The sequence below is a fragment of the Variovorax sp. CF313 genome (genome assembly GCF_000282635.1).
Classification (GTDB): domain Bacteria; phylum Pseudomonadota; class Gammaproteobacteria; order Burkholderiales; family Burkholderiaceae_C; genus Variovorax.
Genome location: NZ_AKIW01000012.1, coordinates 1 through 44,839, shown reverse-complemented (window position 1 = coordinate 44,839; position 44,839 = coordinate 1). Strand labels below are relative to the sequence as shown.

The 44,839-nt window shown below is 65.3% G+C and carries 46 protein-coding genes, 1 tRNA gene and 1 pseudogene; 37 read left to right on the top strand and 11 right to left on the bottom strand.

Features of this window, described 5'->3' with window-relative positions:
- Nucleotides 1-53: 53 nt before the first annotated feature.
- The 10 genes from ssuC (at nt 54) to PMI12_RS03640 (ending at nt 9,607) form a co-directional block, all read left to right on the top strand.
- Entirely contained in the window at nt 54-899 is an 846-nt protein-coding gene (gene ssuC / locus PMI12_RS03685) for an aliphatic sulfonate ABC transporter permease SsuC (RefSeq protein WP_007829255.1), read from the top strand.
- A gap of 10 nt (nt 900-909) precedes the next feature.
- Nucleotides 910-1,881, top strand: coding sequence for an aliphatic sulfonate ABC transporter substrate-binding protein (locus PMI12_RS03680; protein ID WP_007829254.1), 972 nt, complete (start codon nt 910-912; stop codon nt 1,879-1,881).
- Between the two features lie 3 nt (nt 1,882-1,884).
- Entirely contained in the window at nt 1,885-2,715 is an 831-nt protein-coding gene (locus PMI12_RS03675) for an ATP-binding cassette domain-containing protein (protein WP_007829253.1), read from the top strand.
- A 151-nt stretch (nt 2,716-2,866) separates the two neighbouring features.
- A complete protein-coding gene (locus PMI12_RS03670; protein ID WP_007829252.1) occupies nt 2,867-4,153 on the top strand; it encodes an O-acetylhomoserine aminocarboxypropyltransferase/cysteine synthase family protein in 1,287 nt (428 codons plus the stop codon).
- A 62-nt stretch (nt 4,154-4,215) separates the two neighbouring features.
- On the top strand, nt 4,216-4,431 hold the full coding sequence (locus PMI12_RS03665) for a TOBE domain-containing protein (RefSeq protein ID WP_007829250.1): 216 nt from the start codon (nt 4,216-4,218) through the stop codon (nt 4,429-4,431).
- 554 nt (nt 4,432-4,985) lie between these two features.
- Nucleotides 4,986-5,465, top strand: a complete 480-nt coding sequence (locus PMI12_RS03660; RefSeq protein WP_007829249.1) for a rhodanese-like domain-containing protein — start codon at nt 4,986-4,988, stop codon at nt 5,463-5,465.
- Between the two features lie 34 nt (nt 5,466-5,499).
- Nucleotides 5,500-6,411 carry a serine O-acetyltransferase EpsC gene (epsC, locus tag PMI12_RS03655; protein ID WP_007829248.1) on the top strand — a complete coding sequence of 304 codons (912 nt, stop codon included), beginning with the start codon at nt 5,500-5,502 and terminating at the stop codon, nt 6,409-6,411.
- On the top strand, nt 6,408-6,677 hold the full coding sequence (locus PMI12_RS03650) for a helix-turn-helix domain-containing protein (RefSeq protein ID WP_007829247.1): 270 nt from the start codon (nt 6,408-6,410) through the stop codon (nt 6,675-6,677). The genes epsC and PMI12_RS03650 overlap by 4 nt, the downstream gene beginning before the upstream one ends.
- Nucleotides 6,678-6,739: 62 nt before the next feature.
- Nucleotides 6,740-7,672, top strand: a complete 933-nt coding sequence (locus tag PMI12_RS03645) for a family 2A encapsulin nanocompartment shell protein (protein WP_007829246.1) — start codon at nt 6,740-6,742, stop codon at nt 7,670-7,672.
- A gap of 75 nt (nt 7,673-7,747) precedes the next feature.
- The gene (locus PMI12_RS03640; protein WP_042672785.1) at nt 7,748-9,607 is read left to right on the top strand and encodes a family 2A encapsulin nanocompartment cargo protein cysteine desulfurase; all 1,860 of its coding nucleotides are present in this window, start codon (nt 7,748-7,750) and stop codon (nt 9,605-9,607) included.
- A gap of 10 nt (nt 9,608-9,617) precedes the next feature.
- Here PMI12_RS03640 and PMI12_RS03635 read toward each other — a convergent pair whose 3' ends face one another.
- The gene (locus tag PMI12_RS03635) at nt 9,618-10,586 is read right to left on the bottom strand and encodes an alpha/beta hydrolase family protein (RefSeq protein WP_007829244.1); all 969 of its coding nucleotides are present in this window, start codon (nt 10,584-10,586) and stop codon (nt 9,618-9,620) included.
- A 137-nt stretch (nt 10,587-10,723) separates the two neighbouring features.
- Here PMI12_RS03635 and PMI12_RS03630 point away from each other — a divergent pair, with 137 nt between their 5' ends.
- Nucleotides 10,724-12,082 carry an NAD(P)/FAD-dependent oxidoreductase gene (locus PMI12_RS03630; protein ID WP_007829243.1) on the top strand — a complete coding sequence of 453 codons (1,359 nt, stop codon included), beginning with the start codon at nt 10,724-10,726 and terminating at the stop codon, nt 12,080-12,082.
- Here the strand turns inward: PMI12_RS03630 and PMI12_RS03625 are convergent.
- Nucleotides 12,069-12,731: an aspartate/glutamate racemase family protein gene (locus PMI12_RS03625; RefSeq protein WP_007829242.1), complete on the bottom strand. Its 663-nt coding sequence runs from the start codon at nt 12,729-12,731 to the stop codon at nt 12,069-12,071. The two genes, PMI12_RS03630 and PMI12_RS03625, sit on opposite strands and share 14 nt — an antisense overlap.
- Nucleotides 12,732-12,735: 4 nt before the next feature.
- On the bottom strand, nt 12,736-13,671 hold the full coding sequence (panE, locus tag PMI12_RS03620; protein ID WP_007829233.1) for a 2-dehydropantoate 2-reductase: 936 nt from the start codon (nt 13,669-13,671) through the stop codon (nt 12,736-12,738).
- A gap of 310 nt (nt 13,672-13,981) precedes the next feature.
- Here panE and PMI12_RS03615 point away from each other — a divergent pair, with 310 nt between their 5' ends.
- Nucleotides 13,982-14,536 (top strand): NADPH-dependent FMN reductase, encoded by a 555-nt coding sequence (locus PMI12_RS03615; protein WP_007829230.1) that lies wholly within the window; start codon nt 13,982-13,984, stop codon nt 14,534-14,536.
- A gap of 71 nt (nt 14,537-14,607) precedes the next feature.
- Here the strand turns inward: PMI12_RS03615 and PMI12_RS03610 are convergent, their stop codons facing one another.
- Nucleotides 14,608-15,255: an FMN-dependent NADH-azoreductase gene (locus PMI12_RS03610; protein ID WP_007829228.1), complete on the bottom strand. Its 648-nt coding sequence runs from the start codon at nt 15,253-15,255 to the stop codon at nt 14,608-14,610.
- 136 nt (nt 15,256-15,391) lie between these two features.
- Here PMI12_RS03610 and PMI12_RS03605 point away from each other — a divergent pair, with 136 nt between their 5' ends.
- From PMI12_RS03605 to PMI12_RS03570, 8 genes are all read left to right on the top strand, one after another.
- Nucleotides 15,392-16,306, top strand: a complete 915-nt coding sequence (locus PMI12_RS03605) for a LysR family transcriptional regulator (protein ID WP_007829226.1) — start codon at nt 15,392-15,394, stop codon at nt 16,304-16,306.
- A 154-nt stretch (nt 16,307-16,460) separates the two neighbouring features.
- Nucleotides 16,461-17,102: a peroxiredoxin gene (locus tag PMI12_RS03600; protein WP_007829225.1), complete on the top strand. Its 642-nt coding sequence runs from the start codon at nt 16,461-16,463 to the stop codon at nt 17,100-17,102.
- Nucleotides 17,103-17,241: 139 nt separating this feature from the next.
- Entirely contained in the window at nt 17,242-17,817 is a 576-nt protein-coding gene (locus PMI12_RS03595) for an RBBP9/YdeN family alpha/beta hydrolase (protein WP_007829224.1), read from the top strand.
- Nucleotides 17,814-18,830 (top strand): sulfate ABC transporter substrate-binding protein, encoded by a 1,017-nt coding sequence (locus PMI12_RS03590; protein WP_007829223.1) that lies wholly within the window; start codon nt 17,814-17,816, stop codon nt 18,828-18,830. The genes PMI12_RS03595 and PMI12_RS03590 overlap by 4 nt, the downstream gene beginning before the upstream one ends.
- Nucleotides 18,830-19,717: a sulfate ABC transporter permease subunit CysT gene (gene cysT / locus PMI12_RS03585; RefSeq protein WP_007829222.1), complete on the top strand. Its 888-nt coding sequence runs from the start codon at nt 18,830-18,832 to the stop codon at nt 19,715-19,717. Before PMI12_RS03590 ends, cysT begins: the two co-directional genes overlap by 1 nt.
- A 1-nt stretch (nt 19,718) precedes the next feature.
- Nucleotides 19,719-20,621: a sulfate ABC transporter permease subunit CysW gene (gene cysW / locus PMI12_RS03580; RefSeq protein WP_007829221.1), complete on the top strand. Its 903-nt coding sequence runs from the start codon at nt 19,719-19,721 to the stop codon at nt 20,619-20,621.
- A gap of 21 nt (nt 20,622-20,642) precedes the next feature.
- A complete protein-coding gene (locus PMI12_RS03575; RefSeq protein WP_007829220.1) occupies nt 20,643-21,740 on the top strand; it encodes a sulfate/molybdate ABC transporter ATP-binding protein in 1,098 nt (365 codons plus the stop codon).
- Nucleotides 21,737-22,240 (top strand): disulfide bond formation protein B, encoded by a 504-nt coding sequence (locus PMI12_RS03570; RefSeq protein ID WP_007829219.1) that lies wholly within the window; start codon nt 21,737-21,739, stop codon nt 22,238-22,240. The genes PMI12_RS03575 and PMI12_RS03570 overlap by 4 nt, the downstream gene beginning before the upstream one ends.
- A gap of 44 nt (nt 22,241-22,284) precedes the next feature.
- On the opposite strand, the gene PMI12_RS03565 is transcribed toward PMI12_RS03570, so the two are convergent.
- From PMI12_RS03565 to PMI12_RS03550, 4 genes are read right to left on the bottom strand one after another with little or no spacing between them, the layout of a single operon-like run.
- A complete protein-coding gene (locus PMI12_RS03565; RefSeq protein WP_007829218.1) occupies nt 22,285-23,061 on the bottom strand; it encodes a glycosyltransferase family 2 protein in 777 nt (258 codons plus the stop codon).
- Nucleotides 23,028-23,825 (bottom strand): lysophospholipid acyltransferase family protein, encoded by a 798-nt coding sequence (locus PMI12_RS03560; RefSeq protein ID WP_007829217.1) that lies wholly within the window; start codon nt 23,823-23,825, stop codon nt 23,028-23,030. The genes PMI12_RS03565 and PMI12_RS03560 overlap by 34 nt, the downstream gene beginning before the upstream one ends.
- Nucleotides 23,826-23,866: 41 nt before the next feature.
- The gene (locus PMI12_RS03555) at nt 23,867-24,901 is read right to left on the bottom strand and encodes a chorismate transformation enzyme, FkbO/Hyg5 family (RefSeq protein WP_007829216.1); all 1,035 of its coding nucleotides are present in this window, start codon (nt 24,899-24,901) and stop codon (nt 23,867-23,869) included.
- A 2-nt stretch (nt 24,902-24,903) separates the two neighbouring features.
- Nucleotides 24,904-25,692: a class I SAM-dependent methyltransferase gene (locus PMI12_RS03550; RefSeq protein WP_007829215.1), complete on the bottom strand. Its 789-nt coding sequence runs from the start codon at nt 25,690-25,692 to the stop codon at nt 24,904-24,906.
- Nucleotides 25,693-25,809: 117 nt separating this feature from the next.
- On the opposite strand from PMI12_RS03550, the gene PMI12_RS03545 reads away from it, so the two are divergent.
- The 8 genes from PMI12_RS03545 to rng all read left to right on the top strand — a co-directional run bounded on the left by PMI12_RS03545 (nt 25,810) and on the right by rng (nt 32,832).
- On the top strand, nt 25,810-26,535 hold the full coding sequence (locus PMI12_RS03545) for a YebC/PmpR family DNA-binding transcriptional regulator (protein WP_007829214.1): 726 nt from the start codon (nt 25,810-25,812) through the stop codon (nt 26,533-26,535).
- A gap of 46 nt (nt 26,536-26,581) precedes the next feature.
- Entirely contained in the window at nt 26,582-27,880 is a 1,299-nt protein-coding gene (gene purD, locus PMI12_RS03540) for a phosphoribosylamine--glycine ligase (protein WP_007829213.1), read from the top strand.
- Entirely contained in the window at nt 27,880-28,797 is a 918-nt protein-coding gene (gene hemF / locus PMI12_RS03535; RefSeq protein WP_007829212.1) for an oxygen-dependent coproporphyrinogen oxidase, read from the top strand. Before purD ends, hemF begins: the two co-directional genes overlap by 1 nt.
- Complete coding sequence (gene nadD, locus PMI12_RS03530) at nt 28,794-29,423, top strand: nicotinate (nicotinamide) nucleotide adenylyltransferase (RefSeq protein WP_007829210.1); 630 nt, start codon at nt 28,794-28,796, stop codon at nt 29,421-29,423. Before hemF ends, nadD begins: the two co-directional genes overlap by 4 nt.
- Entirely contained in the window at nt 29,423-30,106 is a 684-nt protein-coding gene (rsfS, locus tag PMI12_RS03525; protein ID WP_007829208.1) for a ribosome silencing factor, read from the top strand. The genes nadD and rsfS overlap by 1 nt, the downstream gene beginning before the upstream one ends.
- Nucleotides 30,103-30,582, top strand: a complete 480-nt coding sequence (gene rlmH, locus PMI12_RS03520; protein WP_007829199.1) for a 23S rRNA (pseudouridine(1915)-N(3))-methyltransferase RlmH — start codon at nt 30,103-30,105, stop codon at nt 30,580-30,582. The genes rsfS and rlmH overlap by 4 nt, the downstream gene beginning before the upstream one ends.
- A 113-nt stretch (nt 30,583-30,695) precedes the next feature.
- Nucleotides 30,696-31,298, top strand: coding sequence for a Maf family protein (locus PMI12_RS03515; RefSeq protein WP_007829195.1), 603 nt, complete (start codon nt 30,696-30,698; stop codon nt 31,296-31,298).
- Between the two features lie 7 nt (nt 31,299-31,305).
- The gene (rng, locus tag PMI12_RS03510; RefSeq protein ID WP_007829193.1) at nt 31,306-32,832 is read left to right on the top strand and encodes a ribonuclease G; all 1,527 of its coding nucleotides are present in this window, start codon (nt 31,306-31,308) and stop codon (nt 32,830-32,832) included.
- On the opposite strand, the gene msbA is transcribed toward rng, so the two are convergent.
- Nucleotides 32,829-34,613, bottom strand: coding sequence for a lipid A export permease/ATP-binding protein MsbA (gene msbA, locus PMI12_RS03505; protein WP_007829191.1), 1,785 nt, complete (start codon nt 34,611-34,613; stop codon nt 32,829-32,831). The two genes, rng and msbA, sit on opposite strands and share 4 nt — an antisense overlap.
- 254 nt (nt 34,614-34,867) lie before the next feature.
- Between msbA and tolB the strand changes: the two genes are divergently transcribed.
- The 7 genes from tolB (at nt 34,868) to PMI12_RS03470 (ending at nt 40,151) form a co-directional block, all read left to right on the top strand.
- On the top strand, nt 34,868-36,094 hold the full coding sequence (tolB, locus tag PMI12_RS03500) for a Tol-Pal system beta propeller repeat protein TolB (protein ID WP_007829189.1): 1,227 nt from the start codon (nt 34,868-34,870) through the stop codon (nt 36,092-36,094).
- A 28-nt stretch (nt 36,095-36,122) separates the two neighbouring features.
- Entirely contained in the window at nt 36,123-36,641 is a 519-nt protein-coding gene (pal, locus tag PMI12_RS03495) for a peptidoglycan-associated lipoprotein Pal (protein WP_007829187.1), read from the top strand.
- Nucleotides 36,641-37,390 (top strand): tol-pal system protein YbgF, encoded by a 750-nt coding sequence (gene ybgF / locus PMI12_RS03490; RefSeq protein ID WP_042672779.1) that lies wholly within the window; start codon nt 36,641-36,643, stop codon nt 37,388-37,390. Before pal ends, ybgF begins: the two co-directional genes overlap by 1 nt.
- A gap of 19 nt (nt 37,391-37,409) precedes the next feature.
- Nucleotides 37,410-38,264, top strand: coding sequence for a tRNA threonylcarbamoyladenosine dehydratase (locus PMI12_RS03485; protein WP_007829184.1), 855 nt, complete (start codon nt 37,410-37,412; stop codon nt 38,262-38,264).
- Between the two features lie 48 nt (nt 38,265-38,312).
- Nucleotides 38,313-38,388, top strand: a tRNA-Lys gene (locus PMI12_RS03480).
- A gap of 180 nt (nt 38,389-38,568) precedes the next feature.
- Nucleotides 38,569-39,570 (top strand): site-specific integrase, encoded by a 1,002-nt coding sequence (locus tag PMI12_RS03475; RefSeq protein WP_007829183.1) that lies wholly within the window; start codon nt 38,569-38,571, stop codon nt 39,568-39,570.
- Nucleotides 39,571-39,731: 161 nt separating this feature from the next.
- A complete protein-coding gene (locus PMI12_RS03470) occupies nt 39,732-40,151 on the top strand; it encodes an alanine-zipper protein (RefSeq protein WP_007829182.1) in 420 nt (139 codons plus the stop codon).
- A 110-nt stretch (nt 40,152-40,261) separates the two neighbouring features.
- On the opposite strand, the gene PMI12_RS03465 is transcribed toward PMI12_RS03470, so the two are convergent.
- The gene (locus tag PMI12_RS03465) at nt 40,262-40,912 is read right to left on the bottom strand and encodes a hypothetical protein (RefSeq protein WP_007829181.1); all 651 of its coding nucleotides are present in this window, start codon (nt 40,910-40,912) and stop codon (nt 40,262-40,264) included.
- A 165-nt stretch (nt 40,913-41,077) separates the two neighbouring features.
- A pseudogene (locus tag PMI12_RS27995) lies at nt 41,078-41,612 on the bottom strand (IS66 family transposase); the annotation flags it as partial.
- 367 nt (nt 41,613-41,979) lie between these two features.
- Here PMI12_RS27995 and PMI12_RS28630 point away from each other — a divergent pair.
- Nucleotides 41,980-42,648, top strand: a complete 669-nt coding sequence (locus PMI12_RS28630; RefSeq protein WP_007829177.1) for a hypothetical protein — start codon at nt 41,980-41,982, stop codon at nt 42,646-42,648.
- Between the two features lie 43 nt (nt 42,649-42,691).
- The coding region (locus PMI12_RS28625; protein ID WP_443259914.1) for a beta strand repeat-containing protein at nt 42,692-44,839 on the top strand (2,148 nt) is incomplete at its 3' end.

The following is a 44,839-nucleotide window of genomic DNA, read 5'->3' as shown; positions in this document are numbered from 1 at the left end:
CCAGCGGCCCGGCAAAGCCGGCTCCGCGGTGTTTCTTGAAAAGAGGGAATCACATGACCGAACAAGTTCAGGAGCTGCCGGCCGTGGCGCCGGTGGAAAACACCGGCAGCACGCTCGCAGGGTTCGCCGTCAACGTCGCGAAGCGGTTGGTGCCGTGGCTCGTGCCCGTCGGGCTCATCGTGTTCTGGCAGATCGCGTCGTCGCTGGGCTGGCTCAGCACCCGCGTGCTGCCGGCGCCGGTCGACGTGGTCAAGGCCGCATGGACGCTCACGGCCTCGGGCGAGCTGTGGACACACGTGAAGGTCAGCGCGGGCCGCGCGCTGGCGGGGCTCGCCATCGGCGGCGGGGCAGGGCTCGCGCTGGGCCTGCTGACGGGCTCGGTGAAGTTCGCCGAGACGCTGCTCGACTCCACCATCCAGATGGTGCGCAACATTCCGGCGCTCGCGCTGATCCCGCTGGTGATCCTGTGGTTCGGCATCGACGAATCGGCCAAGCTGTTCCTGATCTCGGTGTCGGTGTTCTTCCCGATCTATCTCAACACCTTCCACGGCATCCGCAACGTCGATCCGCAGCTGATCGAGATGGGCCGCACCTATGGCCTGTCGCGATGGCAGCTGTACCGCGAGGTGATCCTGCCGGGGGCGCTGTCGTCGATCCTGGTGGGCCTGCGCTTCTCGCTCGGCCTGATGTGGGTGATCCTGATCGTGGCCGAGACCATCTCGGCGCAGGCTGGTATCGGCTACCTCACGATGAACGCCCGCGAGTTTCTGCAGACCGACATCGTGCTGGTGGGCATCCTGCTGTACGCGCTGCTCGGCAAGCTGGCCGACCTGTTCGCGCGCGGGCTGGAGCAATGGTGGCTGCGCTGGCACCCCGGCTACCAGAAGAAGGCGAAGTGAGGGCCGAGGCATGACACATTCGTCCATCATCTCCCGACGCGCGGCCATCGCCACGCTGGGCGCAATGGGGGCCAGCACGGTGCTTGCACAAGGCGTGGCCGCGCGGCCGGTCATCGTGCGGCTCGGCTACCAGAAGTCGTCGACGTTGATCGCCGTGCTCAAGGCACAGGGCGCGCTCGAGAAACAGCTCGCGCCGCTCAACGCCGCGCTGAGCTGGCACGAGTTCACCAGCGGCCTGCCGCTGCTCGAAGCGCTGAACCTCGACAACCTCGATATCAGCGCCGACGTGGCCGACACCGTGCCCGTGTTCGCACAGGCGGCAGGCGCCGACCTGACCTTCATCGCGCAGGAAGCGCCGTCGCCCGCCGCGCAGGCCATCGTCGTGCGTGAAGATTCGCCGCTCAAGATCGTGGCCGACCTGAAGGGCAAGAAGGTCGGTTTTGCCAAGGCGGCTGGTGCGCACTACCTGCTGATCGCCGCGCTCGACAATGCCGGTCTGTCGTTCAAGGACATCGAGCCCGCCTACCTCACGCCTGCCGACGGCCGTGCAGCCTTCGAGAAGGGCGCGATCGACGCCTGGGTGGTGTGGGATCCGTTCCTCGCCGCCGCGCAGCGCCAGTCGAAGGTGCGCGTGTTGGCCGACGGCACGGGCATCGCGTCGTACCAGCGCTACTACCTGGCGCGCACCAGATTCGCGAAGGCGCGACCCGACGTGCTGCGCGTGGTCTATGCCGAACTGGAGAAGACCGGCCGGTGGGTCAAGCAGAACCCGAAGGAGGCGGCCGCATTGCTGTCCCCGGTGTGGGGCCTCGACGCCGCGACCATCGAACAGGCCAACGCCCGCCGCAGCTACGCGGTGCGCCCGGTGGCGCCCGAGGGTCTGGTCGAACAGCAGCGTATCGCCGACGCCTTTTTCGCCGAAAAGCTGCTGCCCCGAAAGATCGATGCGCTGAATGTGGCGCTGTTCAAGCCTGGAGCCTGACCCATGAGTGCCGTTCTGAAAGACATCCAATCCCAGGCCATCGCCGGCGGCGTGCGCCTCGAAGCGCGCGGCCTGCACAAGCGCTATGGCGCGCGCGAAGTGCTGCGCAACACCCGGTTGACCATCGAGCCGGGTCAGTTCATCGCCATCGTCGGGCGCAGCGGCTGCGGCAAGAGCACGCTGCTGCGGCTCGTCGCGGGCCTGGAGGAACCGAGCTCTGGCGGGCTCTACACCGACGGCAAGGCCGTGAACGGGCTGCACGACGACACCCGCATCATGTTCCAGGAGGCGCGCCTTCTTCCCTGGCGCCGCGTGCTCGACAACGTGACGCTGGGCCTGTCGAACGATGCGAAGGCGCGCGGCAAGGAAGTGCTCGCGCAAGTCGGGTTGGCCGACCGCGAGAACGAATGGCCTGCACGCCTGTCGGGCGGGCAGCGCCAGCGAGTGGCACTGGCGCGCGCGCTGGTGCACCACCCGCGCCTGCTGCTGCTCGACGAGCCGCTGGGCGCGCTGGATGCGTTGACGCGCATCGAGATGCACCGCCTCATCGAGAACCTGTGGCAGCACCACCGCTTCACCGCGCTGCTGGTGACGCACGACGTGCAGGAAGCCGTTGCGCTGGCCGATCGCGTGATCCTGATCGAAGACGGCCGCATCGCACTCGACGAGAACATCGCGCTGGCCCGTCCGCGCTCGCAGGGCGACCCTGCCTTTGCGGCGATTGAAAAACGAATCCTCGACAGGGTGCTGCAGAAGTCCGAAGAGACCGACGCGCAAAGCACCGATGCCAGTTGGCTCACGCCCCCGGCCCATGCCCTGCGCTGGGCAATTTGATGTTCACCCCCCAGGCTTGCCCACTTCGTGTGGCCGCCAACCCCCTCGCTGGGGGCAATACCAGCGGCCCGGCAGAGCCGGTTCCGCGGTATTCCTGGATGAATTCAATCCGCCAGCTCGCTTTTTCCTTCAACTCTGAAAGGTGATCCGCATGTTGCAGAACTGGAAATTCGAAACCCTGTCGGTGCACGCCGGCTATTCGCCCGAGCCGACCACCCGCGCCGTCGCGCCGCCGATCTACCAGACGGTGGCCTACGCCTTCGACAGCGCGCAGCACGGCGCCGACCTGTTCGACCTGAAGGTGCCGGGCAACATCTACACCCGCATCAACAACCCGACGCAGGACGTGCTGGAGCAGCGCGTGGCCGCGCTGGAAGGCGGCATCGCGGCGCTCGCGCTGGCCTCGGGCCAGGCGGCCGTGACCTATGCGATCCAGACCATCGCGGAGGCGGGCGACAACATCATCAGCAGCACCGCGCTGTATGGCGGCACCTACAACCTGTTCGCCCACACGCTGCCGCAGTTCGGCATTACCACGCGTTTCGCGGACCACCGCGATCCGTCGAGTTTCGATAAGCTGTTCGACGAGAAGACCAAGGCGGTGTTCGTCGAATCGTTGGGCAACCCGGCCGGCAACGTGACCGACATCGCGGCCATCGCCGAGATCGCGCACCGCCACGGCGTGCCGCTGATCGTCGACAACACGGTGCCGTCGCCGTACCTGAGCCGACCCAACGAGCACGGCGCCGACATCGTGGTGCATTCGCTCACCAAGTACCTGGGGGGCCACGGCACCAGCATCGGCGGCGCCATCGTCGATTCGGGCAAGTTCCCGTGGGCGGAGCACAAGCAGCGCTTCAGGCGCTTGAACGAACCCGACGTGAGCTATCACGGCGTGGTCTACACCGAGGCGCTGGGCGCGGCCGCCTACATCGGCCGCGCACGCGTGGTGCTGCTGCGCAACACGGGCGCGGCCATCTCGCCGTTCAACGCCTTCCTGATCCTGCAGGGCATCGAGACGCTGGCGCTGCGCATGGACCGCATCAGCAGCAATGCACTGGCGGTGGCGCAGCACCTCAAGCAGAGCAAGGCCGTCAACTGGGTGAACTACGCGGCGCTCGAAGACCATGCCGACCATGCGCTGGCGAAGAAGTACTTCGGCGGCCGTTCCAGCGGCGTGCTGACCTTCGGCATCGGCGCCGGTCGCGAGGGCGGGGCGAAGTTCCTCGATGCGCTGAAGCTCTTCACGCGCCTCGTGAACATCGGCGACGTGCGCTCGCTGGCCACGCACCCCGCATCGACCACGCACCGGCAGTTGTCGCCCGAAGAGCTTGCCAAGGCCGGCGTCACGGAGGACACAGTTCGCCTGTCGGTCGGCATCGAGCACATCGACGACCTGATCGCCGACCTCGAACAGGCCTTGGCCGCGGCCAGGTGATCGCATCGCTCCTGTTTTACCCATCCCGATCATTCCTTCAACCTGAAAGAGAAAGAAACATCATGTCCATCCAAGCCATCAACGTGCGCAACCAGTTCAAGGGCAAGGTCCGCGAGATCATCCGCGGCGACGTCGTCTCCGAAGTCGACGTCGAGACCGCCTGGGGCATCGTCACCTCGGTCATCACCACGCGCTCGGTCGACGAGCTGCAGCTGAAGGTGGGCTCCGACGTGGTCGCGCTCGTGAAGTCGACCGAGGTTTCGATCGCGAAGCTCTGACGGACCCTCGGGCATCTGCGATGACCCGGCGCCGCTTTGGCGCCGGGTTTTTTCGTTTTCGAGGGTGTGTGCTTGCAGCGATCTGCGGGGCATGGCGGCGTTGGTTGCAGCTGCAACAGGCGCCCTGGTCCACGCGGCTGACAAGCGGTATCCGCTTGATTCAGTAAAGAAGATCGAAGTCGTCGAACCCTCCAGTGGGTCTGTGTGGGAGAACAAGGATCTCCTGGATTGCTCCGATGTCGTGTTCAGGTGACGCTTCCGTGACTTTCAGAAATGGAAAGATCATCGTCATCGGAGTTGAGCCCACAGGGAGGATCAACATCTTCGAGGCGAACGCCCAACTCGAACCTGGCGGTGTTCCTGAAAGCAGAGCGTGGATCAGACCGCGCCGGCCGTGCGCGCCGCCACCGCGGGAGCCGCTGCCTGACATGCGGCTATACAACGTCTGGTTGTTAGGAACCGACTTTTCGGTTGTTTGAGCTTGCGCCCCGGGCTCCTACAGTGGTGGCCATCGCCATCAAGGCGAATCCAACGCACAACAGGAGCCGCACAGCATGTCAGTGGAAGTTGAAGAACTCGTCTTGCCCGAAGCACTGGAACAGGCGCGCGCCAAGGCCACCGAAAGCAATTTGCCTTACGCCGGCGGCGTGACGCCACCGGTGGCCTGGGAGTTGGTGCAGAAGGGCCTGGCCGTGCTGGTCGATGTGCGCTCGGGTGAAGAACGCAAGTTCGTCGGCCATGTGCGCGAGAGCCTGCACGTGGCGTGGGCCACCGGTACGGCGCTCACGCGCAACCCCCGCTTCGTGCGCGAACTCGAAGCCAGGCTTGCGAAGGACGGCGGCAAGGAGGCCGTGGTGCTGCTGTTGTGCCGCAGCGGCAAGCGGTCCGCGCTGGCGGCCGAGGCCGCTGCCAAGGCGGGTTTCACGCAGGTGTTCAACGTGCTCGAAGGCTTCGAGGGCGAGATCGATGCGCAGCAGCATCGCGGCGGCTCCGACGGTTGGCGCTTCCACGGCCTGCCGTGGGTGCAGGACTGAGCGCACCAGGCACATCTTCCAGGGAGAAACACACATGGCCCATTTCGAAGTGAGCGACATCGTGCGTGCGCTGCACAGCGTGCGCGACGAGTGGCGCGACTCGCAGCGCCGCTCGCGCGAGCCCGGCGCACGCGAGTTTCCGTCGCGCGATGCGCTTGCGCAGACCGTCGAGTCGCTGAAAGGTGCGCTCTTTCCGATGCGGCTGGGCCCGCCGGACCTGCGCCACGAGAGTGAAGACTTCTACGTCGGCCACACGCTCGATGCGGCCCTGCAGGCGCTGCTGGCGCAGGCACGGCTCGAACTCAACTACAACGCGCGCCACGAGCCGCGCCCCGCGCACGAGGTCGATGACATCGCCACCGAGGCCGTGCGCCGGTTCGCGAACGCGCTGCCCGGACTGCGCCGCCTGCTCGACAGCGACGTGCTCGCGGCCTACCAGGGCGACCCGGCCGCGCGCAGCGTCGACGAGGTGCTGCTGTGCTACCCCGGCGTGCTCGCGATGATCCACCATCGCCTTGCGCACGAACTCTACAAGCTCGGCCTGCCGCTGCTGGCACGCATCGTGGCCGAGTTGGCGCACGGGCAGACGGGCATCGACATCCACCCGGGCGCGCAGATCGACGCGGGCTTCTTCATCGACCATGGCACTGGCGTCGTGATCGGCGAGACGGCGGTCATCGGCAAGCGCGTGCGGCTGTACCAGGCCGTGACGCTCGGTGCCAAGCGTTTTCCGATCGACACCGAGGGCAACCTGCAGAAGGGGCTGCCGCGGCATCCGGTGGTGGAAGACGACGTGGTCATCTACGCGGGCGCGACCATTCTCGGCCGCGTCACGCTTGGCAAGGGCGCGGTCATCGGCGGCAACGTCTGGATCACCGACGACGTGAAACCGGGTGCGAGCATCACGCAGGCCAGCCTGCAGAACGCACCGAAGGGTGGCGCATGAAAGCATTCGTCGAAGACTTCGGCGTGACCATCCGCCAGCTGCGCGAAGGCGAGGGCTGGTCGCAGGAGGAGCTGGCCGAGCGCTCCGATCTGAACCGCTCCTACGTGGGCGAGATCGAACGCGGCCGCGTCATCCCGTCGATCGTTACCGCGCAGAAGCTGGCCACCGCGCTCGGCATCAACATGGTCGGCCTGCTCATGCGCTGCGAGCAGTTGGAACAATCGCGTCTTGCGCGAAGGATCAACTTGGCGGCTATAGCCTGTTGAGGGAAAACCCGTGGCTACCGGACACTGGCGGCCACTTTCTTCTCAACACGGAGCCTTGATTCATGAGCGCAACAGTCGGTGGTATCACCGCCCTTGGCGACAACGCCGCACGCCAGCTGGCCAATGCCACCAAGACAGTCCCCCAGCTCGAAACCATCAGCCCGCGCTGGCTGACGCACCTGCTGCAATGGGTGCCGGTGGAGGCCGGCATCTACCGCGTGAACAAGGTCAAGAATCCCGAATCGATCAAGGTCACCTGCACCTCGCGCGAAGAAGAAAACCAGCTGCCGCGCACCTTCGTCGACTACGAAGAAAGCCCGCGCGAGCACTACCTCAATGCCGTGAGCACCGTGCTCGACGTGCACACCCGCATCTCCGACCTCTACAGCAGCCCGCACGACCAGAACAAGGAGCAGCTGCGCCTCACGATCGAGACGATCAAGGAGAACCAGGAGAGCGAGCTCATCAACAACCCTGACTACGGCCTGCTGGCGCAAGTGACGGAAGAGCAGCGCATCTTCCCGCTGACCGGTGCGCCCACGCCTGATGACCTCGACGAGCTGTTGACCAAGGTGTGGAAGGAGCCGGCATTCTTCCTCACGCACCCGCTGGCCATCGCCGCTTTCGGGCGCGAAGCCACGCGCCGCGGCACGCCGCCGCCGACTGTGAGCCTGTTCGGTTCGCAGTTCATCACCTGGCGCGGCATTCCGCTGATTCCGTCGAACAAGGTGCCGGTGGCCGACGGCAAGAGCAAGATCCTGCTGCTGCGCGTGGGCGACAAGCGCCAGGGCGTGGTGGGCCTGTTCCAGCCGGGTCTGTCGGGCGAGCAGGGCCCGGGGCTGTCGGTGCGCTTCATGGGCATCAACAATCACGCGATCGCGTCTTACCTGATCTCGCTGTACTGCTCGCTCGCGGTGCTGACCACCGACGCGCTGGCCGTGCTCGACGACGTCGAGATCGGCAAGTACCACGACTATCCCGACACCTACAAGTAAGCCGCGGTGAGCAGCACTCCATCGATTCCGGGCGAGGCGCCCGACGCGCCGTTCGACCCGGCCATCCTCGCGCGCATGGCGAGCGCCATGTTCTCCGAGGTGCCGGGCGCGCAGTTTCCCGCCAACGTCGCGCCACCGGGTTCGCCGCTGGCAAGCCCTGCGGGCTTCGGGCCGAGCGTGCCGGGCACGCCGGTTCCGCAAGGGCAGATTCCGGGCGCCAACTTGCTGCCGGCATCACCCACGCAACTGCCCTCGCTCGCGAACCGCGCGCCGGCCTTGCGGCCGCATGCGGTGGCAGGCAATGGCGTGCCGGACAGCGTGCTGTCGGTGGCGCCGGCGTTCGAGCCGCGCTCGGGCGGTGCGGTGCTGGGCGTGCCGCAGCAGGCGAATGCGCCTGCCGCACCCGTTGCACGGCATGCCGGGGCCTCGCCGTTCTACTTCGTGGGCAACAGCTACGGGCATCCACCGGCCGGCGCGACCGCTGGAGTCTTGCCCCCTCTCCCTCCGGAAGAGGACTGGGGTGAGGGCCAGCGGCCGTATCAGGGGGCGGGGCAACCTTTCAGCCCAACCCTCTTCCCAGAGGGGCGAGGGAGTGAGCCGCAGTTCTATTTTGTCGATGCGGTGCGTTTGCCCAACGGCTTCGTTACGCCGGCAAAGGCTGATCCGCGCAGGCCCGATGCAGTGCCACTGGCCGGCCGCGGCCAGCACCCGCCGTTCGACGTGCACGCCGTGCGACGCGACTTCCCGATCCTGCAGGAGCGCGTGAACGGCAAGCAGATCGTGTGGTTCGACAACGCCGCCACCACGCACAAGCCGCAATCGGTCATCGACCGCATCGCGTACTTCTACGAGCACGAGAACTCGAACATCCACCGCGCAGCCCATGAGCTGGCCGCGCGCGCTACCGACGCCTACGAAGGTGCGCGCGAACGGGTGCGCCGCTTCATCAACGCACCCGAAATCGAAGAGGTGATCTTCGTGCGCGGCACCACCGAGGCCATCAACCTCGTGGCCAAGAGCTGGGGTGGGCAGCACGTGGGCGAGGGCGACGAGATCATCGTGTCGAACCTCGAACACCACGCCAACATCGTCCCTTGGCAGCAGCTCGCCGCCGCCAAGGGCGCGAAGCTGCGCGTGATCCCGGTGGACGACTCGGGCCAGGTGCTGCTCGACGAATACCGCAAGCTGCTGAACGACCGCACGAAGATCGTGGCAGTCACGCAGGTCTCGAATGCGCTGGGCACCGTGGTACCGGTGAAGGAGATCGTCGAGCTGGCGCACCGCGCGGGCGCGAAGGCGCTGGTCGACGGCGCGCAATCGGTGTCGCACATGCGCGTGGACGTGCAGGACATCGGAGCCGACTTCTTCGTGTTCTCGGGCCACAAGGTCTTCGGCCCCACCGGCATCGGCGTGATCTGGGGCAAGCGCGAGGTGCTCGAAGACATGCCGCCCTGGCAGGGCGGCGGCAACATGATTGCCGACGTGACCTTCGAGAAGACCGTGTTCCAGCCGATCCCGAACAAGTTCGAGGCCGGCACCGGCAACATTGCCGATGCCGTGGGGCTGGGCGCCGCCATCGACTATGTCAACAAAGTCGGTATCGAGAACATCGCGCGCTACGAACACGACCTGCTGCTGTACGGCATGGCGCAGCTCGGTGCGATTGCGGGTGTGCGGCTGATCGGCACGGCGGCCGACAAGGCCAGCGTGATGTCCTTCGTGCTCGACGGCTACAGCACCGAGGAGGTGGGCCACGCGCTCAACGACGAGGGCATTGCGGTGCGCACGGGGCACCACTGCGCGCAGCCGATCCTGCGGCGCTTCGGCGTCGAGACCACAGTGCGGCCGTCGCTGGCGTTCTACAACACCTTCGACGAAATCGACCGGCTGGTGGCGGTGGTACGGCGGCTGGCCGGCCAGCGGCGCACGCGGTAGCGCGGCCGGATCAGGGCTTCGATGTGAGGTGCTGCCTGAAAAAGGCGAGCACCCTGGCATTGAAGTCCGCATGGAAGGCGGAGCGGTCGAAGCCGGCGCCGTCGTTGCAGATCTCCGGCAGGGCCTTGGCCATGGCGGGCGCGCAGGGCGCCAAAAACGCGAAGTGCCCGGCGTTCGCGGCCACGTGCCAGTCCGGCGGCACGGGAAGGTTGCGGCGGATGGCTTCCACGTCGTCCGGGGTCACCCCGTCGCCGCCACGGGCAGAGGCCCAAAGCTGGACGGGCACCGCGACCTGATTCAACCCCTCGGCGTCGAAGAAGCTCAGCGGATCGACGATGACGGCGGCCTTGATGCGCGCATCGCGCACCGGAGGCGCAGGCAGCTCCTGGCGCTGGATCTGTCCGCAGAACGGAATCTTCGATGTCGGCGTGCAAAAGCGCAGGCCGAGCCTGAAGTCAGGCACCGCGCCCGTCGCCACGAGGCCGGTGAAGCCACCGCGGGAGAAGCCGAAGAAGCCGACCTGGTCGGCGGCGAGCTTCTCGCGCGCGGGCCACGCGCCGAGCATGTGGTCGGCCAGCCGCCGCATGTCGACAGGCCGCGCGGCCAGGGTCGAGAGATGGCCCCGGCGCTCGAGATCCTGGAAGTTGTCGTTCGGGTGGTTGATGGCGGCGACCACGAAGCCGGCATCGGCCAGCGCGGCCGCCGTGTCGTGGTGACCCAGGAACGAGCCACCCGAGCCGTGCGACATCAGCACCAGCGGGAGCTTCGTGCCGGCGATGGGGCAGTCTCTGGCGGCCGAAATGGCGATCAGTCCGAACGCGATCTCGCCGGGCGCCGTCTCGCAAGGTGTCCACACCGCGCCACGCAAGGCCGGCCCGTCCTTGTCGGCCGGGACTTCGATGAAGCTGAAGCCCGCCGCATGGCTCCATGCGGCAGTCAGGCAGAGCGCGGCAGCCAAGGCAAGGCGATGCAGGAACATGGCGTGCAATGCCTCAAGGGCAAGGGATGGTGGGGCACAAGTGTGCCGTCTCCCGACCCATGCGACCAGCCCGTTTTGCGTCGGGCGATGCGAGCGCGCTATGCTCTGTCGCTGTCAACAACGCAGCTTGTCTTCGCATGTCCCAGCCTCAGGTTTCCTCCCCCGGCGTTTCCAGTTCTCCAGAATCCTGCGACGTGTTCGTGATCGGCGGCGGCCCCGCCGGGTCGACGATTTCGGCGCTGCTGACGCAGCAGGGCCGCAAGGTGGTGCTGGTCGAGAAGGAACACCATCCGCGTTTTCACATCGGCGAGTCGCTGCTGCCCGCGAACGTCGAATTGTTCGACAAGCTCGGCGTGCGCGACCAGGTCGAGAAGATCGGCATGCCCAAGTTCGGCATCGAGTTCGTCTCGCCCGAGCACGAGCACCGCAGCTACGTGGACTTTGCCGAAGGGATGGACAAGTCGCTCGACTCCGCCTGGCAGGTGCGCCGTTCGGAGCTCGACGAACTGCTGTTCCGCAACGCGGCCGCGCGCGGCGCGCAGACGATCGAAGGCTGCAAGGTGCGCGACGTGGCCTTCGATGCCGACGGCGCCACGGTGCGAGCCGAGATGGACGACGGCGCGCGCCGCAGCTGGCGCGCCCGCTTCGTGGTCGATGCCACCGGCCGCGACACGCTGCTGGCCAACAAATTCCGCTGCAAGGAAAAGAACCCGGACCACAACAGCACCGCGCTGTTCGGCCACTTCACGAACGCCGAGCGGCTGGAGGGCAAGAAGGAAGGCAACATCAGCATCTGCTGGTTTCCGCACGGCTGGTTCTGGTTCATTCCGCTGGCCGACGGCACCACCAGCGTGGGCGCGGTGTGCTGGCCGTACTACCTGAAGACGCGCGACAAGCCGCTGAAGGAGTTCTTCTACGACACCATCGCGACCTGTCCGGTGCTGGTGGAACGCCTGAAGAACGCCACGCTGGTCGACGACGCAGTGCACGCCACCGGCAACTTCTCGTACTCGAGCACGCATGCCACGGGCGATCGCTACCTGTTGCTGGGCGACGCCTTCACCTTCATCGACCCGATGTTTTCCTCGGGCGTGTACCTCGCGATGCACAGCGCCTTCGACGGCGCCGAACTGGTGGCAAAGGCGCTCGATCGGCCCACCGAGCTGGCGGCCGCACGCAAGGACTTCGAGGCCATGATGCGCAAGGGCCCGAGCGAGTACTCGTGGTTCATCTACCGCGTGACCAACCCGACCATCCGCGACATGTTCATGCACCCGGGCAACCCCTTCCGCGTGAAGGAGGGGCTGATGTCGCTGCTGGCCGGCGACATCTACCGCGGCACGCCGATGCGGGGGCCGCTCGGCATGTTCAAGGTTCTGTACTATTTCATCTCGGTCACGCACATGCGGCGGACCTGGGAGGGCTGGAAGCGGCATCGCTTCAACATCCGGGACATGGGCATGTTGAAGGGGGAGACGATCCTCAAGTCGGAGTAGCCGCCAGCGCTACTGCGCGTTCAACGCCCAGTGCGGGGCTGCTGAGTACGTCGATGCCGAGGTCCGCGAGCAGGGCGGCCACGGGGGCCATCGAGGCCTGTGCCAGCACGACGACGTCAGCCCTGCCTGACGCAGCGCGGATCGAACGGGCCAGGGCCTCGATGTAGCGCGTGCCGTCGCCGGCTTCGAAATAGGGCCAGGCTTCTTCGACGAGCAATGCGTCTGGCTGCACCGTGACGCTCGCGTTCTCCGCAGCGCAGAGAATCAAGGCCTCTGTAGGCGCAAGCGTGCTTTCGAGCGCCGCCACGATCAGCACGCGCGGCCCGGCGCGCACAGCGCGGTCGGCCATGGCGCGATCGATGCGCATGGCCTTGAACGCGCCGCTCGGAGCTGTTCGTTCCGCGATGGCGCCAATGGTCGAGCAGGTGCAGACGACGACCGCAGCACCGCCGGATGCGGCTTCGCGCATGGCGTCGTGAACGCGTGTCACGAGCCCCGAGTCATCGAGGCCCACCACGCGCGCATCGGCCAGCAGGTCCTCCCGCACCGAATGCCGCACGCGCAGGGCGGGCGCGATCTCGCTCGCCAGCCGCTCGAAGGTCGGCACATGCACGTGTGCCGTGTGCAGGAACGCCAGCGCGTCGCGCATGGCCTCAGGCGCTCGCCGTGCGGGCGCGTTGCGCTTCGTAGGCCTTGAGGTGGACGTATGCGGTGCGCAGCACCGTCGGCACTAGCGAATTACTTGGCGCCGCGCGGCTCAGCAGGTCGCCGACGATGTGATCCGCCTCGACCGCCGCGCCGCGCACCATGTCCTTGTACATCGACGCCGTCATCGGCGAGCCGGCGGCCGTCATGATGGAGCGCCCGCGCTGCACGGCGGCGGGGCGGGGCGCAAAGCCGTTGTGCGCGGCGATGGCGCAGCACTCGTCGAAGATCGACAGCGCCACGTCCTGCCCGCCGGCGCTCACGATGTCGCCAATGGACGCGCGCATCAAGCTCGTGAGGCCTGCTGCCGAAGCGATGAAGACCCACTTTTCCCACATGTCCTGCGAGATGCTCTCGCTGGCCGTGGCATCGAATTTCGCACCCGCGAACTGTGCCGCGATGGCATCTACGCGGGCCGAGCGGCCGCCGGCGCGTTCGCCGTAGCTCAGCCCATGCATGTCGTTGAGGTGCAGCACGTGGCCCTCGTCGTCGAGCGTGGCCGAGATCATGCACAGGCCGCCCAGCACACGCTCGCTGCCGAAGCGTTCGGCCAGGCGGTCGAGGTGGCTCATGCCATTGAGCAGCGGAAGGATCACGGTGTCGGGGCCGACCGCCGGCGCGAAGGAGTCCATCGTCGAATCGAGGTCGTAGGCCTTGCTGCCGACCACGACCACATCGTAGGGGCCGTCGATGCCGTCGGCCAGCACGTGCCTGGGTGCGGGCAGCTGCAGGTTGCCGAAGGGACTCTGCACCACCAGCCCGGTTTTTGCGAGCTGTGCCGCACGGCGCGGGCGCAGCAGGAAGGTGACGTCTCGCCCCGCCTCCAGCAGACGGCCGCCGAAATAACCACCGAGTGCGCCGGCACCCACCACCAGAAATCTCATCGCGTGTCGCTCCTGAGCCAAAAAAAGATCGGAAGCGATGATGCCTTCGTTCGCGCGAGGCTGCTTTGCGCCGTCGCCTTCTCCAGCAGTCGCTGGCGGGCAAAGGGCCGCATCAGGCGTGCGCCTTGGGGGCGCAGTGCGAAGAAGAGGACCGGGTCACGGGAGCGTCCTGCGCCTTGATGGGGTTGGCGGAATGCGGTTCAATTCGACGCCGTACGCCCGGCACCGTATGGGCTTTTCCAGATAAGGTCTTGGGCGCTTCGCATAATCGTGTCCGTCATTCCAACCCCTCACACAAGGAGTTTCGTCCATGGCCCAGACCCGGATCGCCGTCATTGTCGGCAGCCTGCGCAAGGATTCGTACAACCACAAGCTGGCCCTCGCGCTGGCGCACCTCGCACCCGCGGACTTCACTTTCGAGAACCTGCGCATCGACGACCTGCCGCTGTACAACCAGGACGACGACGGCAACCAGGCGCCGGCGGTGAAGCGCATCAAGACCGAGATCGCGGCGGCTCAGGGCCTGCTGTTTGTCACGCCCGAATACAACCGTTCGGTGCCCGGCGTGCTGAAGAACGCCATCGACCATGCGTCGCGCCCCTATGGCCAGAGCGCATGGGCGGGCAAGCCGGCCGGCGTGCTCGGCATTTCGGTGGGTGCCATCGGCACCGCGCTGGCGCAGCAGCATCTGCGCAACATCCTGGCCTACCTCGATGTGCCCACGATGGGCACGCCCGAAGTGTTCCTGCAAGCCAAGGACGACCTGTTCGACGACAAGGGCCACATCGGCAACGAAGGCTCGAAGAAGTTCCTGCAGAGCTGGATGGACAAGTACGTGGCCTGGGTCAAGAACCACGCAGACTGATCTGATCTGCTCCGCGCAAAGCAAAAAAAGCCGCCCTGCCGGGCGGCTTTTTTCATGGTGCGGGAGCGAACTCAGGCTGCGATGGCGGCATCGCGCTGGTTCGCGGCTTCGGCCGTCGCCACCAGGATGTCGGCGCGGGCCGCGGCCAGGGCCTTGCCCCTGGCTTCGTCGCCCATCGCCACGCCCTCGGCGCGCACGAAGCGCACGTCGGTGATGCCGAAGAAGCCGAAGATCACCTTGAGGTAGCTCTCCTGGTGTTCCATTGCCTGGCCGCCTTCGCTGGTCGAGTAGATGCCGCCGCGGGTCGAGGCCACGATGACGGTCTTGCCGCCGGCCAGGCCCACGGGGCCCTTGTCGGTGTACTTGAAGGTGCGGCCGATCTGCGCGAGGCGGTCGATCCAGGCCTTCAGTTGCGTCGGGATCGAGAAGTTGTAGAAGGGCGTGCCGATGACGATCACGTCCGAGGCCAGGAACTGGCTCACGAGCTTTTCGGACAGGGCGTTTTCACGCTGTTGTGCTTCCGTGGGCTGTGCTTGCACGCCGGTCTTGATGCCCAGCGCATCGGCGCTGAAGTGCGAGGGGGTGTCGACGGCCAGGTCGAGGTATTCGACGGCGGTGTCGGGGTGGGCGGCGCGCCACGCGGTCACGACCTCGGCCGAGAGCAGGCGCGAGGTGGAGTTGGTACCGAGGATGCTGGAGTCGATGTGGAGCAGCTTCATGTCAATCAATCACTTTCTGTGTTGGCTGTCGGCGCTCAAGGTGGCCGGCGGATGGAAGAATTCTATTTTTGTATCGAGTCTTCGATAAGTGGCCAAAAATTGCCTAGATCGTCCTGTTTGCAGGACAATCGATGCCATGCAAGACCTCAACGACATGGTTTTCTTCGCCGAAGTGGCTGAGCGCGGCGGCTTCGCGGCAGCCAGCCGGGCGCTCGGCATTCCCAAATCGCGCCTGTCTCGCCGCGTGGCGGATCTGGAGGAGCGGCTCGGCGTGCAGCTGATGCAGCGCAGCACGCGGCGCCTGTCGCTCACGCCGGCCGGCGAGATCTACTTGCGGCATTCGTCCGCCATGCGCGATGCGGCGCAGGCGGCGGCCGAGGCGGTGGCGCAGGTGCAGACCGAGCCGAGCGGGCTGGTGCGGCTGAGCTGCCCCGTCACCATCGCCTACAGCGGGCTCGCCCATCTGCTGCCTCAGTTCATGGAGCGCTATCCGGCGGTGCGGGTCGACGTGCGGGTCATCAACCGACCGGTGGACCTGATCGAGGAGGGCATCGACATCGCGCTGCGCGTGCGGCCCAGCATCGAGGACAGCACGGCGCTGGTGGCCAAAGTCCTGGGCACCAGCCGTGGCGTGCTGGTAGCCAGCCCCGAGCTGATGCAGCGCCAGGGGCCGGTCCAGGCGCCGGCCGACCTGGCGCGGCTGCCGACGCTGGCGATGTCGGCCAACGGCGAGGGCCGCAGCGAATGGCGCCTCGAAGGCCCGAATGGCGAGATCCACCTGCATTCGCACACACCGCGCTACGTGGCGGACGACATCGCGACCCTGCAGGCGGCCGCGCTCGCCGGCATCGGCGCCACGCTGCTGCCCGACTACATGTGCCGCCCCGATCTCGATGCGGGCCGGCTCGTGAAGGTGTTGTGCGACTGGGGGCCGTCGACGGTCATCGCGCACATGGTGTTTCCACCGCGGCGCGCGCTGGTGCCGGCAGTGCGGCGGCTGATCGATTTCCTCGTCGAGCATATGCAGGGCGTGGAGATGCGGATGTACTGAGGGGGCCGCGGCTTGCTGTGAAAAGATGAGCGCCAAATTCCCCCGCCATGTCTTCGTTATGCGGAAAACGCCATATCCAAACAAGCAGATATTCGTTTGGCATTGAAGCAATGGTTCGCACAATCCGAAGCTCCCATCCATCCCAGGAGCGACCATGGCGACTCTGCGACTCGGCGATACAGCCCCCAATTTCACCCAGGATTCCAGCGAAGGCCCCCTCGACTTCTACCAATGGGCAGGCGATTCGTGGGTGGTGTTCTTCTCGCACCCGGCCGACTTCACGCCCGTGTGCACCACCGAACTCGGCAAGACCGCGGCGCTGTCGGGCGAGTTCGCCAAGCGCGGCGTGAAGCCCATCGCGTTGAGCGTCGATCCGGCCGACAAGCACAAGGAATGGATCGGCGACATCAACGAGACGCAGAACACCACGGTCAACTTCCCGATCATTGCGGACGCAGACCGCAAGGTGGCCGACCTGTACGACCTGATCCACCCCAACGCCTCGGCCACGGCCACGGTGCGCAGCGTCTACATCATCGACCCGAAGAAGGTCATCCGCGCGACCATCACCTACCCGGCCTCGACCGGCCGCAACTTCGACGAGATCCTGCGCGTGATCGACTCGCTGCAACTCACCGACAGCCACAAGGTGGCCACGCCCGTGAACTGGAAAGACGGCGACGATGTGGTCATCATCCCGAGCATCCAGGACCCGGCCGAACTGGCCCAGCGCTTCCCCAAGGGCTTCAAGGCCGTCAAGCCTTACCTGCGCATCACGCCGCAGCCGAACAAGTAAGAGCGGAACAGCAGGCGGTGAAAGCATCGACGCTCCTTCGTGGAACACCGCGGAACCGGCTTTGCCGGGCCGCTGGTGTTGCCCCCGGCGAGGGGGGAGGCGAAGCGACACGAAGTGCGCGAAGCCTGGGGGAGTGCTCATGAACACCCGCGTCATCATCGTGCCAGGTTGGCGCGACTCCGGGCCCGGCCACTGGCAGAGCCTGTGGCAGGAGCGCATTCCCGGCGCGGCGCGGGTGGTGCAGGACGATTGGGCCTCGCCCAAGCGCGATGCGTGGGTGTCGACGCTGGCGAAGCTGGTGCTCGACAGCCCCGGCCCGGTGGTGATCGCAGCGCACAGCCTGGGCTGCATCACCACGGCGCACCTGCCGGCCGAAGCCGCTGCCCGCATCCAGGGCGCGCTGCTGGTGGCGCCTGCGGACCCCGAACGCCGCGCCGTGCTGTCCGACTTCGCGCCCGTGCCGTACGCCGCGCTGCCGTACCGCAGCATCGTGGTGGCCAGCAGCAACGATCCGTACTGTCCGATCCGCCTGGCGGGCGCCTATTCGCGCGCCTGGGGCAGCGAGTTCGTGCGGATGCAGAATGCGGGCCACATCAACATCGATTCGGGGCACGGGGACTGGCCGCTGGGCCTTGCCTTGCTTCAGTCCTTGACCGACGAGCCCGCCGCCTGGTCGGCGGGCCGTGAATTTTCAGAAAACCTGGCAACCACATGACTTCCAGAATCAAGACCTTCGTCGCCGTGCTCGCGCTGGCGTCTTCCGCACTCGCCGGCAGCAGCGCCTTTGCCCAGGGCACCGGGCTGCTGAACGCCTCGTACGACGTGGCGCGCGAGTTCTACAAGGACTACAACGCGGCCTTCGTGGCGCACTACAAGAAGGCCACCGGCAAGGACGTGAAGATCGACCAGTCGCACGGCGGCTCCAGCGCGCAGGCCCGCGCGGTGGCCGACGGCCTCGACGCCGACGTGGTGACGATGAACACCTCCACCGACATCGACTTCCTCGCCAACGCCGGCGTGGTCGCGAAGGACTGGAACAAGAAATTCCCCGACAACGCATCGCCGACCACGTCGACCATGCTGTTCCTGGTGCGCAACGGCAACCCCAAGGGCATCAAGGACTGGGACGACCTGGTCAAGCCCGGCGTGCAGGTCGTGATCGTCAACCCCAAGACCGGCGGCAACGGCCGCTACGCCTACCTGGCCGCCTGGGGCTACATCAAGAAGAAGGGCGGCACCGACGCCCAGGCCGCCGAGTTCGTCGGCAAGCTGTTCAAGAACGTGCCGGTGCTGGCGCGCGGCGGCCGCGACGCGACCACCGCCTTCCTGCAACGCAACATCGGCGATGCGCTGATCACTTTCGAATCGGAAGTGGTGTCCATCGACCGTGAATTCGGCACCGGCAAGGTCGACTCGGTGTACCCGTCGATCAGCATCGTGGCCGAGAACCCGGTGGCCGTGGTGGAACGCACCGTCAACAAGAAGGGCACGGGCGAACTGGCCAAGGCTTACCTCGACTGGCTGTACTCCGACGAAGCGCAGGAAATCGCGGCCAAGCATGCGCTGCGCCCGCGCTCGCAGGCTGTGCTCAAGAAGTACGCATCGACCTTCAAGCCGCTGCAACTGTTCACGGTGCAAGAATTGTTCGGCAGCCTCGGCGAAGCGCAGAAGGTGCACTTCAACGACGGCGGCCAGTTCGACAAGTTGTACACCCCCGGCGGCAGGTAATGAGCGGCGCTGTTTCTTCGGCGCTCCCGTCAGCGGGAGCGCCTTTTTCTCGTGCCAACCGGGCAGGGGGCGCCAAGCGCGTGCTGCCCGGTTTCCACATCACGCTCGGCTTCTCGATTCTTTACCTCAGCCTGATCGTGCTGATCCCGCTGTCGGCGCTGGTCTTCAAGACATTCACGCTGACCTGGGAGCAGTTCTGGGTGGCCGTGACCGCGCCGCGCGTGATGGCCTCGTACCGGCTGACCTTCGGCGCCTCGCTGATCGCGGCCATCGTGAACGCGGTGTTCGGCCTGCTGGTGGCCTGGGTGCTGGTGCGCTACAAGTTCCCGGGCAAGCGCATCGTCGATGCATTGGTCGACCTGCCGTTCGCGCTGCCGACGGCCGTGGCCGGCATCTCGCTGACCGCGCTGCTCGCGGGCAATGGCTGGGTCGGGCAACTGCTCGAGCCGCACGGCATCAAGCTAGCGTTCACGCCGGCGGGCATCGTGATCGCGCTGATCTTCATCGGGCTGCCCTTCGTGGTGCGCACGGTGCAGCCGGTGCTCGAAGACACCGAGAAGGAGCTGGAAGAAGCCGCCACCTCGCTGGGCGCGACGCGCCTGCAGACCTTCACCAAGGTGATCTTTCCGTCGATCGCGCCCGCGCTGCTCACCGGCTTTGCCATGGCCTTCGCACGGGCGATCGGCGAGTACGGCTCTGTGATCTTCATCGCCGGCAACATGCCGATGATCTCGGAGATCACGCCGCTCATCATCATCGGGAAGCTGGAGCAGTACGACTATGGGGGCGCCACGGCTGTTGCGCTCGTGATGCTGGTCATTTCGTTCCTCTTGCTGCTGGTCATCAACGGCCTGCAAGCCTGGCAGCGCCGCCGCGCGGGAGCATGAGATGAGCGCCCCTTCCAAAGTCATTCGCCGCGCGCAAGCCGGCACCACCGAGTCGCCCTGGGTGCGCTGGGTTCTGATCGGCCTCGCGCTGGCATTCATGTTCCTGTTCCTCGTGCTGCCTCTCGCGGCAGTGGCGACTGAGGCCTTGCGCAAAGGCGTTGGCGCTTATCTTGAAGCACTGAAGGAGCCCGATGCCTGGAGCGCGATCCGCCTCACGCTGATCACGGCCGCCATCGCGGTGCCGATGAACCTCGTGTTCGGCGTGGCGGCGGCCTGGGCCATCGCCAAGTTCGAGTTCCGCGGCAAGGCCTTCCTCACCACGCTTGTCGACCTGCCGTTCGCGGTGTCGCCGGTGGTGGCGGGCCTGATCTATGTGCTGGTGTTCGGCGCGCAAGGCTGGCTCGGTCCGTGGCTCGCCGAGCACGACATCAAGATCATCTTCGCCGTGCCCGGCATCGTGCTGGCGACCGTGTTCGTGACCTTCCCGTTCATCGCGCGCGAGCTCGTGCCGCTGATGCAGGCGCAGGGCACCGACGAGGAGCAGGCGGCCATCGTGCTCGGCGCGACCGGCTGGCAGACCTTCTGGCGCGTGACGCTGCCCAACATCAAGTGGGGCCTGCTGTACGGCGTGATCCTGTGCAACGCGCGTGCCATGGGCGAGTTCGGTGCGGTGTCGGTGGTGTCGGGCCACATCCGCGGGCAGACCAACACCATGCCGCTGCACGTGGAAGTGCTCTACAACGAATACCAGTCGGTGGCCGCCTTCGCCGTGGCCTCGCTGCTGGCGATCCTGGCGCTGGTCACGCTGGTGATCAAGTCGGTGATCGAATGGCGCCACGAGCGCGAGATGAAAGCCATTGCCGAGCTGCCCCCGGAGCGCCCCCCTGAAGCCACCGCGGCCTGAGAGAGTGAGAGAGAAGAAATCATGAGCATCGAAATCCGCAACATCAGCAAGCAGTTCGGCGACTTCCGCGCACTGCGCGACGTGAGCCTCGACGTCGATTCGGGCGAACTGGTCGCGCTGCTCGGCCCCTCGGGCTGCGGCAAGACCACGCTGCTGCGCATCATCGCGGGGCTGGAGACGGCCGACGCGGGCAGCATTCTTTTCTCGGGCGAGGACACCACCGACGTGCACGTGCGCGAGCGGCAGGTGGGCTTCGTGTTCCAGCACTACGCGCTGTTCCGCCACATGACCGTGTTCGAGAACGTGGCCTTCGGCCTGCGCGTGAAGCCACGCAAGGAGCGCCCGAGCGACGCGCAGATCAAGGCCAAGGTGACCGAGCTGCTCAAGCTGGTGCAGCTCGACTGGCTGGCCGACCGCTATCCGTCGCAGCTCTCCGGCGGCCAGCGCCAGCGCATTGCGCTGGCCCGCGCGCTGGCGGTAGAGCCCAAGGTGCTGCTGCTCGACGAACCCTTCGGCGCACTCGACGCCAAGGTGCGCAAGGAACTGCGCCGCTGGCTGCGCCGGCTGCACGACGAGCTGCACGTCACTTCCATCTTCGTCACGCACGACCAGGAAGAGGCGCTCGAGGTGGCCGACCGCGTGGTGGTCATCAACAAGGGCCAGATCGAACAGGTCGGCTCGCCGCAGGACGTGTGGGACAAGCCCGCGAGCCCGTTCGTCTACGGCTTCCTGGGCGACGTGAACCTGTTCCATGGACGGGCCGACAACGGCCAGGTGCAGCTCGAAGGCATGCGCCTCGACTCGCCCGAGCACAGCGGCGCGCGCGACGCCAGGGCGCGCGCCTATGTGCGCCCGCATGACATCGACGTGACACGCTATGTGCCTGGCGCCTCCGGCATCGTCGCCACGCTGGCGCGCGCCATCGTGGTCGGGCCCATCGCGCGGCTGGAACTTGAACCCACCGAAACGAATCCAGATAATCCGGGCTCCGGAACCATCATCGAGGCGCAACTCCCTGCGCAACAGTTCCGGGAACTGGGCTTGAAGGAAGGCGACACCGTCGTCGCCAATCCGCGCAAGGCCAGGGTGTTCGTAGAAGAAGATTGGGTGTCTCCTTGATCGATTGGTACTTCGGCGCGCCGCGCCGCGCGTTCGCGCTGATCTGCCTGGCCTGCGTTCTCATGCTGGCCTTCGGGCTCTACCTGCAGCACGTGGTCGGGCTCGAGCCTTGTCCCATGTGCATCGTGCAGCGCTATGCGCTGGTGCTGGTGGCGCTGTTCACCGGGCTGGCCGGGGTGTTCCGCAACGTCGGCCTGCGTGTCACGGGCGGAGTGCTGGCGCTGATCGCAGCAGTTGGCGGCGCCTACACGGCGGCCTCGCAAAGCTGGCTGCAGTGGTATCCGCCCGAGGTCGTCTCCTGCGGGCGCGACCTCTACGGGATGATCGAGACCTTCCCGCTGAAGCGCGCACTGCCGATGATCTTCCGCGGCGGCGGTGACTGTTCCAAGGTCGACTGGACGCTGTTCGGCCTGACGCTGGCGAACTGGTCGTTCATTGCTTTCGTCGTTCTCTCGCTGCTGCTGGTCACGCTGCTGCTGCGTTCGCGCCGCGCGCGCTGAACCCCTCACCCCAACCCTCTCCAGGAGGGGGAGGGGACAAGACATCAGTCCTGGAACGGCGGCTTCTTTGCCAGCTTGCGCAACACCAGCGCAGGCAGCCGCAACACGAATTCGACCATCAGCCGTGCATGCATCCACGTCAGCAGCACGTTGTCGCGCCCATAGCGGAAGTGCGAGACTCCGCCTTCTTCGGCCGTCAGGTATTTCACGGGCGCATCGATGTTCACGGGCTTGACGCCGCGCCATGCCAGCCGCACGACGGCTTCGGTATCGAAGTCGAAGCGCCGCATCCACGGCTGGCGTGCCATCACGGCGATCAGGTCGGCCACCGGGTACACGCGGAATCCGTAGAGTGAATCGCCCACGCCGGCGAACAGCGTTTCCAACTGCGTCCATCCGTTCGACACGCGCCGCCCGCGTACGCGCAGCAGCGGCGCGCTGGCGTCGAACACCGGGCGCCCGAGCACCATCGTCTCGGGTCGGGTCAGCGATGCCCTCATGAATGCCGGGATCAGGTCCGCCGGATGCTGCCCGTCGGAGTCCATCGTCAGCGCATGCGTGAAGCCCGCGTCCTTCGCGGCGCGCAGTCCGTGCAGCACGGCAGAACCCTTGCCCTGGTTCTGCGGCAGCACCCACACGCGCAGGCCGGGATCGCTGGCGGCCATCTGCTGCAGCCGCTCGCCCGTGCCGTCGTCGCTGCCGTCGACCACCACCCACACGGGGTTCCATTGCGCGCGCGCCGCCGCGACTGTCGAGAACAGGCGTTCGCCGGTGTTGTAGCTGGGGATCAGGACAAGGTGGGTGCGCGAGGCGTCTGGCATTCGGGGGACGCGTCGATGGCGCGCTGCTCCATGTTTTGGCGGAAGTATTGTTCGAGCTCGGCCTGCAGCACGTCGCTGTTCTGCGTGGGCGCAAAGCGTTTGCCGAGCCGCAAAGTGAAGACGATGGGCAATGGCGGCACGCGCCACAGCGGCCAGCCTTTGCTGAGGTAGGGCGAATCGGTGTCGATGAACACTGTTTGAATGGGCGCCTGCGCGAGCTTGGCGATCAGCGTGGTGCCGGGGCGGAACGGGTTGAGCGGCGGCGTCACCGTGCGTGTGCCTTCTGGAAAGATCACCAGCTGGCCGCCGTTGCGCAGGTCGTTCACGGCCAGTCGCACCATCGTGCGCGCCGACCTGTTGCTGATGTAGCGCGCCAGCCGCGCACCCGCGCCCAGGAAGATGTTGCCCATCAGGTCGGCCTTCATGATGCAGGCGCTGCGCGGCAGGCGCGCCACCAACAGCAGTGCATCAAGCATGGTCGGGTGGTTGGCCACGAAGATCACGCCGGGCTCCTTGCGCATCGGGTCGAGGCAGGTGGCGTCGATGCGCATCATGCCGGTCACCGATGCCAGCCACCAGAACATGCGGTACGCAAAGGCGATGGTCATGCGGCCCAGAGCGCGTGCTGGCGCGGCCGGCATCACCGGGTGGATCAGCATGGCAACGAAGTTCCAGACCAACGAGATCAGGCCCAGGAACAGCAACAGCGCGTAGAGCATCAACGCGAGCGGAATCGACATGAGAAATCGCAGCACGCGAGTCATTGAATCAGTCAATCGGACGATGGGTGCCGGACAACGACCGGTCAGGCCCGCAGCTCGCCGGCCGCGACCGTGTGGGCCTCGATCTCGACCAGGAGGTCGCTGCGGCAGATGTCGGCTTCGAGGTACACCGCGTGGCGCGCCATCGGCGCGTCGGCGCCGAGCGTGTCCTCGATGATGCCGCGCACCGTCTCGGTGTCCGACGGATGCCGCACGTAGACCACGCAGTCGAGTTCGGCCAGCGAGAACTGCGCCGTGCCGCGCTCGTTGGCGGCCGCAATCACGGCCTGCAGGTTGCGCAGCGTTTCGCGCGTCTGCTCCGGCAGGTTGCCGCGGTGCACGGTCTCGTGGCCGACGATGCTCGCAGTGCCCGAGATGAAGAGCGCGATGTTCCCGTTGCCGATGTCTGCCAGCGCGGCGCGCGAGAAGGTTGGCGAGCGCGGGCCGTAGGTTTCGGGATAGCGGTAGGCCGAGACCTGCCGCGGGTTTTCGACCGGCAGCGGCGCCTGCTGGCCGGCCAGGAAACGGATCGACAGGGCGCCCTGGTGGATGCCCAGCGCGCAGGCCGCCGGTGCGCCTTCGAAAGCAGCGCGGCCGGCTTCGAGAAACGCTTCCTGCCGGCCGAGGTTGAACTGGCGGTAGCGTTCCAGCCCGCCGCCATCGGCGTTGATCTGCGGCAGGTAGTTCCAGATGCGCTGCAGGTGCGGTGTGCCGGCCTGGTCGAGCGTCTTGAAGAGATCGCGGTAGGCGCGGTGCGCGAGTTCGGCGAGGCCCTGCCTTTCTCTGGTCTCGTCGAGATCGATGGCGCCGAGCAGCCAGTGCCCGTCGGTGCGCCAGCGCGCAATGCCGGTGGTGCCCGACTCGATGCTCGGGCCGCTTGCATGCCACACGTCGGCCATGGCGCCGTTGGCAGACAGCACGCGCGCGTTGACCGTCGGCATCCAGGCCACGCCGTGCGGCGTTCCATAGCCGAGCGCCGCGAAGGGCGCCTTGCCGTCGGTGGCCAGCGCAAGGCTGGCCGGCAGAGACAAGCGCTCGACGCGCAGATGGGAAGAAGAAGTGTCGTCCTGAACTCGCACTGTCAGCTGGCCTCGGCGGGATGTTCGGGTTTGGTGGCGGTATAGGACGAGAAGACGCCGAGGCTCGCATGCCGGCGCACGTCGCAAAAGCCCGCGGTGGCCAGCGCCTGCATCACCCGCTCGGGGGGAATGCAGGCCTCGATCGTGTCCCAGTAGTAACGCCACAGTTCGGAAGTGTTGCGCTGGCGGCCGACCACGCGGGCGATCAGCGGCACGACGGCACGCATGTAGCCCTTGAGCAGCGCCGTGGCGACGCGGCCTTCGGGCTTGGTGATTTCGAGCACCGCCACGCGCCCGCCGGGGCGCAGCACGCGGTGGAATTCGCCGAAGGCCGCCGCCACGTCGCTGATGTGGCGCATGGCGTAGCCCATGCTCACGAAGTCGCAGCTGGCGTCGGGCCGGGGCAGGGCTTCGGCCACGCCGCGCTCCAGCTCGACGCCGGGCAGCTTGACCTGGCCCATCATGCCGGCGCTGGGATCGACGCCCACGAGGTGGCCCATGGAGCCAATGAGCTTGAGCGCCTCCCGGGCCACGAGCCCGGTGCCGATGCCCACGTCCAGCACCTGCATGCCTGCCGAGAGTCCGGCCTGCTGCAGTGCCGCACGGCGGTACGACGGACCGGTGCCGAAGGCCAGCACGCTCTCGATGCGGTCGTAGTCCGCCGCCGTGCTGTCGAAGATGCGCAGCAGGAACGCCTGATGCTCGGCCTCGGTCTTGTAGTACAGCGGCAAAGGAGCGTGCGGCGGCAGGATGTCGGGATTCCCGGGCCCGACGGAAGGCGATGGCGTCATCGAACGATTATCACCAAAAGCCCTACCCCGAATTCCCGGCCCGCGGCGGGCGTTGTGTGCACCGGACAGTAAACTCGGAGCTTGCTTTGAAAACACAAGACAGCGAGATAGAAAGCCATGGCCGGACATAGCAAGTGGGCGAACATTCAGCACCGGAAGGGCCGCCAGGACGAGAAGCGGGGCAAGCTCTGGACCCGCGCCATTCGCGAAATCACGGTGGCCGCCCGCGCCGGCGGCGCCGACCTGGGCTCCAACCCCCGGCTGCGGCTGGCGGTGGAAAAGGCCAAGGCGGTGAACCTGCCGATCGACACCATCAAGCGCAACATCGACAAGGCCACGGGCAATCTCGAAGGCGTGAATTACGAAGAAATTCGTTACGAAGGGTACGGCATCGGCGGTGCGGCGATCATCGTCGACACCATGACCGACAACCGCGTGCGCACCGTGGCCGAAGTGCGCCACGCCTTCTCCAAGCACGGCGGCAACATGGGCACCGAAGGCTCGGTGGCCTTCCAGTTCAAGCACTGCGGCCAGTTCGTCTTTGCGCCGGGCACCAGTGAAGACAAGGTGATGGAAGTGGCGCTCGAGGCGGGCGCCGAGGACGTGGTTACCGACGACGACGGCGCCATCGAGGTAATCACCGCCGTGGCTGACTTCGAAGCAGTGAAGAACGCGCTCGAAGCCGCGGGCCTGAAGCCCGACGCGGCTGAAGTCACCATGCGCGCCGAGAACACCGTGGACGTGACCGGCGAGGACGCCGCAAGAATGCAGAAATTGCTCGACGTGCTCGAGGACCTGGACGACGTGCAGGACGTTTATCACAACGCCTCGCTGTCGGAATGAATGACTGTTTGTTTGTTGAATCACTGCGAGAAATGAAGGCCCGCGAATGAAGGTACTGGTAATTGGGGGCGGGGGCCGTGAACACGCTCTGGCATGGCGCCTGGCGCAAGCTGCCCGGGTGAGCCGCGTGTACGTGGCGCCGGGCAACGGCGGCACTGCGGGCGACGAACGCTACGACTGCATCGACATCACCGAGCCTGCCGCATTGCGCGAGTGGGCCATCAAGGAAAAGATCGCGCTGACCGTGGTCGGCCCGGAGGGGCCGCTCGCCGCGGGCGTGGTCGACGAGTTCCGTGCGCACGGCCTGCGCATCTTCGGCCCGACGCAGGCGGCCGCGCAGCTCGAAAGCTCGAAGGCGTTCTCCAAGGCGTTCATGCAGCGCCACAAAATACCGACGGCCGAATACGAGGCCTTCACCGACGCCGCCGCGGCACATGCGTACATCGATGCCAAGGGTGCGCCCATCGTCGTCAAGGCCGACGGCCTGGCGGCAGGCAAGGGCGTGGTGGTGGCCATGACCGCGCAGGAAGCGCACGAGGCCGTCGACTTCATGCTGGTGGACAACAAGTTCGGTGTGTCGCACAACGAAGGCGGCGCGCGCGTCGTCATCGAAGAATTCCTGCAGGGAGAGGAAGCCAGCTTCATCGTACTGTGCGACGGCAAGAACGTGACCGCGCTGGCCACCAGCCAGGACCACAAGCGCCTGCTCGACAATGACGAAGGCCCCAACACCGGCGGCATGGGCGCGTACTCGCCCGCGCCGGTGGTCACGGCCGAGGTGCATGCGCGTGCCATGCGCGAAATCATCCTGCCGACCATCCGCGGCATGGAAAAAGACGGCATTCCGTTCACCGGCTTCCTCTATGCCGGCCTGATGATCGACGCCGCAGGCCATCCGAAGACACTCGAATTCAACTGCCGCATGGGCGACCCCGAGACGCAGCCGATCATGATGCGTCTCAAGTCCGACCTCTTCGAAGTGTTCTGGCATGCCACCGACGGCACGCTCGACCAGGTCGAGCTCCAATGGGACCGGCGCGTGGCCCTGGGCGTGGTGATGGCCGCGCACGGCTACCCGCTGTCGCCGCGCAAGGGCGACCGCATCACCGGCATTCCGGCCGAGGCGCCCGACGCCGTGGTGTTCCACGCCGGCACGACGCTGCAGGACGGCGAGCTCAAGACCAGCGGCGGCCGCGTGCTCTGCGTGACCGTGCTGGCCGACAGCGTGAAGCAGGCGCAGCAACGGGCCTATGAGGTTGCGGCGCGCGTCAGCTTCGACGGCGCGCAATACCGCAAGGACATCGGATTCCGCGCGGTTCATGCGCGCAACCCTCACGGCGCCTGATGCTGCAAACCAATCCGGCAGCGGTCGGCGAATATCTTCGCGGGCTGCAGCAGTCGATCATCGCGGCGCTCGAGAAGGCCGATGGCGGTGCATGTGTGCGCGACGCCTGGCAGAAGGCTGCGGATGAGCCGCTGAGCGGCCACGGGCTGACCTGCATCCTCGAAGGCGGCGAACTCTTCGAGCGCGCGGGCTGCGGCTTCTCGCAGGTGCGCGGAGCGAAGCTGCCACCCTCGGCCACGCAGAACCGGCCCGAGTTGGCGGGCGCGCCTTTCGAGGCGATGGGTGTGTCGCTGGTGTTCCACCCGCGCAACCCCTACGTGCCCATCGTTCACATGAACGTGCGCATGCTGGCTGCCCTGCCCGAAGGCGGCGAGCCGGTCTGCTGGTTCGGCGGCGGCATGGACCTCACGCCTTGCTACGGTTTCGAGGAAGACGCGGTTCACTTCCACGCCGCGTGCCGCGATGCGCTTGCGCCCTTCGGCGACGACAAGTACCCGCGCTTCAAGACGTGGTGCGACGAGTATTTCTTCCTGAAGCACCGCAACGAGCAGCGCGGCATCGGCGGCATCTTCTTCGACGATTTTTCCGAGGGCGGTTTCGAGAACGGCTTCGCGCTGATCCGTTCGGTGGGCAACGGTTTCCTGCCGGCCTACCTGCCCATCGTGGAGCGCCGCCGCGCCACGCCCTACACCGAGCGCGAGCGCAACTTCCAGCTCTACCGGCGCGGCCGGTACGTGGAGTTCAACCTCGTGTGGGACCGCGGTACGCACTTCGGCCTCCAGTCGGGCGGACGCACCGAATCGATCCTGCTCTCGATGCCGCCGCTGGCAAGCTGGGCCTACCGGCAGCAGCCCGAACCGGGCAGCCCCGAAGCCGCGCTGTACAGCGACTTCATCGTGCGGCGCGACTGGTTGTGAACCCTTCCGGCAAAGCTCCCCGCATCGGCGTTTTCGGTGGCGCGTTCGACCCGCCGCACAACGCCCATGTGGCGCTTGCCGAAGCCGCGCTGGCTCAACTGGACCTTGCCGAACTGCACGTCATTCCCACCGGGCAGGCCTGGCACAAGAGCAGGGCGCTGACGCCGAAGGAAGACCGCCTCGCGATGACGCGCCTGGCCTTCTCCGGCCTGAAGGGCACCGTCGTCGTCGACAGCCGCGAAGTGCTGCGCGACGGCCCGACCTACACCCTCGACACGCTGAACGAACTGCAGCGGGAGCAGCCCGGCGCACAGCTGGTCCTGATCATGGGCGCCGACCAGGCGAGCGCATTGCCGACCTGGCACGGCTGGCAGGATATACTCGGCATTGCTATTGTTTCTGTAGCGTATCGCGCATTATCGACGGGCGACACTGCTCGTTTTGATCCGAAAATGCTGCCCGGCCTTCCGGCTGGCGCTCGTTTCGAGGCGCTCGAACTGCCACCCTTGGACACCAGTGCCACCGAGATCCGGCGGTGCGCGGCGCTTGGCGTGGACATTTCCTCGCTGGTTCCGCCCACGGTTGCACGCTATATTGACCAACACCACCTCTACCGCTCTGCCTGATGACCACTGAAGCCGCCGCCAAGAAAGACACCCAGAAACTCCAGCGAGCCATCATCGATGGTCTCGAAGACGTCAAGGCGCAGGACATCCAGGTATTCGACACAGAACATCTTTCGCCGCTGTTCGAGCGCGTGATCGTCGCGTCGGGCACCTCCAATCGCCAGACCAAGGCGCTGGCCGCCAGCGTGCGCGATGCGGTGCGCGAAGCCGGTTTCGGCAAGCCGCGCATCGAGGGCGAGGACAACGGCGAGTGGATCATCGTGGACTGCGGCGCGGCCGTGGCGCACATCATGCAGCCCGCCATCCGCCAGTACTACCACCTCGAAGAGATCTGGGGCGACAAGCCGGTGCGCGCCAAGCTCGGCGGCGCCAAGCCTGCCATGGCGACCAGCTCGTCGGTCAAGGACGAACCCGAAGGCAAGAAGAAGGCCGCCGGCAAGGAGCCCACGCTGCGCCGTTCGAGCGCCTCCAAGACCGCGATCCGCGCAGCCGAGCAGGAAGCCAAGGTCGCTAAGGCCCCGGCCAGGAAAACGGCTGCGAAGAAGGTGCCTGCGAAGAAGGTGCCTGCCAAGAAGGCAACCACCGCGCGCGTGCCGGTCAAGGTCGTCGGCAAGCCCGCCGCCAAGAAGCCCGCTGCGAAGAAGGCGGCGGCAGCCAAGAAGGCGCCAGCCCGCCGCGCATGAAGCTGCTGGTGGTCGCCGTCGGGCAACGCATGCCCGATTGGGCTCAGACTGCCTGGGATGACTACGCCAAGCGCTTCCCGCCCGAGCTCAAGCTCGAGCTGCGCGCCGTCAAGACCGAGCCGCGCGGCTCCAAGTCGCTGGAAACGCTGTATGCCGCCGAGCGCGAACGCATCGAGGGCGCCATTGCCAAAAGCTCGGCGCGCGCCATGCGCATCGTCGCGCTCGACGAACGCGGCACGGCACTGACCACCAAGGCGCTTGCTGCACGGCTGCAGGCCTGGCAGGGCGAGGGCGATGACGTGGCCCTGGTCATCGGCGGGCCCGACGGCCTCGACCCGGCCTTCAAGGCTGCAGCCCACGAGCGCATCCGGCTGTCCGACCTGACGCTGCCGCACGCGATGGCGCGGGTGCTGCTGGTCGAGCAGTTGTATCGGGCGTGGTCGGTCAACGCAGGTCATCCCTACCACCGCGAATGACCAGCACCGACGGGCGGGCCGCGCGGCTCGATGCCTCATCGGTGGCCTTGCAGTCCTTCACTTTCTTTTCGGACCCGGGCGGCCGCCGCTCGGCCCTTCAGGAGCACTGAGCCTTGTCGGATTTCATCTACCTCGCTTCACAAAGCCCCCGCCGCGCCCAACTGCTCGGCCAGCTCGGCGTTCGCCATGCATTGCTGCTGGCCGATGCCGGCGAAGACGCCGAATCGCTCGAAGCCGTGCTGCCCAATGAGGCCCCGGCGACTTACGTGCAGCGCGTCACGGCGCTGAAGCTCGATGCCGCCGTGGCCCGGCTCCGGAGCCGCGGACTGGCCGAGGCGCCGGTGCTCTGCGCGGACACCACGGTTACGCTCGGCCGCGCCATCCTCGGCAAGCCCGAGGACGAGAAGGATGCCGCGCGCATGTTGCGGATGCTGTCAGGAAGCACGCATCGCGTGCTGACGGCCGTGGCGCTGCAGCACGGCACGCAGCGCCATGCGGCGCTCAGCGTGTCGCGCGTGCGCTTCGCCGACATCACCGATGCGCAGATCGCCCGCTACGCCGACAGCGGCGAGCCGCTCGGCAAGGCCGGGGCCTATGCCATCCAGGGTGCGGCGGCCGCGTTCATCGAGCACATCAGCGGGTCCTATTCGGGCATCATGGGCCTCCCCATGTTCGAGACCGCGCAGCTGCTTCGAAACGCCGGTTTCAATACCTGAGAATTCCATGCAAGACATCCTGATCAACTGGTCTCCGCAGGAGACCCGTGTGGCGCTGGTCGAGCACGGCGCGGTGCAAGAGCTGCACGTCGAGCGCACGCTCGAGCGCGGACTCGTCGGCAACATCTACCTCGGCAAGGTGTCGCGCGTGCTGCCGGGCATGCAGTCGGCCTTCATCGACATCGGCCTGGAGCGCACTGCCTTCCTGCACGTGGCCGACATCGTCTCGCCGTTCACGCCGGGCTCGCGGCCCAGCGCACCGGCGCCCGAGCGCGACCATCGCAACGGCGGCCCGATGGTGCCGATCGAGAAGCAGGTGTTCGAAGGCCAGTCGCTGCTGGTGCAGGTCATCAAGGACCCCATCGGCACCAAGGGCGCGCGGCTGTCGACGCAGATCAGCATTGCCGGTCGGCTGCTGGTGTTCCTGCCGCAGGACAACCACATCGGCGTTTCGCAGAAGATTCCGTCGGACCAGCGCGAGTCGCTGCGCAACCGCATGCTCGCGCTGATCGAGGCGGCCGCGGCTGCCGACAGCGGCGGCGTCGTGCCCGTCAACACGGGCGGCTTCATCCTGCGCACCAACGGCGAAGATTCCAGCGACCCCGAACTGGCCGAAGACATCGCCTACCTGCGCAAGACCTGGTCGCGCATCCGCGAGGCATCGATGCGCATGCCGCCGATGTCGCTGCTGCACCAGGACCTGAGCCTGCTGCAGCGCGTGCTGCGCGACATGACCAGCGAGGACACGCAGACCATCCGCATCGATTCGCGCGAGCAGTTCGAGGTGCTGTTGAAGTTCGGCCTCGAGTTCATGCCCAAGGCGGCCGGCAAGCTGCAGCACTACAGGGGCGAGCGGCCGATCTTCGATCTGTATTCGGTCGACGAGGAAATCGCGAAGGCGCTGGGCCGGCGCGTCGAGCTCAAGTCGGGTGGCTACCTGGTGGTCGACCAGACCGAGGCGCTGACTACGGTGGACGTGAACACCGGCGGCTTCGTCGGCGCGCGCAACTTCGACGACACCATCTTCAAGACGAACCTCGAGGCGGCACAGGCCATCGCACGGCAGCTGCGGCTGCGCAACCTGGGCGGGATCATCATCGTCGACTTCATCGACATGGGCCGCGACGACCACCGCGAGCAAGTGCTGGCGGAATTCCGCAAGCAGCTTGCGCGCGACCGAGTGAAGACCACGGCCGGCGGTTTCTCGCAGCTCGGACTGGTCGAGATGACACGCAAGCGCACCCGCGAATCGCTGGCGCACATGCTGTGCGAGCCCTGCGTGGCCTGTGGCGGGCAGGGCATCGTGAAGACCGCACGCAGCGTGGCCTACGACGTGATGCGCGAAATCCTGCGCGAAGCGCGGCAGTTCACGCCGCGCGAGTTCCGCATCGTGTCGTCGCCGCAGGTGATCGAGCTGTTCCTCGATGAGGAAAGCCAGCACCTGGCGGGGCTGAGCGACTTCATCGGCAAGCCGATTTCGCTGCAGTCCGAGCCCGCGATCGGGCAGGGGCAGTACGACATCGTGCTGCTTTAGAGCGTCGGATCCTGCCCCGGCGTGGCGCTGCGCACGGCCAGTGTCTGCAGCCGCGCATAGAGCCCGTCCAGCGCCATGAGCTGTGCGTGACTGCCTTGCTCCGCGATGCGGCCTTGCTCCATCACGATGATCCGGTCGGCGTGCTGGATGGTCGAGAGGCGGTGGGCCACGATCAGCGTCGTGCGGTTCTGCATCAGGCGCTGCAGGGCGTCCTGAACCAGCCGCTCGGACTCGGTGTCGAGGGCCGAGGTGGCTTCGTCGAGCAGCAGCACGGGGGCGTTCTTGTACAGCGCGCGGGCAATGGCGAGGCGCTGGCGCTGGCCGCCCGACAGCTGTGTGGCGTTGTGGCCGAGCACCGTGTCCATGCCCTGGGGCAGGCTTTCGACGTGCGCACTGAGGTTGGCCGCCGCGATGCACTGCAGCACGCGCTCGCGGTCGATCTCTGCGCCCAGCGCCACGTTGGCGGCCAGCGTCTCGTTGAGCATCACGACGTCCTGACTCACCATGGCGAACTGGGCGCGCAGGCTCTTCAGTTGCCATTCGCTGGTGTCGTGCCCATCGAGCAGCACCTGGCCGCCGCTGGGCTGCACGAAGCGGGGCAGCAGATTGACCAGCGTGGTCTTGCCCGAACCCGAGGGGCCGACGAATGCGACCACCTGGCCGGGCTCGATGGTCAGGCTCACGCCGTCGAGCGCGCGTTGTTCGTCTTCGCCTCGGTAGCTGACCTGCACGTTGCGCAGCTCGATGTGTCCTTCCGCATGTTCGACCTGGAACGTGCCCTGCGACTCCGATGCCACGTCGTCGATCAGGACCAGCCCGCGCTCCAGTGCGGCGAGGCCGCGCGTGATCGGGCCGGCCACTTCGGCGAGGCGCCGGATCGGCGCAATCAGCATCAGCATGGCCGTGATGTAGGCAACGAAGCCGCCCACCGTGAAGCCCTGCTTGCCGCTTTGCCAGAGCGCGATCATCACCACCACCGACAGCGCGAGAGACGCCATCATCTGCGTGAGCGGCGTGGTGGCCGCCTGCGCGATGGTCGACTTCACGGCCAGACGGTTCAGGCGCTGGCTCAGCTGTTCGAAGCGGCGGCCCTGCGCGCCTTCCGCGCCGTGCAGGCGCACCACGCGGTGGGCGAGCACGTTCTCCTCGACCACGTAGGCCAGTTCGTCGGTGGCCTGCTGGCCTTGCTGGGTGAGGCGGTACAGCCGCTTGGAGAACACCTTCATGATCCAAGAGATGCTGGGCACGAGGAATGCGACGATCAGGGTGAGCTTCCAGTTCAGGTAAACCAGATAGCCGAGCAGCGCGATGAGCGTGAAGCCGTCGCGCGAAAGGCCGAGCAGCGCCTGCACCAGCAGCATTGCGCCGGTCTGCACTTCGTAGACCACCGTGTTCGACAGGGTGCTGGCCGATTGGCGCGCGAACAGCGCGAGTTCGGCGCCGAGCAGGTGCTCGAACAGCACCCGTCGCAGCTTCTGCATGCCTTCGTTGGCGATGCGCGACAGGGCGTACTGGGAGATGAACTGGGCGATGCCGCGCACCGCGAACAGCAGCAGCACGGCGGCAGGCACGAACCACAGGGGCATTTCGCCGCGCGTGAAGCCGCGATCGAGCAGTGGCTTCAACAGCGCGGCCATCAGCGGCTCGGTGATTGCAGCCAGCATCGCCCCGCTCAGTCCGAGGGCCCACCATTGGCGCGAACCGCCAAACCAGGTCATGAGTCGCGCCAGACGGCGCATCAGGGGAGGGCGGGCGTTCTCGCCGCCGGGGGATGCTTGCATGGCGGCGGATTCTACGGGGGGCCTCGTTCAGCGCTTGCCGCGGTTGCTTCTGTAGGACCGCGCCGCTCGATAAACGTTTTGTGACGGCCGCCCCAAGCCAGTGTGTAACATGTGGCCCGACAAAGCCGGGGAGAACTTTTTACCCGGAAACCTCTCCGAATCGCATGAACAAGCCGTTGCCAACTCCAATTCCAACTCCTTCTTCATCACTTTTTGCACGCCGCACTCTCATTGCGGCCCTCGCTGCCACCCCCATGATTCCTGCACTGGCCCAGTTCCGGGTCGAGGTGTCGGGCGTCGGGCTCACGCAGTTGCCGATCGCGCTCGTTCCTTTCAAGGGCCAGGAAGGCTCGCCCCAGAAGATCTCGGACATCGTCCAGGCCGACCTGGAACGCAGCGGCCAGTTCCGCGGCGTGGATGCCTCGGGCCAGGCGCTGGACGAAGCCTCCCGTCCCGACCTGTCGCTGTGGCGCCAGCGCACCGCCGACTCGCTCGTGGTGGGCAGCGTCACCCGGCTGGGCGACGGCCGCTTCGACGTGAAGTTCCGCCTGTGGGATGTGGTGAAGGGGCAGGATCTCGGTGGCCAGAGCTACACCGTGCCGCAAGGCGACCTGCGCCTTGCCTCGCACCGCATTGCCGACTACGTCTACGAGAAGCTGACCGGCGAAAAGGGCATCTTCTCGACCCGCATCGCTTACGTCACCAAGGGTGGCAGCCGCTACTCGCTGTGGGTGGCCGATGCCGACGGCGAGAACGCACAAGCCGCGCTCGCCAGCCCCGAACCCATCATCTCGCCCTGCTGGTCCTCCAATGGCCAGCAGCTGGCATACGTGTCCTTCGAATCGCGCAAGCCGGTCGTGTACGTGCACAACGTGGCCAGCGGCCAGCGCCGGCTGCTTGCGAACTTCAAGGGTTCCAACAGCGCACCGGCCTGGGCGCCCGACGGCAATTCGCTCGCCGTCACGCTCAGCCGCGACGGCGGCTCGCAGCTGTTCTCCATCCCGGCCGGCGGCGGCGAACCGCGTCGCCTGACGCAAAGCGCAAGCATCGACACCGAGCCTGTGTACTCGGCCGACGGCGGCACCATCTATTTCGTGAGCGATCGCGGCGGTGCGCCCCAGATCTACAAGATGAGCGCCAGCGGCGGCAACCCGACGCGGGTGACCTTCAGCGGCACCTACAACATCTCTCCGTCTGTCAGCGGCGATGGCCGGTGGTTGGCCTACATCTCTCGCGTGGGCGGTGCCTTCAAACTCCATGTGATGGAGTTGGCAACCGGCAACGTCAGCGCGATCACCGACACCTCCGCGGACGAAAGTCCAAGCTTTGCCCCGAACAGCAAGCTGATCGTCTACGCAACGCACCTGCAAGGCCGCGAAGCGCTCATGACGACCACGCTCGATGGAAAAATAAAGGCACGGCTTGCGGGACAGGCGGGAGACATCAGGGAACCGGACTGGGGTCCGTTTCAAAAGCAATGACCAAGGTTTATTTGAGGAGTTTGAAAAAATGTTGAAACGTACGATTTATTCGCTGGCCATCGTGGCTCTCATCGCCGGTTGCTCGTCGGGCACCAAGCTCACCGACACGCCCGTGACCGACGGGCGCGGCACCGCGGGCCAGCAGGGCGGCGGCGCCAGCACCGTGACGCCAGTCAATGCCGATCAGAACGCCGGCACCGCGCAGGGTCCGGTTGGCGTGGCGCGCATCGTCTATTTCGACTATGACAGCTACACCGTCAAGCCCGAATTCCAGTCGCTGATCGACGGCCACGCCAGGTTCCTCAAGGCCAATCCGCAGCGCCGCGTCTCGATCGAAGGCCACACCGACGAACGTGGCGGGCGTGAATACAACCTGGCGCTCGGCCAGAAGCGTGCCGAAGCCGTCCGCCGCGCGCTGACCCTGCTGGGCGTGAGCGATGGCCAGATCGAGGCCGTGAGCTTCGGCAAGGAAAAGCCTGCCGTCCCGGGCTCGGGTGAGGAAGTATGGGCACAGAACCGCCGCGCCGAACTCCGCTACACCCGGTGATGCCACGCGCTCTCATGCGAGGCGCGGCGCTGGCCGCCGCCCTGCTTTGCGTCTCGATGGGGTCGCAGGCCGCACTGTTCGAGGATGACGAGGCTCGCCGCGCCATCCTCGATCTGCGCCAGCGCGTCGAGGCCATGCGCCAGCAGACCGACCAGCGGCTGACCGACGAGAACGGTCAGTTGCGCCGCAGCCTGCTCGACCTGCAGAACCAGATCGAGCAGATGCGTGGCGACCTCGCCCGCATGACCGGTCAGAACGAGCAGCTCACGCGCACGCTGAGCGAGATGCAGTCGCGCCAGAGCACCATCGACGACAAGCTCAAGCAGAGCGAGCCCTCGAAGGTATCGGTGGACGGCCGCGAGTTCACCGCCGATCCCAAGGAAAAGGCCGACTTCGACGCCGCCCTCGGCGTGTTCCGCTCGGGCCAGTTCGCGCAGGCGCAGACCGCGTTCGCCGAATTCGTCAAGCGCTACCCGCAGAGCGGCTACAACGCTTCTGCGCTGTTCTGGCTCGGCAATGCGCAGTACGCCACGCGCAACTACAACGAGGCCATCGCGAACTTCCGCTCCATGCTCTCGCTCGCGCCCGACCATGCCAAGGCCCCCGAGGCCGTGCTGTCGATCGCGAACTGCCAGATCGAGCTGAAGGACACGCGCGCCGCGCGCCGCACGTTGGAAGACCTGACCAAGGCCTATCCGCAGTCCGAAGCCGCGCAGGCCGGCCGCGAGCGCCTCTCGCGCCTGCGTTGATGCCGGCGGAGCCTTGCGCTTGAGTGCCATCGTCATCGACGCTTTCACCACTCCTCCCACCGCCGCGGATGTCCTCACCGACACCGCGGTGCCCGATCTTGCGCGCCGCTTCGGCGGACTCGAGCGGCTGTACGGCGTTGCCGGTGCCGCGCGCATCCGCAACGCGCATGTGCTGGTCGTCGGCATCGGTGGCGTGGGTTCGTGGGCGGTCGAGGCACTGGCGCGCAGCGGGGTGGGGCGGCTGACGATGATCGACCTCGACCACGTGTCGGAGTCGAACATCAACCGCCAGATCCATGCGCTCGATGCCACCGTGGGACAGGCCAAGGTCGAAGCCATGCGCGACCGCATCGCGCAGATCAACCCCGGATGCAAGGTGCAGGCGATCGACGATTTCGTCGAGCCCGGCAACTGGACATCGCTGCTCGATGCGGCGCAGGCCGCGAACGGGCCGGCAACGGCCATCATCGATGCCTGCGACCAGGTGAAGGCCAAGGTGGCCATGGCGGCGTGGGCGCGTGCATCTTCTTCATCGCGCGCTGCGTTCGTCACGGTGGGCGCGGCGGGCGGCAAGCGGCAGGCGCACAAGGTCGACATCGACGACCTGTCGCTTGTCACGCACGACCCCTTGCTGGCGCAATTGCGCCAGCGCCTGCGCAAGGAACACGGCGCGCCGCGCGAAGGCCGCAAGATCGGCATTGCCTGCGTCTTCAGCCGCGAAAGCGTGGCGCCGCCCGACGCGTCATGCGCCATCGAAGGCGACGGCTCGCTCAACTGCCATGGCTACGGATCGGTGGTCAGCGTCACCGCGACCTTCGGTCAATGTGCAGCGGGTTGGGTTCTCGACCAAATCGCCTCAAACGTCACGCTATAATCTTAGGCTTTGCCGGATTCGATACCGGCTAGAAGAAAAAATGGTTCCGGGACGTTAGCTCAGTTGGTAGAGCAGCGGACTTTTAATCCGTTGGTCACTGGTTCGAATCCAGTACGTCCTACCACCAACACTGAATCGGTCGAAACCCAGCATCTATGCGGGTTCCGGCCGTTTTTTTTGTCTTTTCGGATGGCGCGGGCACAACAGGAATCGGCGCCGAATTTGTCATTTCAGTGCAATTTCAGTGCACTGGACATTGTGGGCTTCATCGATCACTTCATCGATCGACCAGAGGACCCACCACTTGGCAAGCATCCAAAAGACCCGCGAGGGCAACTACAAGATCCAGATCCGGCGCAAAGGCTGGCCAGCCTGGTTCGGCACGGCCGACACGTCAGCGGAAGCGCACCGCATCGCACGGGCGATCGAGGCGGACATGGACCGCGGGACTTACCGCGACAACCGGGAGGCCGAGAGCACTACGCTGGCGGAGGCATTCGATCGCTATGGGCGTGACTTCAGCAGCCGTAAAGCGCATCCTGAACGGGACCTGCAGCGCATTGAACGCTGGAAGCAGCATCCGCTTGCGCAACGGTTCATGGCAACGCTGCGGGGGGCCGACTTTGCGGCGTATAGGGACGAGCGGCGCCGGGCGGGCCGTGCCGAGAATACGATCAGACTCGAGCTCCAATTGGTAAGCCATCTGTTCGAAATGGCACGAAAGGAGTGGGGCTGGGAAGGGCAGCCGAATCCGCTGAAGAACATCCGAAAGCCCAGCGGCACAAAGGCGCGCGATCGGCGCCTGCACCCTGGCGAGCGGGAGCGCCTAGCAATGGCGCTTGCCGAGACCGGTAACCCATGGGCTGCTCCCGCCTTCGAACTGGCCGTAGAGACCACGCTGCGGCAGGCCATGCTTTTCGAACTGCGGTGGGAGTGGATCAGCTTGGCCGACCGAGTGCTCATGATTCCGCGCGCCTACCATCAGCGCGTAAACAAAGGGGTTCCGCACGAAATCCCGCTGTCGTCGAAGGCGATGACGGTCCTGCAAGCCATGCCGCGCAGCATCGACGGCAGAGTGTTCGGGTGCACGGCCAACGCGGTCTTGATGATCTGGAAACGAACCCTGAAGCGTCTCAAGATCAGTGGCTTGCGTTGGCACGACCTACGCCATGAGGGGGTGTCCAGATTGTTTGAGAAGGGCATGAGCGCCATTGAGGCCTCGAGCATCAGTGGTCATAAGTCGTTTGTGATGCTCAAGCGGTATACGCATCTTCGGGCGACTGATTTGCTCGCGAAGATTGGTTAGCGAGCCAATCAGGGCCGCGTGAATTTGTCATTTCAGTGCACAGAGGTGCCACCCGCACACTGGCTTCGACCACCCGCAGGCTTTGGCCGATTCATCTCCTCGGCACATCCAACCCTCCTTTCGGGCCTGCGAGCGGTCACCAACTCGAAAGGAACTTCCAGATGAAGATGAATCCATGGGCCGGCGCCGCGCTGGTTCTTACTCTTGCCTTCAGCGCGCATGCGCAGACCTACCAGGTGGCGAATTCGACCGGCGGTCAGCAGGTCGCAGGGGCCCCTATCGCGCAATCGATCGCCTACGTGACTTCGTTGGCGAACAACGCTCAGGGCACCGCGAACAACGCCCAGAGCACCGCCAATTGGTCCGGCCAGGTGGCCCAGGACGCACGCCAGGCAGCCAACAATGCGCAGGCTGTGGCCAGCAACGCTCAAGGTGTGGCGAACCGGGCCTTGAACGGTGTGAACGTCGACTACGAATACATCGTTATCACGGCCGCGAACTCTTGCGCAGCCACAGCAGGTGGGGTCAGTGCTTTCCCGATGTGTTTGGCGCTCGCATACGCCAACATGCCTCGCCCCTGAGCTCGGAGCCTCAACAAAGAAAAGCGCCTTCGGGCGCTTTTTCTTTGAGTACGAAAGATCGGCGGTCGGTGGCTGGTCCAGGGGCAACGCACCCGCGAGTCGATCTACGATCAGCTTCCCATCTTGAACGTGAACGTTTTCATGAAGGCGCCCGTCGCGTTCGACGTGATCGCCGGATTGGTGCCGCTGCTCACTGGATGCCCGTTATTGAAGTCGGCGATCGCGGTGTTCGTGCCAGCAATCGACACCGTGTACTCGGTGTTGGGTTCCGGCGGGACATCCGGGAGGATGATCGCCCGACTCGGGTCGAGGTGGCTGTTCGGATCGTTCGCGCACGTCATCGTCGGGCGCAGTGCGATCGCTGTGAGGTCGGATTTCTTCACCATCGTTGCAGAAGTGATTTCCACGAGCTGGCCAGGACGCACGGCGATGATGATCGGCTGGCCGATCGGGTTCGCCGCAAGGTCACGGCCGGGGATCGGATTCGGCGACTCGTTCTTCAACTCGAACGCTGTGCCCGTCGTGCCGTTGCAGGGGTAAGTCCGGATTTCCTCTGCGCCTGGGTGCTGTGCAAACGCGGTTTGCTGCAGACCGAAGTTGTATTGCGCGATCGTTCGTGGACCGCCCGAACCCGTGGTTCCAGCGTCGTCGCTGCTCTTCACAGAGATGCCGACGTCGAGTGCAGCGGTCAGCAGGTCGAGTGCGTGGTAGGGCGCGCTCAGGAGGCTGCGGATCGACTCAGCGCCGCGGCCCGTGCTCACGTTGGCGTTGCCGCCGGTGTTGTCCGAGTTGTCATCGAGCGCGATTCGCCATGGATATCCAGCCGCCGTCGCGCGATCACCCGGGCCGATGCCAGTGAAGAACGTAAGGTGCTCAATAAACCACGCCCTTGCGCGCGGCGCCGGAATCGATGCGCGCGCAGAGGTCTACGGTTCGACGAGCTCGATGTTCCAGGGCAGCAGCGCCTCGTAGTCGTCGGCAGTCTGCGCCAGCGGCAGCTTCTTGAACAGCGCGACGAGGTAGCGGTAGGGCTCGACGTTGTTGGCCTTGGCGGTCTCGATGAGCGAGTAAAGATTGGCACTGGCGTTCGCGCCGCCTACGGTGTCAGCGAACAACCATGACCGTCTTCCGACCACGAAGGGGCGAATCGCGTTCTCCACCGGGTTGGAGTCCCAGCGGCCAAGCGCCGTTGTCCAGGAACCGCACGAGCTTGGGCCACTGCCCGTGCAGGTAGTGCAGTGCCTCGCCCAGCAAGCTCGACGGCGCAACACTATGCAAGTGCGTCAGCAGCAGTCGCTCGATCTCGCGCACGACCGCGGCGCTGTAGCGCGAGCGCATCCGCAACCGACGCGCGGGCGTCCAATCCCTGGCCAAGGCCTCCGCACGGTACAGCTTGCCAATCAGCCGCACGAACCGGGTCGCGAGCTGATCCGGTGAGCGAGCCGCCTTCGGGATGGCTGCGTCGAGCGACATCCTCGATGTGCGTGAGAACGGGGTCGTGGGCACCGTCACCGGCAACGGCGACTACGTGGGCACGGCCAACGGCGCGACGGGCGATAGCATCCTCGATGCGGGTGTCAGCAAGAGTTCGTCCAAGCAAGTCAGGGTGCGGTCAGTTGAAATAGTAATAAGCGCAAAACCAAAATTCCAACGCTTTGGCTAATTTTCGGCTAACTTTTTCGCGGCGCTCATCAAATAGCATTCATTCCATATAGTTCGCTGAAGCGATGACTTCAATATGCCTAAAGTGATTTTTCCAAAAATCCAGCCAAGCCGCCCCGCATTTTGAAGTGCAATCGATAAAAGCACTAAACACGCTTGGAAAACCATGAATTACCTCCATGCCGACTGCAAATCAAGAGCGCGCAGGATTTTCTTCTTCCTTTTTCTTGTTGCGGCCTCGCAGTGGGCACTCGCAAAAGCACCTTCAGAAAATCTTGACGAGATTCTTCGGCAAGCGCGTCACGCCACTGAGGTCAGAATGTTTTTTTTGCCACTCAAACTCCGCGCTAATGCGGTGCAGGAAGCCGAATTGCTATCGTCTGGCTGTGAGCTCATTCTGATCGACAAGAGAGGTATCGCGAGATTAACTCAATTGATTGAGCTATCAAAGCCACATTCCCTGCCAAGCCCTATGGGCTGGGAGCCTTTGAACGGGATTTATTTTCTACTACCTACGGGGGAAAAAATAAAAATCCTCCTCGGTCAAAATTACGCTCCACCTCACGATTTTCGCTTTGGCACTATCGCGATCGAAGCCGTAAATGGCAAATCTTTACTGCCGGGGGTGATATCCCACCTCGATGGATCGTTCGAAATAGTTGAGTCTCAAGACAATTCAAAATCTTCTGCAATTCCTATCAGGGTGAATAAGGAACTTGTTGGATCAGTATACTCCCTCGCCGTTAAGCAACGCTCGAATCAAGGCAAATCGGGCGTGATGGAGAGGGGCAATTGTTCGAATTTCCCCAAAAAATCGGATTTCCCTCCAAATTAATCGGCTTCTTGAGTTTTCAGCCTTTATAGACCAAGGGATTTAAATGACCACATTCACCGCGGCTAATTTTGGTGTTTCCATTTCCTCGGGGGCAGCGCAAAGCGATGTCGATAGCCTGAACTCAGCCCTCTCCTACCTGCAGGGAAGTTCTGATGCCCAGACAATATTGCAAGGCATGGTAGATCGAGGCGTCTCCATTAGCATAAATCACAGCGGAGACGACGAGTATGTTCCAACGCTTGCGCAGCAGGCGCAAATTCCTGGTTTTAACAATTCGGGCGCACCAAATACCGTCTACTGGGATCCGGGAAAAGGATTTGTCGTTGTTGACTCCACGGGAGTTCCCTCTGGAGTAGATTCATCGGCGATGGCATTGATCCATGAGGGAGCACACACAACAGATCCCAATCTTGCTGCTGACTTTCAAACCCCTTCGTCGGGAAAATTTCCGAACCTGGCGGAGCAAGTAGCCGTTGCCGCAGAAAACAATGTTGAATCCCAACTGGGCGAATCTGTTCGCATCGACTACAACAATTCTCCGTTCTTACTCACCACAAACACCACGCTGCACACCGCAACCAACAATGATGGAAGCGTCAGTTGGCAAGAGCAAATCTCGAATGGACAGATCACGCTGACCGATCAAACACATACCCACATCGGTGCGGGCGGCAACGCCGCCCCGAATTTGGGCACGGTAAATAGTGACGGATCTATTACTGCAGATCATGTAAATATTGAAATTGGATCCGGGAGTATTTCTATAACGGGTGGTGGAAACAACATCGCACTGAGCAACGGCAGCAGCGCCAATCTGACATCTAGCGGAGAAAATACCGTAACTTGTGGAAATACAGTCGCCATTATTTCCGGCAACTCTATCGCAACATGCATCAATGGAAATTTGAATGAGTCAGGGCAAAATAACTCCGTCAACGCAACTGGAAGCAATATTTCAATCAACGAAACCAATGGAAATGTGGCATTTTCCAATGGTGCCACCGGCGATGTGGAGGGCACCGGTAACACGATCGTCGCGGGCGAGAATGACGCACTGAATATTTCCGGTGACAACAACACCGTCTCAGGCGCAACTGGCAGCACGGTCAATCTGACAGGCCAGGGCGAAAGCGTCAGTATCACTAACGGCACCGTCAACCTCGGCGCCAATACCCGGGCCACCATCAGCGGCACGGGCGTCACGGTGGACGCCGTCGACGGCGACCTCGTGACCGAGAGCAACGCCACAATTTACGTCGCGGCCGGCAGCACGGTCACCATCACCGGTTCAGGCGACACCATCGTGGCCGCCGCCAATGCACAGGTCACAGTCGCGGGAGGCAGCGAATCCATCAGTGGGCAGGCCGGCGACACCTTCATCCTGAGTGGCACCGGGGCCAACGCGGACACCGTGACGGACTCCAACGCCACTGTTGTGTTGGGCAGCAACGCAGATGTCAATGTGATCGGCGGCGCCAACACCATCAACGAGAGTGCTGGCGACCAACTCAACGTTTCCGGAACCAACAACGATTTCGACGCCGTCAATGTCAACGGCGGTGCGATTTCAATGGCGACCAATACTCAGGTAAACCTCTTCGGCAATAACAACACAGTGCGAGAGGCGACGGGTGACAGCCTCGGTGCCTATGGCGGAGGCAACACCATCGACACCGTCGCTGGTGCGTTGACCGTCGTTGGCGGCACCAACGGGAACCTCGACCTCGTCAATGCCAATGGCGACGGCTTTGGCGGCACCACGGCGAATGGGCAAGGCACTGGCATCTACCTGAACGGCAACAGCCAAGCCAACGTTTCGGGCGGCAACGACGGAGTGAACCTGGGGGGCAGCGGCGACTACCTCGGTCTGCTCGGCGGCTCGGGCTACTCCGTCAACGGAACCGGCGACAGTATTGGCACCTGGGCCAACACCAGCTTCAACCTCTCGGGCAGCAACGACGGAGTGAACCTGTGGGGTGGCGGCGACTACCTCAGTGTTAACGGCAACGGCAACAACGTCTGGGCAAACAACAGCACGATCGACCTGCTCAATAGCAATGCGGAAATCCAGGTCAGCGGGGATTCCAATGTCTATGAATCCTCTTCAGGTGCTACCGGAGACACTTTCGTCGACTACGGCACCTACAACACCCTGACCGCGTCGAGTGACATCCTCGATGTGCGTGAGAAC

Bases quoted from the DNA above. Each gene is read 5' to 3' on its own strand.
- PMI12_RS03640 (WP_042672785.1), top strand. From the start codon at position 7,748: ATGGCGAGCGCCATGTTCTCCGAGGTGCCGGGCGCGCAGTTTCCCGCC.
- PMI12_RS03610 (WP_007829228.1), bottom strand. From the start codon at position 15,255: ATGAAGCTGCTCCACATCGACTCCAGCATCCTCGGTACCAACTCCACC.
- PMI12_RS03670 (WP_007829252.1), top strand. From the start codon at position 2,867: ATGTTGCAGAACTGGAAATTCGAAACCCTGTCGGTGCACGCCGGCTAT.
- PMI12_RS03550 (WP_007829215.1), bottom strand. From the start codon at position 25,692: ATGACGCCATCGCCTTCCGTCGGGCCCGGGAATCCCGACATCCTGCCG.
- rng (WP_007829193.1), top strand. From the start codon at position 31,306: ATGCAAGACATCCTGATCAACTGGTCTCCGCAGGAGACCCGTGTGGCG.
- rlmH (WP_007829199.1), top strand. From the start codon at position 30,103: ATGAAGCTGCTGGTGGTCGCCGTCGGGCAACGCATGCCCGATTGGGCT.
- PMI12_RS03565 (WP_007829218.1), bottom strand. From the start codon at position 23,061: ATGCCAGACGCCTCGCGCACCCACCTTGTCCTGATCCCCAGCTACAAC.
- PMI12_RS03590 (WP_007829223.1), top strand. From the start codon at position 17,814: ATGACTTCCAGAATCAAGACCTTCGTCGCCGTGCTCGCGCTGGCGTCT.
- PMI12_RS03630 (WP_007829243.1), top strand. From the start codon at position 10,724: ATGTCCCAGCCTCAGGTTTCCTCCCCCGGCGTTTCCAGTTCTCCAGAA.
- PMI12_RS03675 (WP_007829253.1), top strand. From the start codon at position 1,885: ATGAGTGCCGTTCTGAAAGACATCCAATCCCAGGCCATCGCCGGCGGC.
- PMI12_RS03595 (WP_007829224.1), top strand. From the start codon at position 17,242: ATGAACACCCGCGTCATCATCGTGCCAGGTTGGCGCGACTCCGGGCCC.
- PMI12_RS03470 (WP_007829182.1), top strand. From the start codon at position 39,732: ATGAAGATGAATCCATGGGCCGGCGCCGCGCTGGTTCTTACTCTTGCC.
- pal (WP_007829187.1), top strand. From the start codon at position 36,123: ATGTTGAAACGTACGATTTATTCGCTGGCCATCGTGGCTCTCATCGCC.
- epsC (WP_007829248.1), top strand. From the start codon at position 5,500: ATGGCCCATTTCGAAGTGAGCGACATCGTGCGTGCGCTGCACAGCGTG.
- ybgF (WP_042672779.1), top strand. From the start codon at position 36,641: ATGCCACGCGCTCTCATGCGAGGCGCGGCGCTGGCCGCCGCCCTGCTT.
- PMI12_RS03575 (WP_007829220.1), top strand. From the start codon at position 20,643: ATGAGCATCGAAATCCGCAACATCAGCAAGCAGTTCGGCGACTTCCGC.
- PMI12_RS28630 (WP_007829177.1), top strand. From the start codon at position 41,980: ATGAATTACCTCCATGCCGACTGCAAATCAAGAGCGCGCAGGATTTTC.
- cysT (WP_007829222.1), top strand. From the start codon at position 18,830: ATGAGCGGCGCTGTTTCTTCGGCGCTCCCGTCAGCGGGAGCGCCTTTT.
- panE (WP_007829233.1), bottom strand. From the start codon at position 13,671: ATGAGATTTCTGGTGGTGGGTGCCGGCGCACTCGGTGGTTATTTCGGC.
- PMI12_RS03560 (WP_007829217.1), bottom strand. From the start codon at position 23,825: ATGACTCGCGTGCTGCGATTTCTCATGTCGATTCCGCTCGCGTTGATG.
- ssuC (WP_007829255.1), top strand. From the start codon at position 54: ATGACCGAACAAGTTCAGGAGCTGCCGGCCGTGGCGCCGGTGGAAAAC.
- PMI12_RS03660 (WP_007829249.1), top strand. From the start codon at position 4,986: ATGTCAGTGGAAGTTGAAGAACTCGTCTTGCCCGAAGCACTGGAACAG.
- cysW (WP_007829221.1), top strand. From the start codon at position 19,719: ATGAGCGCCCCTTCCAAAGTCATTCGCCGCGCGCAAGCCGGCACCACC.
- purD (WP_007829213.1), top strand. From the start codon at position 26,582: ATGAAGGTACTGGTAATTGGGGGCGGGGGCCGTGAACACGCTCTGGCA.
- PMI12_RS03615 (WP_007829230.1), top strand. From the start codon at position 13,982: ATGGCCCAGACCCGGATCGCCGTCATTGTCGGCAGCCTGCGCAAGGAT.
- PMI12_RS03635 (WP_007829244.1), bottom strand. From the start codon at position 10,586: ATGTTCCTGCATCGCCTTGCCTTGGCTGCCGCGCTCTGCCTGACTGCC.
- tolB (WP_007829189.1), top strand. From the start codon at position 34,868: ATGATTCCTGCACTGGCCCAGTTCCGGGTCGAGGTGTCGGGCGTCGGG.
- rsfS (WP_007829208.1), top strand. From the start codon at position 29,423: ATGACCACTGAAGCCGCCGCCAAGAAAGACACCCAGAAACTCCAGCGA.
- PMI12_RS03605 (WP_007829226.1), top strand. From the start codon at position 15,392: ATGCAAGACCTCAACGACATGGTTTTCTTCGCCGAAGTGGCTGAGCGC.
- PMI12_RS03600 (WP_007829225.1), top strand. From the start codon at position 16,461: ATGGCGACTCTGCGACTCGGCGATACAGCCCCCAATTTCACCCAGGAT.
- PMI12_RS03645 (WP_007829246.1), top strand. From the start codon at position 6,740: ATGAGCGCAACAGTCGGTGGTATCACCGCCCTTGGCGACAACGCCGCA.
- PMI12_RS03625 (WP_007829242.1), bottom strand. From the start codon at position 12,731: ATGCGCGACGCGCTGGCGTTCCTGCACACGGCACACGTGCATGTGCCG.
- PMI12_RS03665 (WP_007829250.1), top strand. From the start codon at position 4,216: ATGTCCATCCAAGCCATCAACGTGCGCAACCAGTTCAAGGGCAAGGTC.
- hemF (WP_007829212.1), top strand. From the start codon at position 27,880: ATGCTGCAAACCAATCCGGCAGCGGTCGGCGAATATCTTCGCGGGCTG.
- msbA (WP_007829191.1), bottom strand. From the start codon at position 34,613: ATGCAAGCATCCCCCGGCGGCGAGAACGCCCGCCCTCCCCTGATGCGC.
- PMI12_RS03650 (WP_007829247.1), top strand. From the start codon at position 6,408: ATGAAAGCATTCGTCGAAGACTTCGGCGTGACCATCCGCCAGCTGCGC.
- PMI12_RS03545 (WP_007829214.1), top strand. From the start codon at position 25,810: ATGGCCGGACATAGCAAGTGGGCGAACATTCAGCACCGGAAGGGCCGC.
- PMI12_RS03680 (WP_007829254.1), top strand. From the start codon at position 910: ATGACACATTCGTCCATCATCTCCCGACGCGCGGCCATCGCCACGCTG.